42 protein-coding genes, 1 other RNA gene, 1 pseudogene and 1 other annotated feature are annotated in these 40,444 nt (G+C 51.5%); of the genes and pseudogenes, 21 read left to right on the forward strand and 23 right to left on the reverse strand.

The window, feature by feature from the left end:
• Positions 1 to 194: 194 nt before the first annotated feature.
• The 3 genes from clpB to rluD form a co-directional block, all read right to left on the reverse strand.
• A complete protein-coding gene (gene clpB / locus ABLU87_RS24725; protein WP_014226431.1) occupies positions 195 to 2,768 on the reverse strand; it encodes an ATP-dependent chaperone ClpB in 2,574 nt (857 codons plus the stop codon).
• 127 nt (positions 2,769 to 2,895) lie between these two features.
• Entirely contained in the window at positions 2,896 to 3,627 is a 732-nt protein-coding gene (yfiH, locus tag ABLU87_RS24730; protein WP_085520165.1) for a purine nucleoside phosphorylase YfiH, read from the reverse strand.
• Positions 3,624 to 4,604 carry a 23S rRNA pseudouridine(1911/1915/1917) synthase RluD gene (rluD, locus tag ABLU87_RS24735; protein ID WP_004853302.1) on the reverse strand — a complete coding sequence of 327 codons (981 nt, stop codon included), beginning with the start codon at positions 4,602 to 4,604 and terminating at the stop codon, positions 3,624 to 3,626. The genes yfiH and rluD overlap by 4 nt, the downstream gene beginning before the upstream one ends.
• A gap of 132 nt (positions 4,605 to 4,736) precedes the next feature.
• Between rluD and bamD the strand changes: the two genes are divergently transcribed.
• From bamD to pheA, 4 genes are all read left to right on the forward strand, one after another.
• The gene (gene bamD, locus ABLU87_RS24740; RefSeq protein ID WP_004853303.1) at positions 4,737 to 5,474 is read left to right on the forward strand and encodes an outer membrane protein assembly factor BamD; all 738 of its coding nucleotides are present in this window, start codon (positions 4,737 to 4,739) and stop codon (positions 5,472 to 5,474) included.
• A gap of 271 nt (positions 5,475 to 5,745) precedes the next feature.
• Complete coding sequence (raiA, locus tag ABLU87_RS24745) at positions 5,746 to 6,081, forward strand: ribosome-associated translation inhibitor RaiA (protein ID WP_004104616.1); 336 nt, start codon at positions 5,746 to 5,748, stop codon at positions 6,079 to 6,081.
• A 106-nt stretch (positions 6,082 to 6,187) separates the two neighbouring features.
• Positions 6,188 to 6,312: a sequence feature (Phe leader region), on the forward strand.
• The gene (gene pheL, locus ABLU87_RS24750; RefSeq protein ID WP_101706155.1) at positions 6,189 to 6,236 is read left to right on the forward strand and encodes a pheA operon leader peptide PheL; all 48 of its coding nucleotides are present in this window, start codon (positions 6,189 to 6,191) and stop codon (positions 6,234 to 6,236) included. (Overlaps the previous feature by 48 nt.)
• Before the next feature lie 30 nt (positions 6,313 to 6,342).
• Complete coding sequence (gene pheA / locus ABLU87_RS24755) at positions 6,343 to 7,503, forward strand: bifunctional chorismate mutase/prephenate dehydratase (RefSeq protein ID WP_004853306.1); 1,161 nt, start codon at positions 6,343 to 6,345, stop codon at positions 7,501 to 7,503.
• Here pheA and ABLU87_RS24760 read toward each other — a convergent pair.
• The 3 genes from ABLU87_RS24760 to aroF form a co-directional block, all read right to left on the reverse strand.
• Positions 7,500 to 8,372 carry an SMP-30/gluconolactonase/LRE family protein gene (locus ABLU87_RS24760; RefSeq protein WP_025107358.1) on the reverse strand — a complete coding sequence of 291 codons (873 nt, stop codon included), beginning with the start codon at positions 8,370 to 8,372 and terminating at the stop codon, positions 7,500 to 7,502. The two genes, pheA and ABLU87_RS24760, sit on opposite strands and share 4 nt — an antisense overlap.
• A 68-nt stretch (positions 8,373 to 8,440) precedes the next feature.
• Positions 8,441 to 9,562: a bifunctional chorismate mutase/prephenate dehydrogenase gene (gene tyrA / locus ABLU87_RS24765; RefSeq protein WP_049070041.1), complete on the reverse strand. Its 1,122-nt coding sequence runs from the start codon at positions 9,560 to 9,562 to the stop codon at positions 8,441 to 8,443.
• 9 nt (positions 9,563 to 9,571) lie between these two features.
• Complete coding sequence (aroF, locus tag ABLU87_RS24770) at positions 9,572 to 10,642, reverse strand: 3-deoxy-7-phosphoheptulonate synthase AroF (protein ID WP_014226435.1); 1,071 nt, start codon at positions 10,640 to 10,642, stop codon at positions 9,572 to 9,574.
• A gap of 344 nt (positions 10,643 to 10,986) precedes the next feature.
• Between aroF and ABLU87_RS24775 the strand changes: the two genes are divergently transcribed.
• Genes ABLU87_RS24775 through ABLU87_RS24785 form a run of 3 tightly spaced genes read left to right on the forward strand, consistent with a single transcriptional unit; the run spans position 10,987 to position 13,206 of the window.
• Positions 10,987 to 11,496 carry a YfiR family protein gene (locus tag ABLU87_RS24775; RefSeq protein ID WP_004853313.1) on the forward strand — a complete coding sequence of 170 codons (510 nt, stop codon included), beginning with the start codon at positions 10,987 to 10,989 and terminating at the stop codon, positions 11,494 to 11,496.
• Positions 11,489 to 12,712: a diguanylate cyclase DgcN gene (gene dgcN / locus ABLU87_RS24780; RefSeq protein WP_014839238.1), complete on the forward strand. Its 1,224-nt coding sequence runs from the start codon at positions 11,489 to 11,491 to the stop codon at positions 12,710 to 12,712. Before ABLU87_RS24775 ends, dgcN begins: the two co-directional genes overlap by 8 nt.
• An 11-nt stretch (positions 12,713 to 12,723) precedes the next feature.
• Positions 12,724 to 13,206, forward strand: a complete 483-nt coding sequence (locus tag ABLU87_RS24785; RefSeq protein ID WP_014226437.1) for an OmpA family protein — start codon at positions 12,724 to 12,726, stop codon at positions 13,204 to 13,206.
• Positions 13,207 to 13,210: 4 nt separating this feature from the next.
• On the opposite strand, the gene ABLU87_RS24790 is transcribed toward ABLU87_RS24785, so the two are convergent.
• From ABLU87_RS24790 to ffh, 7 genes are all read right to left on the reverse strand, one after another.
• Positions 13,211 to 14,581 (reverse strand): PepSY-associated TM helix domain-containing protein, encoded by a 1,371-nt coding sequence (locus ABLU87_RS24790; protein WP_122117279.1) that lies wholly within the window; start codon positions 14,579 to 14,581, stop codon positions 13,211 to 13,213.
• A 53-nt stretch (positions 14,582 to 14,634) separates the two neighbouring features.
• Positions 14,635 to 15,072, reverse strand: coding sequence for a DUF2946 domain-containing protein (locus ABLU87_RS24795; RefSeq protein WP_049080042.1), 438 nt, complete (start codon positions 15,070 to 15,072; stop codon positions 14,635 to 14,637).
• A 120-nt stretch (positions 15,073 to 15,192) separates the two neighbouring features.
• Positions 15,193 to 15,540, reverse strand: coding sequence for a 50S ribosomal protein L19 (rplS, locus tag ABLU87_RS24800; RefSeq protein ID WP_004104634.1), 348 nt, complete (start codon positions 15,538 to 15,540; stop codon positions 15,193 to 15,195).
• Positions 15,541 to 15,579: 39 nt separating this feature from the next.
• Positions 15,580 to 16,347, reverse strand: a complete 768-nt coding sequence (gene trmD, locus ABLU87_RS24805; RefSeq protein WP_004104636.1) for a tRNA (guanosine(37)-N1)-methyltransferase TrmD — start codon at positions 16,345 to 16,347, stop codon at positions 15,580 to 15,582.
• Positions 16,348 to 16,392: 45 nt separating this feature from the next.
• Entirely contained in the window at positions 16,393 to 16,941 is a 549-nt protein-coding gene (gene rimM, locus ABLU87_RS24810) for a ribosome maturation factor RimM (RefSeq protein ID WP_014226441.1), read from the reverse strand.
• Between the two features lie 18 nt (positions 16,942 to 16,959).
• Positions 16,960 to 17,208: a 30S ribosomal protein S16 gene (rpsP, locus tag ABLU87_RS24815; protein ID WP_004123777.1), complete on the reverse strand. Its 249-nt coding sequence runs from the start codon at positions 17,206 to 17,208 to the stop codon at positions 16,960 to 16,962.
• Positions 17,209 to 17,444: 236 nt separating this feature from the next.
• Positions 17,445 to 18,812 carry a signal recognition particle protein gene (ffh, locus tag ABLU87_RS24820; RefSeq protein WP_004123779.1) on the reverse strand — a complete coding sequence of 456 codons (1,368 nt, stop codon included), beginning with the start codon at positions 18,810 to 18,812 and terminating at the stop codon, positions 17,445 to 17,447.
• A gap of 164 nt (positions 18,813 to 18,976) precedes the next feature.
• Here ffh and ABLU87_RS24825 point away from each other — a divergent pair, with 164 nt between their 5' ends.
• Complete coding sequence (locus ABLU87_RS24825) at positions 18,977 to 19,768, forward strand: inner membrane protein YpjD (RefSeq protein WP_004853326.1); 792 nt, start codon at positions 18,977 to 18,979, stop codon at positions 19,766 to 19,768.
• Between the two features lie 18 nt (positions 19,769 to 19,786).
• The gene (locus ABLU87_RS24830; RefSeq protein WP_014839241.1) at positions 19,787 to 21,076 is read left to right on the forward strand and encodes an HlyC/CorC family transporter; all 1,290 of its coding nucleotides are present in this window, start codon (positions 19,787 to 19,789) and stop codon (positions 21,074 to 21,076) included.
• Positions 21,077 to 21,140: 64 nt separating this feature from the next.
• Here ABLU87_RS24830 and grpE read toward each other — a convergent pair whose 3' ends face one another.
• Positions 21,141 to 21,731 (reverse strand): nucleotide exchange factor GrpE, encoded by a 591-nt coding sequence (grpE, locus tag ABLU87_RS24835; RefSeq protein WP_004853330.1) that lies wholly within the window; start codon positions 21,729 to 21,731, stop codon positions 21,141 to 21,143.
• A gap of 125 nt (positions 21,732 to 21,856) precedes the next feature.
• Between grpE and nadK the strand changes: the two genes are divergently transcribed.
• The 3 genes from nadK to bamE all read left to right on the forward strand — a co-directional run bounded on the left by nadK (position 21,857) and on the right by bamE (position 24,972).
• Positions 21,857 to 22,735 carry an NAD(+) kinase gene (nadK, locus tag ABLU87_RS24840; protein WP_004123797.1) on the forward strand — a complete coding sequence of 293 codons (879 nt, stop codon included), beginning with the start codon at positions 21,857 to 21,859 and terminating at the stop codon, positions 22,733 to 22,735.
• A gap of 86 nt (positions 22,736 to 22,821) precedes the next feature.
• Positions 22,822 to 24,483, forward strand: a complete 1,662-nt coding sequence (recN, locus tag ABLU87_RS24845) for a DNA repair protein RecN (RefSeq protein ID WP_049070037.1) — start codon at positions 22,822 to 22,824, stop codon at positions 24,481 to 24,483.
• Positions 24,484 to 24,630: 147 nt separating this feature from the next.
• Positions 24,631 to 24,972 carry an outer membrane protein assembly factor BamE gene (gene bamE, locus ABLU87_RS24850; RefSeq protein ID WP_004123807.1) on the forward strand — a complete coding sequence of 114 codons (342 nt, stop codon included), beginning with the start codon at positions 24,631 to 24,633 and terminating at the stop codon, positions 24,970 to 24,972.
• Positions 24,973 to 25,038: 66 nt separating this feature from the next.
• Here bamE and ABLU87_RS24855 read toward each other — a convergent pair whose 3' ends face one another.
• Entirely contained in the window at positions 25,039 to 25,329 is a 291-nt protein-coding gene (locus ABLU87_RS24855; RefSeq protein WP_064375317.1) for an RnfH family protein, read from the reverse strand.
• Complete coding sequence (locus ABLU87_RS24860) at positions 25,319 to 25,756, reverse strand: type II toxin-antitoxin system RatA family toxin (protein WP_196942138.1); 438 nt, start codon at positions 25,754 to 25,756, stop codon at positions 25,319 to 25,321. The genes ABLU87_RS24855 and ABLU87_RS24860 overlap by 11 nt, the downstream gene beginning before the upstream one ends.
• Positions 25,757 to 25,905: 149 nt before the next feature.
• On the opposite strand from ABLU87_RS24860, the gene smpB reads away from it, so the two are divergent.
• From smpB to ABLU87_RS24875, 3 genes are all read left to right on the forward strand, one after another.
• Positions 25,906 to 26,388 carry an SsrA-binding protein SmpB gene (gene smpB / locus ABLU87_RS24865; RefSeq protein WP_004104655.1) on the forward strand — a complete coding sequence of 161 codons (483 nt, stop codon included), beginning with the start codon at positions 25,906 to 25,908 and terminating at the stop codon, positions 26,386 to 26,388.
• Between the two features lie 144 nt (positions 26,389 to 26,532).
• Positions 26,533 to 26,896, forward strand: a transfer-messenger RNA (tmRNA) gene (gene ssrA, locus ABLU87_RS24870).
• A 183-nt stretch (positions 26,897 to 27,079) separates the two neighbouring features.
• A complete protein-coding gene (locus tag ABLU87_RS24875) occupies positions 27,080 to 28,267 on the forward strand; it encodes an integrase domain-containing protein (RefSeq protein WP_122117277.1) in 1,188 nt (395 codons plus the stop codon).
• 24 nt (positions 28,268 to 28,291) lie between these two features.
• On the opposite strand, the gene ABLU87_RS24880 is transcribed toward ABLU87_RS24875, so the two are convergent.
• The 5 genes from ABLU87_RS24880 to ABLU87_RS24900 all read right to left on the reverse strand — a co-directional run bounded on the left by ABLU87_RS24880 (position 28,292) and on the right by ABLU87_RS24900 (position 33,991).
• Positions 28,292 to 30,871 (reverse strand): DEAD/DEAH box helicase, encoded by a 2,580-nt coding sequence (locus tag ABLU87_RS24880; RefSeq protein WP_213811254.1) that lies wholly within the window; start codon positions 30,869 to 30,871, stop codon positions 28,292 to 28,294.
• A gap of 1 nt (position 30,872) precedes the next feature.
• A complete protein-coding gene (locus tag ABLU87_RS24885; RefSeq protein ID WP_213811255.1) occupies positions 30,873 to 31,817 on the reverse strand; it encodes a DUF1837 domain-containing protein in 945 nt (314 codons plus the stop codon).
• A 610-nt stretch (positions 31,818 to 32,427) separates the two neighbouring features.
• Positions 32,428 to 32,994 (reverse strand): phage polarity suppression protein, encoded by a 567-nt coding sequence (locus ABLU87_RS24890; protein ID WP_002889930.1) that lies wholly within the window; start codon positions 32,992 to 32,994, stop codon positions 32,428 to 32,430.
• A 17-nt stretch (positions 32,995 to 33,011) separates the two neighbouring features.
• Positions 33,012 to 33,257, reverse strand: a complete 246-nt coding sequence (locus ABLU87_RS24895) for an ogr/Delta-like zinc finger family protein (protein WP_004185270.1) — start codon at positions 33,255 to 33,257, stop codon at positions 33,012 to 33,014.
• On the reverse strand, positions 33,254 to 33,991 hold the full coding sequence (locus ABLU87_RS24900; RefSeq protein ID WP_122117880.1) for a glycoprotein 3: 738 nt from the start codon (positions 33,989 to 33,991) through the stop codon (positions 33,254 to 33,256). The genes ABLU87_RS24895 and ABLU87_RS24900 overlap by 4 nt, the downstream gene beginning before the upstream one ends.
• Before the next feature lie 539 nt (positions 33,992 to 34,530).
• On the opposite strand from ABLU87_RS24900, the gene ABLU87_RS24905 reads away from it, so the two are divergent.
• The 6 genes and pseudogenes from ABLU87_RS24905 to ABLU87_RS24930 all read left to right on the forward strand — a co-directional run bounded on the left by ABLU87_RS24905 (position 34,531) and on the right by ABLU87_RS24930 (position 38,240).
• Positions 34,531 to 34,797: an AlpA family transcriptional regulator gene (locus tag ABLU87_RS24905; RefSeq protein ID WP_122117881.1), complete on the forward strand. Its 267-nt coding sequence runs from the start codon at positions 34,531 to 34,533 to the stop codon at positions 34,795 to 34,797.
• Positions 34,798 to 34,799: 2 nt separating this feature from the next.
• Positions 34,800 to 35,132, forward strand: a pseudogene (locus ABLU87_RS24910) (ash family protein); the annotation flags it as partial.
• A gap of 24 nt (positions 35,133 to 35,156) precedes the next feature.
• Positions 35,157 to 35,351, forward strand: a complete 195-nt coding sequence (locus tag ABLU87_RS24915; protein ID WP_024135504.1) for a host cell division inhibitor Icd-like protein — start codon at positions 35,157 to 35,159, stop codon at positions 35,349 to 35,351.
• Positions 35,348 to 35,575 (forward strand): hypothetical protein, encoded by a 228-nt coding sequence (locus ABLU87_RS24920; RefSeq protein WP_004185275.1) that lies wholly within the window; start codon positions 35,348 to 35,350, stop codon positions 35,573 to 35,575. The genes ABLU87_RS24915 and ABLU87_RS24920 overlap by 4 nt, the downstream gene beginning before the upstream one ends.
• A complete protein-coding gene (locus ABLU87_RS24925) occupies positions 35,572 to 35,892 on the forward strand; it encodes a DUF5375 domain-containing protein (protein WP_004185276.1) in 321 nt (106 codons plus the stop codon). The genes ABLU87_RS24920 and ABLU87_RS24925 overlap by 4 nt, the downstream gene beginning before the upstream one ends.
• 14 nt (positions 35,893 to 35,906) lie before the next feature.
• Positions 35,907 to 38,240: a primase-helicase zinc-binding domain-containing protein gene (locus ABLU87_RS24930; RefSeq protein ID WP_122117883.1), complete on the forward strand. Its 2,334-nt coding sequence runs from the start codon at positions 35,907 to 35,909 to the stop codon at positions 38,238 to 38,240.
• 287 nt (positions 38,241 to 38,527) lie between these two features.
• Here ABLU87_RS24930 and ABLU87_RS24935 read toward each other — a convergent pair whose 3' ends face one another.
• Both ABLU87_RS24935 and ABLU87_RS24940 read right to left on the reverse strand, forming a co-directional pair.
• Positions 38,528 to 39,196 carry a hypothetical protein gene (locus ABLU87_RS24935; RefSeq protein ID WP_228300314.1) on the reverse strand — a complete coding sequence of 223 codons (669 nt, stop codon included), beginning with the start codon at positions 39,194 to 39,196 and terminating at the stop codon, positions 38,528 to 38,530.
• A 369-nt stretch (positions 39,197 to 39,565) separates the two neighbouring features.
• Positions 39,566 to 40,444, reverse strand: an 879-nt coding sequence (locus tag ABLU87_RS24940; RefSeq protein ID WP_348866048.1) for a hypothetical protein, incomplete at its 5' end; no start/stop codon positions are given.

The following is a 40,444-nucleotide window of genomic DNA, read 5'->3' on the forward strand; positions in this document are numbered from 1 at the left end:
ACCCGGCGGGCTGTAAGCCGTTGTTCCGTGTCAGTGGAGGCGCATTATAGGGAGTAATTCTGAAGTGGCAAGAGGAATTTCAAAAAAAAACTCCACCCGCTTATTTTTCAACCAAAGCAGCAGCTGAGAGTACATTATCGCCTGGTTTTTAAACAAAAACGAGCCCGGCGGGCCCGTTTTTGCTGTTTTGTGATTTACTGCACTGCCACTATCCGGTCGTTTTTCACAACCAGCTGCACTTCTTTACCCGGTATCAGCTCACCAGAGAGAATCTGCTGCGCCAGCGGGTTTTCGATCTGCTGCTGGATAGCACGTTTCAGAGGACGTGCGCCATAAACCGGATCGTAACCGTTTTCGCTCAGCAGCTTCAGTGCCTCATCAGAGAGGTGAACTTCATAGCCGCGTTCCTCAAGTCGTTTATACAACCGCTGCAGCTGAATCTGCGCAATAGAAGCAATGTGTTTTTCACCTAACGGGTGGAATACCACCACTTCATCAATACGGTTGATAAACTCCGGCCGGAAGCTTTGGCTAACCACGCCCAGAACCAGCTCTTTCATGTGGCTATAGTCCAGGGCACCAAAACGTTCCTGAATGAGATCCGAACCGAGGTTAGAGGTCATGATGACGACCGTATTGCGGAAGTCGACCGTTCTCCCCTGCCCGTCAGTCAAACGTCCATCGTCCAGTACCTGCAGCAGAATGTTAAAGACATCCGGATGAGCTTTTTCCACTTCATCCAGCAGGATGACGGAATAAGGACGACGGCGGACCGCTTCAGTGAGATAGCCGCCTTCTTCATAACCGACGTATCCCGGAGGCGCCCCAACCAGACGTGAAACGGAGTGTTTCTCCATAAACTCTGACATGTCGATACGTACCATCGCATCGTCGCTATCAAACATAAAGTTGGCCAGCGCTTTACAGAGTTCTGTTTTACCTACACCGGTAGGGCCCAGGAACAGGAACGAGCCGATTGGACGATTAGGATCGGATAATCCGGCACGGCTACGGCGGATCGCATTCGATACCGCTTCAACCGCTTCATTCTGACCAATGACGCGACTATGCAGCTCCTGCTCCATACGCAGCAGCTTCTCACGCTCGCCTTCCAGCATTCTGGCCACCGGGATACCCGTCCAGCGAGCCAGCACTTCCGCGATTTCCGCATCCGTGACTTTATTACGCAACAGACGCATCGTCTTGCCTTCGGATTGCGTTGCCGCCGCCAGCTGTTTTTCCAGCTCCGGGATTTTGCCGTACTGCAGCTCGGACATCCGCGCCAGATCGCCGACGCGACGCGCCTGCTCAATAGCGATTTTCGCCTGTTCCAGCTCAGCCTTAATCGTCTGGGTTCCGGAGAGCGATGCTTTTTCAGCCTTCCACTCTTCTTCTAAGACTGAATATTGACGTTCTTTATCGGCCAGCTCCTCATTCAGCATATCCAGCCGCTTAATACTGGCTTCATCAGACTCTTTCTTCAGCGCCTGCTGTTCCAGCTTGAGCTGAATGATGCGACGGTCGAGTCTGTCCAGCTCTTCCGGTTTTGAGTCAATCTGCATCCGAATGCTGGATGCGGCTTCATCGATCAGGTCGATAGCTTTATCCGGCAGCTGTCGGTCGGCGATATAGCGATGAGACAGCGTGGCTGCCGCAACAATCGCCGGGTCGGTGATCTGCACGTGGTGGTGCAGTTCATAACGTTCTTTCAGACCACGCAAAATCGCAATGGTATCTTCAACGGTCGGCTCCGCCACGAATACTTTCTGGAAACGACGTTCCAGCGCGGCGTCTTTCTCAATGTACTGGCGATATTCATCCAGCGTCGTAGCGCCCACGCAGTGCAGCTCACCGCGCGCCAGCGCCGGTTTCAGCATGTTACCGGCGTCCATTGCGCCGTCCGCTTTACCCGCGCCCACCATGGTGTGCAGTTCATCGATAAACAGGATGACGTTGCCTTCCTGCTTGGCGAGATCATTCAGAACGCCTTTTAAGCGCTCTTCAAACTCACCGCGGTATTTGGCACCCGCCACCAGCGCGCCCATATCGAGCGCCAGCACCCGGCGCCCCTTCAGCCCTTCCGGCACTTCACCGTTGACGATCCGCTGCGCCAGTCCTTCAACAATGGCCGTTTTACCTACACCGGGTTCACCAATCAGCACCGGGTTGTTTTTGGTACGGCGCTGCAGAACCTGAATCGTACGACGAATTTCTTCATCGCGGCCAATCACCGGGTCAAGCTTGCCCTGCTCGGCACGTTCGGTCAGATCGACGGTAAATTTTTTCAAGGCCTGACGTTGGTCTTCGGCTCCCTGATCGTTCACGCTTTCACCTCCGCGCATTTGTTCGATCGCCTGACTCACGTTGGCGGTTGTGGCCCCGGCGGATTTTAAAAGGTCGGTCAGCGTGCCGCGTGATTCAAGCGCTGCCAGAACGAACAGCTCTGACGAAATAAAGTTGTCCTTTCTCTTTTGCGCCAGCTTGTCGCAAAGGTTCAGGATACGCACTAAATCCTGGGACGGTTGAACATCGCCGCCGGTACCTTCCACCTGCGGCAATCGGCTCAACGCCTGTTCAATATTGGTGCGCAACTCTCCGGCATTGATGCCCGCCGAAGTTAATAAAGGACGTATCGATCCCCCTTCCTGATTCAGCAAGGCGCTCATAAGATGAAGAGGTTCGATGAATTGGTTGTCGTGCCCGAGTGCAAGGGACTGGGCATCGGCAAGAGCAAGCTGGAATTTATTGGTAAGACGATCCAGACGCATAACTCCTCCCATAACAGGTCAAATTTGCTACTGGAGATTAAATGAGGTCATCCCTCAATTATTCAAGGTTAAAGACCTGAACTATGCAAAAATAAGTTTGCCTTCTGGATCGTCTTAGTTCGGGAGGTTATATCAGCCAGATGAAACTTGCCATACGACCCGTCGTCTTGTCGCGACGATAAGAGAAAAAATCATCTTTTTCGCTGAGGGTACAGCGGTCACCGCCAAAAATCTGCTCAACGCCAACGCTCGCCAGCCGCTGACGCGCAAGCTGATAGATATCAGCAAAATACTTTTCACCTGCAGGACGAAATGCGCGCTCCGCCTGAGTATCTTTTGCCATAAAGGCCTCACGCACCTCCGGACCAACCTCAAACGCGTCCGGCCCAATGGCGGGCCCAAGCCAGGCCATGATGTTTTCCGGTTTATCGGCAAAACAGGCCACGGTTTCTTCCAGCACGCCTTCACAAAGGCCCCGCCAGCCGGCATGAGCAGCCGCAACTTCCGTTCCCGCGCGGTTGCAAAAGAGCACCGGCAGGCAATCAGCGGTCATCACCGCGCATACCGTACCCGGCACATTGCAGTATGAAGCATCAGCGCGCTTTGACTGGTACGGCCCGCCGTCGAGCTTTAACACTGCCGTACCGTGAACCTGCTCCAGCCACACCGGGTATGACGGAAGACCGCCAGCGGCGAACATGCGCCGACGGTTCTCTTCTACGTGCTGCAGATTGTCTCCGCAATGGGCTCCGAGGTTAAGTGAATCGTATGGCGACAAACTCACCCCACCAGCGCGCGTGGAACTACAGGCTGCCACGCCTTCCGGCATTGGCCATTGCGGTACAATCAGTTTAGTCATAGCCAGTCAATATCGTCTTTATGGGTTTCAAAGTCAGCGCGCATGGCATCAATCAAATCAACCATATCCTGTGGAATTGGCGCATGCCATTCCATCTCAATGCCGCTGATCGGATGGTATAAACGCAGCATGGTGGCATGCAGGGCCTGGCGATCGAACTTACGCAGAGCGGTGATGAACTCTTCCGATGCGCCTTTAGGCGGACGCGGGCGCCCGCCATAGACCTGATCGCCCACCAGCGGGTGAGTGATGTGCGCCATGTGTACGCGAATCTGATGCGTACGGCCGGTCTCCAGGCGCAAACGCAGACGAGTATGAATGCGAAAATGCTCCATGATCCGATAGTGCGTCACCGCCGGTTTTCCCATAGGATGTACCGCCATATGCGTACGCTTGGTCGGGTGGCGGCTAATCGGTTCTTCCACCGTTCCGCCAGCGGTCATGTGACCAATCGCCACCGCTTCATACTCGCGGGTGATTTCGCGCAGCTGCAGGGATTCCACCAGGCGGGTTTGCGCCGGAATGGTCTTCGCGACCACCATCAAGCCGGTGGTGTCTTTATCAAGACGGTGCACGATCCCCGCACGCGGCACGTCAGCAATGGCCGGATAGTAGTGCAACAGCGCATTCAGCACAGTACCGTCAGGGTTGCCCGCGCCAGGGTGCACAACTAAATCGCGCGGTTTATTAATTACGAGGATGTCATCATCTTCATAAACGATATTGAGCGGAATATCCTGTGGTTGGAAACGGACTTCTTCTTCGATTTCAACATCGATAGCAATCGTTTCTCCCCCCAGCACTTTCTCTTTCGGCTTGTCGCTGACGCTGCCGTTTACCAGCACTCTCTGGTCAAGGATCCATTCTTTTATGCGCGAACGCGAATAATCCGGGAACAATTCGGCCAAAGCCTGATCTAAGCGTTGTCCGAGTTGATTTTCGGACACCGTTGCGTTGAGTTGTACTCGTTGTGCCATATACAGCTTCTTCGTTTTAACGTTGGGTTTTACGGCTTTGCCGTTTAATATAGTGTGCTATTGTAGCTGGTCTTAATCGGGAGCAGGAACAGAGATTCTCCCGCATAAACATTTTGAGGAAGTCAAAACGTCATGACGCGCATGAAATACCTGGTGGCAGCAGCCACACTGAGCCTGGCTTTGGTGGGTTGCTCTGGCTCAAAGGAGGAGGTGCCCGATAATCCGCCGAATGAGATCTACGCGACCGCTCAGCAAAAGCTGCAGGACGGTAACTGGAAACAGGCAATAACGCAACTGGAAGCGTTGGATAACCGTTATCCCTTTGGTCCTTATTCCCAACAGGTACAGTTGGATCTGATTTATGCGTACTACAAAAACGCCGATCTGCCGTTGGCTCAGGCAGCTATCGATCGCTTTGTGCGCCTGAACCCTACCCATCCTAACATTGATTACGTCATTTATATGCGTGGTCTGACAAATATGGCGTTGGATGACAGTGCGCTGCAGGGCTTCTTCGGTGTCGATCGTTCTGACCGCGATCCACAACACGCGCGCGATGCCTTTAACGACTTCTCCAAACTGGTTCGTGGCTATCCTAACAGCCAGTACGCTACTGACGCCTACAAGCGTATGGTGTTCCTGAAAGATCGTCTGGCGAAGTACGAGCTGTCGGTCGTGGATTACTATACCGATCGTGGCGCATGGGTTGCGGTCGTTAACCGCGTAGACGGCATGCTGCGTAACTATCCGGATACGCAGGCCACCCGCGACGCGCTTCCGAAAATGGAAAACGCCTACCGTCAGATGCAGATGAACGCGCAGGCGGACAAGGTTGCGAAAATCATCGCGGCTAACAGCAAGAACACCTGATAGCCCTTAGATAAGCAAAACGGCAGCCGAGTGGCTGCCGTTTTTTTATTCGTTAAATCGTTAAGCTGAAGCGGTTTAGCGCCGAGTTAACTCATCAAATATGGCTCTCTTTCTTCCATTCCACAAGTAAAATCTCACCTGTTCCTGTCCTGTCTCACAAAACAGATTTGTTGACAAAAAGTGACAATAAAATGTGATTTAAATCACGCATTTTGACATTGGGCGAGGTATGCTGAGTTTACCAAGACGGGAAAGACAAGAGGTAAAATTTATGACAATGAACATTACCAGTAAACAAATGGAAATTACTCCGGCAATCCGCCAGCACGTCGCAGACCGTCTCGCCAAACTGGATAAATGGCAAACCCACTTAATTAACCCGCACATCATCCTCTCTAAGGAGCCGCAGGGTTTTGTCGCTGACGCAACCATCAATACGCCAAACGGGCACCTGGTCGCCAGCGCACGGCACGAAGACATGTATGCCGCAATTAACGAATTGATCAACAAGCTGGAACGGCAGCTCAATAAAGTGCAACACAAAGGGGAAGCCCGCCGCGCCGCAACGTCGGTGAAAGAGGCAGGCTTTGTGGAAGAAGAAGAGTAATCCTTAACTTAAGCTTGTGTCATGCCACGCGCCTTCGGGCGCGTTTTTTATTGACAGAGTGAAAACAGTACAGGTACTGTAATCCCCACTAACTCAAGGAATTCATCGTGAAACTGATCCCGTTTTTCTTCGCATTCTTTTTTACCTTCCCCTGAATGGGAGGCAATTCGTCGTGTGATAAAGAATGCGAAGACGAACAACAAGGCCTCCCAAACGGGAGGCCTTTTTTATTGATAATCAATAACAAGAAAGGCAACACATATGACCGAGGAAAACCCATTACTGGCCCTACGCGATAAGATCAGCGCTCTGGATGAGAAACTGCTTGCGCTGCTGGCTGAGCGCCGCGGCCTGGCCGTCGAGGTCGGCAAAGCCAAGCTGGCATCGCACCGGCCGGTGCGGGATATCGACCGCGAGCGGGACCTGCTGGAACGCCTGATGACGCTGGGGAAAAAACACCATCTTGATGCCCATTACATCACGCGCCTGTTCCAGCTGATCATTGAAGACTCGGTCCTTACCCAACAAACGCTGCTGCAACAGCACCTGAATAAAATTAATCCGCACTCCGCGCGGGTGGCATTCCTCGGACCTAAAGGTTCATATTCGCACCTTGCGGCTCGTCAGTATGCCGCCCGCCACTTTGAACAGTTTATCGAAAGCGGCTGCGCGAAGTTCGCCGATATCTTTGAGCAAGTGGAGACCGGCCAGGCTGACTATGCCGTCGTTCCTATTGAAAATACCAGTTCCGGCGGCATCAATGATGTTTACGATCTTCTGCAGCACACCAGCTTATCCATCGTGGGCGAGCTGACGCTGCCTATCGATCACTGCGTGCTGGTCTCAACGTCCACCGATGCGCAACAGATTACGACGGTCTACAGCCATCCGCAGCCGTTTCAGCAGTGCAGCCAGTATCTGAGCCGCTATCCGCACTGGAACATTGAATATACCGACAGCACCTCCTCAGCGATGGAAAAAGTCGCTCAGGCTAAATCGCCGACCGTTGCCGCCCTGGGCAGCGAAGCAGGCGGAGCGCTGCACGGTTTGCAGGTCCTGGAACATTGTCAGGCGAACCAGACGCAAAACATCACCCGCTTCCTGGTTCTGGCGCGTAAAGCGGTGGAAGTCTCCGATCAGGTCCCCGCGAAAACCACGCTGTTGATGGCCACCGGCCAGCAAGCCGGGGCCCTGGTTGAAGCGCTGCTGGTGCTGCGAAACCATAATCTGATCATGACCAAGCTGGAATCACGCCCCATTCACGGTAATCCGTGGGAAGAGATGTTTTATCTGGATATCCAGGCCAACCTGGAATCACTGCCAATGCGCAAGGCATTAAAAGAGCTGGCCGAGATAACGCGTTCAATGAAAGTGCTGGGCTGCTATGCCAGCGAAAACGTGGTACCGGTCGACCCGGTTTAACGTTCGATAAACGGCAATTTCTTCATCCCTGCCACGGCAACTGGCAGGGTGAAGATCGCGCCGGAAAGCGGATATTTCGCCACTTCGTCGGCATCCATATTCTCCCGCGTGGTGGTAATGTAGAGCGTCTTCATATCCGCTCCGCCAAAACAGACCATCGTCGGGCAACGCACCGGTAGACGATGCTCCTCCAGCTGCTCGCCCGTCGGCGAGAAGCGCGCAATACGCCAGCCGTCAAACATCGCGCTCCAGTAGCAACCTTCAGCATCGATGGCCGCGCCGTCTGGAATCCCCTCTCCCGGCTGAAAGCGCAGGAAGACCTCACGTTTACCCGCCTCGCCCCGCTCATCGAGAGGTGTTCGATAGATAACGGCATTTGGCGTATCCGAGGTATACATCCAACGTTTGTCTTCGCTAAACGCCAGACCGTTAGCGCCGTGAATATCGCACTGGATAACCTGCGGGGAGAGATCGTTATCGATGCGCACTAAGAGCGCGCCATTAAAATCTCCCGGCCCCCAGAAAGTCCCGGCATAAAAGCGGCCGTCACGATCGGTTCCACCATCATTAAAGCGCGCTAATTGCGGGTTGCTGGGGTTATCGCAGACTTTGCGCTGTAGAAGACCATGCGCATCAGTGAGCCAGATACCGCTGCGTAAAGCGACGATAAAACCGCCCTTCTCGCGCAGGGCAAAACAGCCGGGCTCCTCGGGAAATTGCAGAACCTGATGTTCACCCGTCTGCACGTCGTAGCGATGAATCTCGCATTCCATAATATCGGCCCAGTACAATGCCTGTTCGGCTTCGCTCCAGGTCGGACATTCCGGTAAATGCCCGGTGTAATCAAACAGCGGTTGTGGTTCAGCCATCGTTTTCATCCCTATAAAAAAAGCCAGCGGGTCACCCCTCTGGCTTTATTGTATACGTGTTTGACGACTTACTGCCGATTATCATTTGCCTGGCGCAGCAACGTCCGGCTTTCGCTCTGGAAGCGCTGGGCATAGTCACCGAACCAGTGCTCAACCTTACGGAAGCTATCGATGAACGCCTGTTTATCCCCCTGCTCCAGCAGGCCGATAGCTTCACCGAAGCGCTGGTAGTATCGCTTAATCAGCGCCAGATTATTTTCCGAGGACATAATAATGTCAGCATAGAGCTGCGGATCCTGGGCAAACAGCCGGCCAACCATCGCCAGTTCCAGACGATAAATAGGCGACGACAGCGCCAGAAGTTGCTCAAGACGCACGTTCTCTTCGGCCAGGTGCAGGCCGTAAGCGAAGGTCGCAAAGTGGCGCAACGCCTGAATAAAGGCCATATTCTGATCGTGCTCGACGGCGCTGATACGATGGAGCCGCGCGCCCCAGACCTGAATTTGCTCCAGGAACCACTGATACGCTTCGGGCTGACGGCCATCGCAGTACACCACCACCTGCTTCGCCAGGCTGCCGCTGTCCGGCCCAAACATGGGGTGTAACCCCAATACCGGACCTTTATGCGCGGCCAGCATCGCCTGCAGCGGTTCCGCTTTCACCGAGGCCAAATCGACCAGGATGCAGTCCGCCGGCAGCGCTGGCAGCTGAGCAATCGTTGCCGCCGTGATATGAATCGGCACGCTGACGATAACCATACCGGCATCGGCGACAATCTCTTCCGCCCGCGACCAGTCGTCTTTTTCAAGGATACGAACCCGATATCCGGAAAGCGTCAGCATTTTCTCAAACAGACGCCCCATTTGCCCGCCGCCGCCAACAATCACCACCGGACGCAGGTTCGGATAAAGCGTTTTAAAACCTTTATCGTTTTCGCTGGAATAAGACTCCCGCATGACGCGACGCAAAACATCTTCGATAAGATCCGGCGGGACCCCAAGCGCAGCAGCCTCCTCGCGCCGGGACGCCAGCATCGCCGATTCACGTTCAGGAACGTAAATGGGCAGGCCGTATTGGCTTTTAACCTCTCCGACTTCCGCTACCAGCTCCAGGCGCTTAGCCAGCAGTTCCAGTAGCGCCTTATCGACTTCATCAATTTGATCGCGTAACGCGGTCAGTTCAGCAACCATATCATCCTCTTACGCCAGACGAGCCGCCAGATGGCCTCGCAGATCCTTATCAAGTTCGCGGAGCAGCGCATCGGTGGTTTCCCAACTAATGCAGGCATCGGTCACTGAGACGCCGTATTTCATATCGCAACGCGGCTGCTCAGAGGACTGGTTACCTTCGTGGATATTGCTCTCAATCATCAGACCAATAATGGAACGGTTACCATCTTTAATCTGCGCGACCACGGATTCCGCAACCGCAGGCTGACGGCGGTAGTCTTTATTAGAATTCCCATGGCTGCAATCTACCATCAGCGATGGCTTCAGTCCCGCCTGAGTCATCTCTTTTTCACACTTCGCAACATCTTCCGGGCCGTAGTTTGGCGCTTTCCCGCCGCGTAGAATGACGTGACCATTCGGGTTGCCCTGCGTTTGCAGCAGGCACACCTGTCCGGCCTGGTTGATGCCGACGAAACGGTGCGGCATCGCGGCAGCGCGCATTGCGTTAATTGCCGTGGCAAGGCTACCATCGGTGCCGTTTTTAAACCCTACCGGCATCGACAGGCCAGAAGCCATCTCACGGTGAGTCTGGGATTCGGTCGTACGCGCGCCGATAGCAGACCAGCTAAACAGATCGCCGAGATACTGAGGACTGTTTGGATCCAACGCTTCCGTCGCCAACGGTAGCCCCATATTGACCAGTTCAACCAGCAGACGGCGCGCAATCTTCAGACCGCCTTCCACATCAAACGAGCCATCCATATGCGGATCGTTAATCAGCCCTTTCCAGCCAACGGTGGTGCGGGGTTTTTCAAAATAGACGCGCATGACCAGATAGAGGCTATCGCTGACCTCTTCGGCAAGGGCTTTAAAACGACGAGCGTACTCAATGGCGGTTTCAGGATCGTGGATCGAACACGGGCCACATACCACCAGCAGACGCGGATCGCGGCCGGCGATGATGTTGGAGATGGTCTGGCGAGACTGCGCGATCTGCGCCTCCTGCTCAACGCTCAGAGGGAATTCAGCCTTCAACTGATCCGGAGTGATCAAAACCTGTTCGTCGGTAATGTGTACGTTGTTCAGCGCGTCTTTTTGCATGATTGCGATCCTGTATAGCTCGTTTGCGATAGTTATTGCCTCAGCGAGGATGACGTAACGATACCACACAAAGTAAAGATTTCAATCCATATTCCGTAAATTTTACTTTACACATAGAAATTAAATCGCGCTGTATTTCATTCAATGCGTATCAAATTATTTACAGTGAGTCATTAAACGCCAGTTTTTCCCTGCTTCCACGAATTTCTTTTACGAAAAATCCTGGTAAGAATTATCTCAAAGCGGCGAGGCTGGCTAATGACGATTTTCCTCAACAATGCTATTCTTCGCCCGGGTTTCAGCAATCTGCATCCCCCACGCTATGACAATCTGACGGAACCGTAATGACTGTTCTTCACCGTCTCTTTTTGACTTTAGTACTATCACTCGTGGGTATCTCTGCTGTTGCCTCCGGACCGTCTGAAAATGTTCGGACAATCGTTTCGGGGATCGTGACTTATACTCGCTGGCCGCAATTATCCGGTCCTCCAAGGCTCTGTATTTTTTCAACATCACGATATATCCATAGCCTGGCCGAAGACGCTCCGGAAATATTGCCTTATAAACCCGTGATTGTTCGTAATACACAAGAAGCCTTACAGACGACCTGCGATGGTTTTTATTTTGGCAGTGAATCGCCGACCCAACAGTCTGAATTTACGGCCAAATATGGAAACCGGCCCCTATTACTTATTGCGGAACAAAACACCGATTGCTCTATTGGCAGCGCTTTTTGCCTGCTCATCAACAATGAGAGAGTCAGATTTTCCGTAAATCTGGATGTACTGACGCACAGCGGCGTTCGGGTTAATCCCGAGGTGCTGATGCTTGCCCGGAAAACATCACATGAATAAGGATTTTTCTCAGGCCCCGCGCCCCACATTTAAAAGAGCGCTGCGCCGTATCAGCATGATAAGCGTGGTGATCTCTATGACACTGGTCTGGCTGTTACTCTGCACCGCTTCCATATTTACACTCAAGCAATACGCCCAAAAAAACCTGGAACTTACCGCCGCCACCATGGGCCGTAGCCTGGAAGCAGCGCTCGTTTTTGGCGATAGCGCAGCGGCTGAAGACACGCTGGCCACGCTGGGCAGACAGGGGCAATTTTCTCAAGCAATTCTGGTCGATGGCCGGCAAAGACCCTTCGCCTCATGGCATAACGATGGTCTGGTCAGTCAGGATAAAATCAGCGACGTCATCAGCAAATGGCTCTTCCCGAAACCCACGGTGCAAACTATCCTGCACCAGGGAAAAATTATCGGTGAACTCCGTCTGACCGCGCTGGACAGATTGATAAGCTATTTTCTTGGTATCTCTATTATTGTGCTCACCGGCAGCATTTTTCTGGCTTCCTGCATCGCCTTGCTCCTTACCCACTCGCTGCATCGCGGCATTGTGGCAGCGTTACAGAGCATTACCGAGGTGGTACATGACATCCGCGAAAATCGCCATTTCTCCCGCCGGGTGCCCGAAGAGCGCATTGAAGAATTCCACCTGTTCGCCCAGGACTTCAATAGCCTGCTGGGTGAAATGGAGGACTGGCAGCGGCAGCTTCAGGCTAAAAACGCCCAGCTCCTGCGCAGTTCATTACACGACCCGCTAACCGGGCTGGCTAACAGAGCGGCTTTCCGGAATGTCATTAATGATCTGATGAAGGATGAAACCGCCCAAAGTCATTCTGCGCTGTTATTTCTTGATGGCGATAACTTCAAGCTTATTAACGACAACTGGGGCCACGCAGCCGGCGATAAAGTGTTAATTGAGGTCGCGAGCCGCCTGATGGCCTTTGTCGGTAAACAGCATCAGGCATGGCGTCTCGGCGGCGATGAATTTGCCGTTCTGCTACGGGATGTTCATTCAGAAACCGAAGTTCGGGCACTGTGCAGCGCGTTGTCCGAACAGTTTATCCCACCGTTTAATCTACACAATGGCCACACCGCCAGCCTGTCACTGAGCATTGGTTACGCTTTAACCTGGGAACATACCTCAGCGGAAAATCTGCAAGAGCTTGCCGATCAAAATATGTATCGGATGAAACACCAGCGCTTACAGCAAACGCAAAAATAAAAGGAATCACCATGATCGGAAAATATTTTGCTCCTGCTTTACTGGCCGCACTTTTTCTTAGCGGCTGCCAGGCTCCGCAAGGAAAATTCTCGGCAGAACAAATTGCAGCAATGAAGTCATATGGCTTTACTGAAACCAACGGCGACTGGTTATTAGGAATATCTGATACCATCCTGTTTGATAAAAACGACTATCATCTGCGTGCCGAAAGCAAACAGCAAATTCGCACAATGGCTTCACGTCTGGCGAGTACCGGTATTACCCATAGTCGCCTTGAAGGTCATACTGATAATTACGGCGAAGACAGCTACAACGAAATGCTATCGCTTAAGCGGGCTAACAGCGTGGCGGATGCCTGGGCCGAAGGGGCGAATATTCCGCGCGCAAACTTGACCACTCGCGGACTCGGGAAAAAGTATCCTATAGCCAGCAACGATACCGCGAAAGGGCGCGCTGAAAACCGCCGCGTCACGGTGGTTATCAGCACGCCTTAAACACCTATTCGACTGGTTTAGCCGCTATCACCGCCGTTGCTGAGCGCCAGCGCAGATAATCAACGGCGAGACATAGCGCGAGGCTGCTTCCTATGAGCGGCAGCGCCAGGCCCAACAACACCGCAATAACGGCAGTCAGCAGACGAGCAGGCCACACTAAGCCAAACCACGCCTGTATCAACGTATTGGCCGGGTTAAACGCCGCGCGCGCCGGGCGACGGATCCACCACAGCCGGTACCCCACCGCTATCATCACGCAGAGTGCGGTTCCGAACGCGATAAGCAGTAGCTGGTTAGCAAGACCGAACAAAATTCCCATATGGAAATCAACGCCCCAGCGGGTCAGCTTAGCCATGAGCGGAAAGTCGGAAAAATGAGTGCGGTCCACGATTTGCATCGTTGCACCATCGATCGCGACAGCATCAACCCGGGTTGGCCAGCTTCTGTCGATTTCATTTACCGTCCACGCGCGCCCGGCACCCGACGGCGGTCGAATCTCCAGCTTGCCGGCATCCAGCCCCGCCGCGCGGGCAGCCAGCAGAACCGGGTCAAAATCCTCTACGCGCAACTGCGCCGTCATCTCCCCCATCGCTCCATGTCCCACATGATGTTCGGCATGCGGATCGTAAGCGGCCGGAGCGGCACTTTCCAGCCGGGTATTCACCTGCGGCGTCAGCCAGCCAAAGGCGGCACGCATCCTATCGACGTGACTACCTGCCCATTGCGACCAGGTTAAACCGGTCGCCGAGAATAACAACATACCGACCAGCAGCACCCAGCCGAGAGAAACGTGCAGGCGACGGTTATTCTGCACGCTGTTATTTATGCGACGACGCGGCCGGGTCATCGACCACAGCGCGATCCCGCCCAGAGCGGCAACCCACATCCAGGAGGCTGCCAGCTCGCTGTACAGTCGACCGAAGTTACCCAGCAGCAAAGAGCGATGGGCATAATCAATCCACTGACGCAGCGGCAAAATACCGCTGGTGCCATAAACCGGCATATCGCCTGTCACCCGTAGCGTCACCGGATCGACAAAAATTGCCCGCGTTTCCGACTCGCCAAGGGTCGGGTCAATAAACATCACTCGGGTCGTATCGCCAGCCACTATCCCCGGTCGAACCGCATGCAGGCGGAGGTTTCCCTGAATGGCCTCCGTCGCTACGGTAATTTGCGCGCTTAGCGGCTGTTTTTCCCCAGTCAACGTACCGTACAGAGCATCACGATAGAGCCAGTTTTCCAGCTGAGGGGTGGCGACATATAGCGTACCGGTCAGGGCCGCCACAAAAATAAACGGCCCGATAAACAATCCGATATAGAAATGAAGACGACGCAGCAGGTTCAGCCATGCCGCGCGCGAGGTGCAGGTAGTCATACTTTTCCTTTTTTAAAGCAAAAGAGAACGTTGCGCAGTGCGCACATTATTTTTTATGTAAGGGAGAAAGCAGACGGGCGCGGTGGCGCGCGGGTGTGGGGATAAAGCCAGGTAAAGTCATGCCAGCGTTTCCTCTCCGGGCGGGAAACCGGGGCTCGCTGGCGTCGAAGCATCAGGCTGAGCAGCAGCACCAGCGCGAAAATCAGGCCCGGAACATGAGCTAACAGTACGCAGTAGCCACAGGCTTCAGCATGATCGAGCGGCACGCTGTGCGCGTGTTCCGGCATCGAGGCATCGGTATGCGTCATGGACATCTGATGTGATGGCATACCTTCCGGCATCCCCATCATTGCGTGGTGCATGCCATTCATCGGATCTTTTTGCAGGGAGATGGAGATCAACGGCGCCACCACGATCAGCAGGATCGCAAACAGCGCCAGCCATACGGCCCGCCGTTGTAATGCTGAGTGATGAAAAATATTGCTGACCACCGTCCCTCCCCATGAGGGACGTATTGTAAATGATTCGCAATGGAATGGTTAAAATAAAGATAAAAAAAGGGCCGGCCCATCAGGCCAGCCCTCTCATTCAGGATGTCGCGAAAGCGAATCTTAGTTAAGACGCTCTTTGATACGAGCAGACTTACCGGTACGCTCACGCAGGTAGTACAGTTTAGCTTTACGCACAGCACCACGACGTTTGACAGAAATGCTGTCAACTACCGGAGAGTGAGTCTGGAAGACACGCTCAACGCCTTCGCCGTTGGAAATTTTGCGAACAGTGAATGCAGAGTGCAGACCGCGGTTACGAATAGCGATAACCACGCCCTCGAATGCCTGCAGACGTTTTTTGGAACCTTCAACAACCCATACTTTCACTTCCACGGTATCACCCGGACGGAAGGAAGGTACGTCCTGCTTCATCTGTTCTTGTTCAAGTTGCTTAATAATGTTGCTCATAATTTAATCTCTTATCCTGGGTAAACTGATATTGGGGGCTTACGCCATCCCATCATGTTTATGTTGCTGTTGCGCGAGTTCCTTTTTGAACTCTGCCAGCAACCTTGCTTGCTCTTCAGTCAGAGCCAGGTTTTCCAAAAGTTCAGGTCTTCTAAGCCAGGTACGGCCCAGCGACTGCTTCAGACGCCAGCGACGTATCTCAGCATGGTTTCCCGACAGCAATACCGGCGGTACTTCCATACCTTCTAACACTTCAGGACGCGTATAGTGCGGGCAATCCAGCAATCCCTCAGCAAACGAATCTTCGATTGCTGAAGCTTCATGACCCAGCACCCCCGGAATAAACCGGGAAACGGAGTCAATCAGCGTCATTGCCGGTAGCTCACCACCGCTGAGAACGTAATCGCCAATTGACCATTCTTCATCAATCTCGGTCTGAATTACGCGCTCATCTACGCCTTCATAGCGACCGCACACCAAAATCAGCTTCTGATTTGTTGCCAGTTCGCTGACGCCCGCTTGATCAAGCTTGCGTCCCTGAGGTGAAAGATAAATCACCTTTGCGCCTTCACCTGCCGCGGCTTTTGCTGCATGAATGGCATCCCGTAAAGGTTGCACCATCATTAACATCCCCGGTCCGCCGCCGTAAGGACGATCGTCCACGGTACGGTGCCGGTCATGAGCGAAATCGCGAGGACTCCAGCTCTGGATGCTCAGCAGGCCATTTTTTACTGCCCGGCCAGTTACCCCGTAATCGGTAATTGCGCGGAACATTTCAGGAAACAGGCTAACGATACCTATAAACACAAGCCAATCCCCATAGTGCCGTTTTTTACCGTTTATTCGGAGAATTTAAAAACCAGGATCCCAGTCTACTTCGATGGTACGAGTAGCGAGATCGACTTTCTTGATAACCTGCCCATCGAGGAACGGAACCAGCCGCTCCTTGATACCAAATGCATCTTTCAGGTTTGCCTTGATGACGAGAACGTCATTAGACCCGGTTTCCATCATGTCGATGACTTTGCCGAGGCTATAGCCTTCCGTGGTCACTACCTGGCAGCCCATCAGGTCTTTCCAGTAGTAGTCACCCTCTTCAAGCGCAGGCAGCTGCGATGAATCCACGACAATTTCGCAATTAGTCAACAGATTCGCTGCATCGCGATCGTCAATGCCTTTCAGCTTAATGACGATATCCTGATTGTGGTGGCGCCAGCTTTCCAGCTCAACAACCTGCCACTGACCCGCCTTCTGGATAAACCAGGGCTGATAGTCAAAAATGCTTTCGGCGTCTTCGGTGGAGGAAAACACTCTGAGCCAACCACGGATACCGTAGGAAGAACCCATCTTGCCCAATACAATCGGTTCAACAGGTGCTTGTGCGGTGTGTTGCTTGCTCATCATGACCACCGTGACAGATTAAGCTGCTTTGTTAGCGGCTTTGATCAGCGCAGCTACGCGATCGGAAACAGTAGCGCCCAGGCCAACCCAGTGAGCGATACGATCCAGATCCAGACGAGTTCCTTCTTCGGTCGCAGAAGCGATCGGGTTGAAGAAACCAACGCGCTCAATGAAGCGACCGTTGCGTGCATTACGGCTGTCGGTAACAACAACCTGGTAGAACGGACGCTTTTTCGCGCCGTGACGTGCTAAACGAATAGTAACCATAACATCCTCTTGTGTGAATAAAACACCGGGCCCCATCGAGGAACGGAGCCCGGTGTCATATTAAAAGCCCGAAAATTTTACTGATTTCTGGGGAAATTGCAATCAGCAGTTATAAACTCTGCTGTGGAAGGGCGACTCCGGTACCCTTAAATTGGGTACCGGAGCATAAGTCATAGCCAGAATGCGCCAACCATGTGTCAGAAAAGAAGCGCGCCCCGGCAGAAATGGCGACCAGCCTATCGGCCTCCAGGGAACCCTGGCGGCATCATTCCTTTCATTCCGCGCATCATCTTCATCATGCCGCCTTTCGACTTCATCTTCTTCATCATGCGCTGCATATCGTCAAACTGCTTGAGCAGACGGTTCACATCCTGCACCTGCATTCCGCAGCCTGCGGCGATGCGGCGTTTGCGCGAACCTTTAATAATTTCCGGTTTAGCGCGCTCTTTCAGCGTCATCGAGTTGATGATGGCTTCCATACGCACCAGAACTTTATCATCCATCTGCGATTTAACGTTGTCCGGTATCTGCCCCATGCCCGGCAGCTTGCCCATCAGGCTGGCCATACCGCCCATGTTTTTCATCTGCCGCAGCTGTTCAAGGAAATCGGTCAGGTCAAAACCGTCGCCTTTTTTCAGCTTAGAGGCCAGCTTTTCAGCCTGCGCGCGGTCGACCTTACTTTCGATATCTTCGATCAACGACAGGACGTCGCCCATGCCGAGAATACGGGAAGCGATACGATCCGGATGGAACGGCTCCAGCGCTTCGGTTTTCTCGCCAACGCCGAGGAACTTAATCGGCTTGCCGGTGATATGACGAATCGACAGCGCCGCACCGCCGCGGGCGTCGCCGTCCACTTTGGTCAGCACGACCCCGGTCAGCGGCAGGGCTTCGTTAAAGGCCTTCGCCGTGTTCGCCGCATCCTGGCCGGTCATCGCATCGACAACAAACAGGGTTTCTACTGGATTGAGAGACGCATGGACCTGCTTAATCTCATCCATCATCGCTTCATCAACGTGCAGACGACCGGCGGTATCCACCAGCAGCACATCGTAGAATTTGAGCTTCGCTTCTTTCAGCGCGGCATTAACGATATCAACCGGCTTCTGACCCACGTCAGACGGGAAGAAATCAACGCTAACCTGCTCGGCCAGCGTTTCCAGCTGTTTGATCGCCGCAGGGCGATAGACGTCAGCGGAAACGACAAGGACTTTCTTCTTGTGCTTTTCACGCAGGAATTTACCCAGCTTAGCGACGCTGGTGGTTTTACCCGCCCCCTGCAAACCGGCCATCAGCACCACGGCTGGCGGCTGCGCCGCTAAATCCAGCGCCTGGTTCTCTTCGCCCATCGCGGCAACCAGTTCGTTGCGCACGATTTTGACGAACTCCTGGCCCGGGGTCAGGCTTTTGTTGACTTCATGACCTACCGCGCTTTCTTTTACGCGGTTGATGAAATCACGTACCACAGGCAGAGCAACGTCCGCCTCCAGCAGCGCCATACGCACTTCGCGCAGGGTATCTTTAATATTGTCTTCAGTAAGGCGTCCGCGGCCGCTAATGTTGCGCAGCGTACGCGACAAACGATCGGTTAAATTATCAAACATTGTCTCTCGCCTGAGGTGGAAACGGTCGGTCGCCGCAGCGACACAAAAACGGAATGGGCGCAGTATAACACGACATAAACGCGAATGTGCTGCAACGGTTGGAGCCAGAGTCGCGTGACGCTATACTGCTTCTCTTTACTATTTAGTCAACAGTCGACACCCCTATGCCTGTTTTTGCTCTACTCGCCCTTGTCGCCTACTCCATCAGCCTCGCGCTGATCGTCCCTGGCCTGCTGCAAAAAAACAGCAGCTGGCGGCGGATGGCGATTCTTTCCGCAACTATTGCGTTGATTTGTCACGCCTTCGCGCTGGAGTCACGCATTTTTCCCGGCGGCGAAAGCGGGCAAAATCTCAGTCTATTAAACGTGGGATCGCTGGTCAGCCTGATGATCTGTACGGTGATGACCATCGTCGCCTCGCGTAATCGCGGCTGGCTATTGCTACCCATTGTCTACACCTTCGCCTTAATCAACCTCGCGTTCGCTACCTTTATGCCGAACGAGTACATCACGCATCTGGAAACCACGCCGGGGATGCTGGTCCATATCGGCCTGTCGCTCTTCTCTTATGCTACGCTGATTATCGCTGCGCTTTACGCGCTGCAGCTGGCGTGGATTGACTATCAGCTGAAGAATAAAAAGTTGACCTTCAGTAGCGAAATGCCGCCGCTGATGAGCATTGAACGTAAAATGTTTCATATCACCCAGATAGGCGTGGTTCTGTTAACCCTGACGCTGTGTACCGGGCTGTTTTACATGCACAACCTATTTAGTGCGGAAAACATTGATAAAGCAGTGCTGTCTATCGTTGCGTGGTTCGTTTATATCGTCCTGCTTTGGGGCCACTATCATGAAGGGTGGCGCGGACGCCGGGTCGTCTGGTTTAACGTGACTGGCGCGGGGCTGTTGACGCTGGCCTACTTTGGTAGCCGCGTATTGCAACAGTTCATGAGCTAAGTCTTTAAGGAATCCCAAGTGGAACATATCTCCACCACCACGCTGATCGTGACGCTGATCGTCATGGTGGTCATCTCCGCCTATTTCTCCGGTTCTGAAACCGGCATGATGACGCTGAACCGCTATCGCCTGCGTCATATGGCCAAGCAGGGCAATCGTCAGGCAAAACGTGTCGAAAAGCTGCTGCGCAAACCTGACCGTCTCATTAGTCTGGTCCTCATTGGCAATAACCTCGTCAACATTCTTGCCTCGGCGCTGGGCACCATTGTCGGTATGCGCCTGTACGGGGATGCCGGCGTCGCCATTGCCACCGGCGTCCTGACGTTTGTGGTGCTGGTGTTTGCCGAAGTGCTGCCAAAAACCATTGCCGCGCTCTATCCGGAAAAGGTCGCCTATCCCAGCAGCCTCCTGCTCGCGCCGCTGCAAATCCTGATGATGCCGCTGGTGTGGTTGCTCAACACCATTACCCGCATTCTGATGCGCATGATGGGTATAAAAACCGACATCGTCGTGAGCGGGGCCTTAAGCAAAGATGAACTGCGCACTATCGTTAATGAATCGCGCTCGCAAATCTCCCGCCGCAATCAGGACATGCTGCTCTCCGTTCTGGACCTCGAGAAAGTCAGCGTTGACGACATCATGGTCCCGCGCAACGATATTGTCGGTATCAATATTAACGATGACTGGAAATCCATTGTCCGCCAGCTGACCCACTCTCCGCACGGACGCATTGTGCTGTACCGCGACACGCTGGACGATGCCATCAGCATGCTGCGGGTTCGCGAAGCTTATCGCCTGATGACGGAGAAAAAAGAGTTCACGAAAGAAGTCATGCTGCGCGCCGCCGATGAAATTTACTTCGTGCCGGAAGGTACGCCGCTCAGTACGCAACTGGTGAAATTCCAGCGCAATAAGAAGAAAGTGGGCCTGGTTGTTGATGAATATGGAGACATTCAGGGTCTGGTCACGGTTGAGGATATCCTCGAAGAGATCGTTGGCGATTTTACGACGTCAATGTCGCCTACGCTTGCTGAAGAGGTGACGCCGCTTAACGACGGTTCAGTGATTATCGACGGTACCGCCAACGTACGTGAAATCAACAAGGCTTTTAACTGGCATCTGCCGGAAGATGAAGCGCGAACCATTAACGGTATTATCCTGGAAGCACTTGAAGAGATCCCCGCCCCGGGCACCCGCGTACGCATCGAACAGTATGATATCGATATTCTTGATGTTCAGGAGAATATGATTAAAAGGGTGAAAGTGATGCCGGTAAAACCCATTCGCGAAAGCGTGGCCGAGTCATAACAACCCTGGGACCTGGCTGAGGGGAATAGAAAAACGGCTACCTCGCGGTAGCCGTTTCGCTTATTTACTTCGCTTTCGCCACGGTGACCATCGCCGCGCGAATAGTACGGCCGTTCAGGGTATAACCCTTTTGCATCACGCCCAGAACGTTACCTGCCGCAACGTCTTCAGACTCAACCATCGCAATGGCCTGATGTACGTTCGGATCCAGCGGCACGTTAGTATCGCCAATCACTTCTACGCCGAACTTGCGCACCACGTCGAGCATGGACTTCAGCGTCAGTTCGATGCCTTCAACCATCGGCGCCATATCCGGGTTAGCTTTATCAGCGACTTCCAGCGCGCGATCCAGGCTGTCGATGACCGGCAGCAACTCGTTAACGAACTTCTCCAGCGCAAACTTATGCGCTTTTTCGATATCCAGCTCGGTGCGGCGGCGCAGGTTATCTTCATCGGCTTTCGCACGCAGCAATACTTCACGTTCGCGCTTCTGCGCTTCAGCAAGCTGAGCTTCCAGATTCGCAATTTTTTCATCGCGCGGATCCACCTGCTCAGCCGAAACCTCAGGCTCTACCGCCTCAACGTCGTCGTGCTGCTCCGTGATAATTTCTTCCGGGGCTTGCCCCTCAGGCGTTTTCTGTTCTTTACTACTCATGAATTTCTCCGCGTTTTTTTTCGCATTCATCTCGCTAACTTCGCTTATTATGGGGATCAGTTTCCTGGTTTCAAGGGAACGCAGCCAGATTGTCACTATTCATTTAACGCAAGGACATCCAGATCATGAAGAACCACTTCAAGTGTATAGGCATTGTGGGACACCCTCGTCACCCAACCGCGCTGACCACACATGAAATGCTCTGGCGCTGGCTGTCCGGCAAAGGTTATGAAGTGCTGGTTGAGCAGCAAATTGCTCATGAACTGCAGCTCAGCAATGTGAAGACCGGGACGCTGGCGGAAATCGGCCAGCAGGCAGACCTGGCCGTCGTGGTGGGCGGTGATGGCAATATGCTCGGCGCAGCGCGGACGCTGGCCCGCTACGACATTAACGTTATTGGGATTAACCGCGGTAACCTCGGTTTTCTGACCGACCTCGACCCGGATAACGCGCTACAGCAGCTCGCCGATGTCCTCGAAGGCCACTATATCGCCGAAAAACGCTTCCTGCTGGAAGCGCAGGTATGTCAGCAGGATTGCCAGAAGCGCATCAGCACGGCGATTAACGAAGTCGTCCTGCACCCTGGCAAAGTGGCGCATATGATCGAGTTTGAAGTCTACATTGATGAGGTGTTTGCTTTCTCTCAGCGCTCCGATGGCCTGATTATCTCCACGCCAACCGGCTCCACGGCTTATTCCCTCTCCGCCGGCGGGCCGATCCTCACGCCTTCGCTGGATGCTATCACACTGGTCCCCATGTTCCCGCATACGCTGTCGGCACGCCCGCTGGTGATCAACGGTGACAGCACGATTCGCCTGCGCTTTTCTCAACGCTGTAGCGACCTCGAGATTAGCTGCGATAGCCAGATAGCGCTGCCGATTCAGGATGGTGAAGATGTGCTGATCCGCCGCTGTGACTATCACCTCAATCTCATTCATCCAAAAGATTACAGCTATTTCAATACATTAAGCACCAAGCTTGGCTGGTCGAAAAAATTGTTCTGATTTTATAGCCAGCCCCTTTACTGGATAAAAAACCATATTATACTGTACGAAAACACAGTAATGGTTTTTCATACAGGAAGGCAGCTATGTTGGCACAACTCACTATCAGTCATTTTGCTATCGTTCGTGAGCTGGAAATCGATTTTCACAGCGGGATGACCGCCATTACCGGCGAGACCGGCGCCGGTAAATCGATCGCTATCGACGCGCTGGGGCTGTGCCTCGGTGGTCGGGCGGAAGCCGACATGGTGCGCAGAGGCGCCAGCCGGGCTGATTTGTGCGCCCGTTTCTCCCTGAAGGACACGCCTGCCGCGCAGCGCTGGCTGGAACAGAACCAACTTGAAAGCGGGCGTGAGTGTTTACTTCGTCGCGTCATCAGCGCAGACGGCCGTTCTCGCGGGTTTATTAACGGTACGGCAGTCCCTTTATCCCAGCTTCGTGAGCTCGGTCAGCTGCTAATCCAGATCCACGGCCAACATGCCCACCAGTTACTGACTAAACCCGAACACCAGAAAACGCTGCTTGATGGCTATACCGGTGAGTATGCGCTTACTCAGCTTATGGCAGAGCGCTATCGTCAGTGGCATAAAAGCTGTCGCGATCTGGCGCAGCATCAGCAGCAAAGCCAGGAGCGCGCAGCGCGTGCGGACCTGCTGCAATATCAGTTAAAAGAGCTAAACGAGTTCAACCCGCTGTCGGGCGAATTTGAGCAAATTGATGAAGAGTACAAACGCCTTGCTAACAGCGGTCAGCTGCTGACCACCTGCCAGCATGCGCTGACGGTGCTGGCAGACGGCGAAGAATCCAACCTGCAAAGCCAACTCTACGCCGCGAAGCAGCTGGTCAGCGAGCTAGTTGGTATGGACAGTAAGCTCTCCGGAGTACTCGATATGCTCGAAGAAGCGTCTATTCAGCTTAGCGAAGCCACGGACGAACTGCGCCATTATCATGACCGCCTCGATCTCGATCCGAACCGCCTGTTTGAGCTGGAACAGCGTATCTCCCGGCAAATTGCCCTCGCGCGGAAGCATCAAATTACGCCCGAAGAGCTTCCTGACCTTTACCAGTCACTGCTGGAAGAACAGCGTATGCTGGATGATAGCGCGGGTTCTCTGGAATCACTCAGCCAGAGGGTTGTGGAGCATCATCAGCTGGCGCTGGATACGGCGAAGCAGCTGCATGCCTTACGCCAAAATAGCGCCGATGAGCTGACTCAGCTCATTACGGAGAGTATGCACTCACTTTCGATGCCGCATGGGGTGTTCTCCATTGATGTCGCGTTTGATGAGCGCCATCTTACGGCTGAAGGCGCAGACCATATCGAATTCCGCGTCACCACTAACCCGGGTCAACCGCTGCAGCCGATTGCTAAAGTTGCCTCCGGCGGCGAGCTGTCTCGTATTGCGCTGGCGATTCAGGTCATCACCGCGCGTAAGATGGAAACTCCGGCGCTGATTTTCGATGAAGTGGACGTCGGCATCAGCGGCCCTACGGCGGCGGTCGTCGGTAAGCTGCTGCGTCAATTGGGTGAATCAACCCAGGTGATGTGCGTTACCCACTTACCGCAGGTTGCCGGTTGCGGACATCACCATTTCTTCGTCTGCAAGGAAACCGACGGTGAAATGACCGAGACGCATATGCACCCTCTGGATAAACGCGCTCGTTTGCAGGAACTGGCCCGACTGCTGGGCGGTAGTGAAGTCACTCGTAACACCCTGGCAAACGCGAAAGAGTTGCTCGCCGCGTAAACTTTTTGATTTTCACAGAGTCATAGTGAACAGCAAATTGCCGACAGACCTGCAGCCGAAGGTTCCCAACCGGGCAAAGGTCTATTATCATCGGCATATTACAGATGAGCCACGTACTGCTCGGGCCCAAAAAGGAATCAAATCACTATGCGCTGTAAAATGCTGACTGCTGCCGCAGCGGTTCTTCTTATGTTGACCGCAGGCTGTTCCACTCTGGAACGAGTGGTTTACCGTCCTGACATCAACCAGGGTAACTATCTGGCACCAACCGATGTAGCAAAAATCCGCGTCGGCATGACGCAACAACAGGTTGCCTATGCTCTTGGTACCCCGATGATGTCGGATCCGTTTGGCACCAATACCTGGTTCTACGTTTTCCGTCAGCAGCCTGGGCATGAGAAAGTTACCCAGCAGACGCTTACCCTGACCTTCAACAGCAGCGGTGTGCTGACCAACATTGATAACAAACCTGCCCTGACGGCGGAGTAAAGCTATCAATACGCAAAAAGCGCTCAATGAGCGCTTTTTTTATATCTGCATCTTCGTGCGAAACGGTTACTTTCCGGCGCTTTTCTCTGCCCGCTGGCGACGCAGCTCTTTTGGGTCAGCAATCAGCGGCCGATAGATTTCTACCCGATCGCCATCTTGGACCCGATCGTGAAGCTTAGCCGGGCGGCTATAAATCCCCACTTTGTTCTTCGTCAGATCGATATCATCACGCAGCGCCAGAAGGCCGCTGGCCACGATCGCCTGCTCGACCGTCGCGCCCTCCTCCAGCTTAACGCTTTGCAGATACTGCTTTTCCGGCAATGCGTAGGCCACTTCAACCACGATTTTAGCCGACACTGTAGACCTCTTTAGCGCGGGTCGTGAACGCCTGCACCATATTCATGGCCAGCTCTTTGAAAATGCGACCAAAGGCCATTTCAATCAGCTTATTAGTGAATTCAAAATCGAGATGGAACTCAATTTTGCACGCTTCCGGGCTTAAGGGAATAAACTTCCAGCCGCCAATCAGCTTTTTGAACGGACCATCGACCAGACTCATCAGAATACTTTGGTTACTGGTCAGCGTATTTCGCGTTGTGAAGGTCTTGCTGATACCCGCTTTGGAGACGTCAACCGCCGCGGTCATTTGCATCGGACCGAGCTCCAGAACCCGGCTACCGGTGCAGCCCGGCAGAAAATCAGGGTAGGACTTCACATCATTTACCAGTTGGTACATCTGTTCCGCACTGAACGGCACCAGGGCGGTACGGCTAATCTGAGGCATAGCAGGTTCCACATATAAACACGGTGTAAATAATATCATTTATCTGCTGCTAAAAAAAACGCTGTACCGCAACTCGTGCTAAGATAGCCCATTACGCCTCGCGGGAAGATTGAGGTACGACTGTTTTAAGACGATGACTTCAGGATACTATGACTAAGAAAAAAGCCCACAAACCTGGATCAGCCACCATTGCGCTGAATAAACGCGCTCGTCATGAATACTTTATCGAAGATGAATACGAGGCTGGTCTTGCCCTGCAGGGATGGGAAGTAAAATCTCTCCGCGCAGGTAAAGCCAACATTGGCGATAGCTATGTCATTTTAAAAGATGGCGAAGCCTATCTGTTTGGCGCCAACTTTACGCCAATGGCCGTTGCTTCCACTCATTACGTTTGCGACCCGACGCGTACCCGTAAGCTTCTGCTCAACCAGCGCGAACTGGATACCCTGTACGGGCGCATCAACCGCGAAGGTTACACCGTGGTTGCTCTTTCTCTGTACTGGAAGAATGCCTGGTGCAAAGTCAAAATCGGCGTAGCGAAAGGTAAGAAACAGCACGACAAGCGTACCGATATCAAAGACCGCGAGTGGGCGGTAGATAAAGCCCGAATTATGAAACACGCCGGTCGTTAATTCCCCTTCCTGTCAGGGTCAGTTTTGCTGGCCCTGATGCTATATCGTTGTTGATGCTGATTTTTCACCCAACCTGACGCCATAATCCTCAAAACGAGGACTGGTAAGCACATTCATAAATCTGTTATACTCACCGTACACATTGGGGCTGATTCTGGATTCGACGGGATTTGCGAAACCCAAGGTGCATGCCGAGGGGCGGTTGGCCTCGTAAAAAGCCGCAAAAAAATAGTCGCAAACGACGAAAACTACGCTTTAGCAGCTTAATAACCTGCTCTGAGCCCTCTCTCCCTAGCTTCCGCTCTTAAGACGGGGATCAAAGAGAGGTCAAACCCAAAAGAGATCGCGTGGAAGCCCTGCCTGGGGTTGAAGCGTTAAAACTAATCAGGCTAGTCTGGTAGTGGCGTGTCCGTCCGCAGGTGCCAGGCGAATGTAAAGACAGACTAAGCATGTAGTACCGAGGATGTAGGAATTTCGGACGCGGGTTCAACTCCCGCCAGCTCCACCACTTGCTCTTCCGGATACGTCCGGGGAAATCCTGAAAGCCCGCATGGCACAAGCCCTGCGGGCTTTTTTGTGTCTGTCGTTGTCCGAGGGCATCCGGCTAAATCCAGAGAAAATTGGTACACGTTTAGGTACACGCTATACTGTGGTCCATTAAACGTGTACCAATTATGGAAGGGATCCAGGCATGGCGCGCATTACACGCCCACTTACTAACAACGAAATACTTAAAGCTAAACCCCGTGAAAAAGACTTCACCTTACATGATGGTGATGGCCTGTTCTTGCTCGTCAAAACTACTGGTAAAAAGCTCTGGCGCTTCCGCTATCAACGTCCGAACAGTGGCAGCCGAACTAATCTCAGCCTCGGCTCATACCCGGCCCTTACGCTCGCAACAGCTCGTCAGATACGCGACCAGCACTTAACCACACTCGCGCAAGGCATGGATCCACAGCAGCAACAAGAGCTAGCGTCAGAACAACGTCAGATTGAGCTGGATAGCATTTTCTCAACAGTAGCCGCTAACTGGTTCCAGATAAAAAGAAAAAGCGTCACAGAAGATTATGCAAAAGACATTTGGCGCTCTTTAGATAAAGACGTGTTCCCCGCTATCGGTTCGATACCTGTTCAGGAGATAAAAGCCAGAACGATTGTTGAAGCACTAGAGCCAATTAAAGCGCGTGGTGCACTTGAGACTGTTCGTCGTTTGGTTCAGCGTGTTAACGAGATAATGATTTATGCGGTTAACACCGGTCTGATAGATGCGAATCCGGCATCAGGTGTTGGCATGGCCTTTGAGAAACCAAAAAAGCAAAACATGCCGACACTGCGGCCAGAAGAGTTGCCAAAATTGATGCGGTCACTGGTTATGTCTAATTTATCTGTTCCGACACGCTGTCTCATTGAATGGCAGCTGCTGACGCTCGTGCGCCCTTCAGAGGCTTCTGGGGCAAAATGGGCCGAGATCGATCTCAATGCCAAGCTCTGGACCATTCCGGCAGAAAGGATGAAGGCCAAGCGAGAGCACATCGTTCCTCTATCTCAACAGGCATTAGATATTCTAGAAGTGATGAAGCCAATCAGTGCTCATCGTGAACATGTTTTCCCGAGCAGGAACGATCCAAAACAACCGATGAATAGCCAAACTGCTAATGCCGCATTAAAACGGATAGGATATGGAGGTAGGTTAGTAGCACATGGTTTACGTTCGATTGCAAGTACAGCCATGAATGAAGAGGGCTTTAATGCTGATGTTATTGAAGCGGCATTAGCTCACTCAGATAAGAATGAAGTTCGAAGGGCTTACAATCGCTCGATTTATCTGGAGCAAAGAATAGACCTAATGATTTGGTGGGGTTCATTTGTAAAAAATTAAAAAAGGAGGGAACCCCTCCTTTTTTTAGATCTCAATTCCATTGATGATAGAGTAAATTTCTAACTTTACCAATGCAGGTAAATCATCAAGCAAATTACTATTCTTAATAATCCATTCTATACATAGCTGCTCATCAAAATTATCGCTAGTTATGTACTCAGATATCATAACGGCTGAAGTTCGTGAAAAGCCCAAGCTAATCAGAGAGATCTGTGTCTTTACACTTACTCCAAGCTCTAAGAAAACACCTACATCATCGATATATTCTATAAGATCAGCCCTCCCTTCAGAAATATAAAAATGTCTTAATAAATCATTGTAACAAGAAAGTAATTTAGGTGCTTGATATCTAGCGACACGCTCGACATCTTCCATAACATTTCTTATGACAGAAGGCTCCTTATACTCTTTCTTTTTTCTCTTTAAATGAGATATCCTTTCTGAAATTAATCTTGCTAGTGGATACCCCCTCATCCAATTAATAACTAATAACGCAAGTACAAATACACCTTTAGAATTATAACCCAAATCAATGCTCATCGTATCTGATATACGTGTAAATGCTTTGATATATGAGGGCAACGCATCATCACTTGATGGATCAGCTAGAAGTAAGTTCTCTAAATTTTCTTTATCACACCTCTCAAACCTCTCCCACAGATTTTGCATTAATATTGGGCTGATACCCGGATTGCGAGATATAATCTCAAGGGGAAAACTCAGAGAGTCTAAAACTTCTGTAATTTTAGAATCCAACGCTTCTAGATTATTTAAGTTGTATTTTTCAATATAAGGATTGTATTCTAATCCGTCGTTAAGATAATGTGAAATACATAAATAACTAAATAACCCTTGTAATTTAGGGTTGGATCGTGTCATGCCATAGTGATGAGGTGAATCGATATATTCATAAATTGAGTCGATCTCGTCATGTAATGAGTCAGTTGCACGAATAATTCTTATATTTTTCTTACTAATTGGTGGCGTGCCATTCCAAATCCTTTGGTTATTAGTATCGACACAAATAACATTCCCTTGAAACTCTTTCCCCCAGCGCCCAGCTCTACCGGCCAAGTTCCAAAAATCATCCTCTTTCATTGGTTTTCCACTACCTTTTCTTGGCCCGCGGATAAATATGTTCTTACAGGCCATATTTACACCTTCCACCAATGTGGATGTGCAAATCAAATACCTTATCTTGCCTTTACCAAATAATCTTTCCACTTCAGTTTTTATTATTAATGGCATATTCCCGTAGTGAAATGCAACCCCCTTCCTTAAGGTAAAATTAAGTGCAAACCTTTCATGAATAACTTTTTCGCTTAACTCAATCAAATTTAATATATCTTTATCATCAGTAACTTCATCCAAACTATCTGCAATTTGCTTGGCTGTTTTTTCTGCATCAGCAGCACCATTCACATAAACAACATTCCCAGATGTATGTTTTCCCAAGGTCAATGCAATAAATGAAAGCCTTTTACTATCTGATGATGGTGTATTTTCTAAATCAAAATCACCTATGAATTGTTTCTCCCCCCGAAAGAAAAAATACATCTTCCATTTTTTAGGTGTATTAGGCCTTTGCTCTACCCAAATAAGATTCTGATTAACTGTAACATAACTACTTTTTATTACACTTGTTTTACCCTTATAAGGGGCATCTGATAATAACAGCTCTGGATTAGATGTAAAAGGACTGGCGAAAATCACTTTAATCTGTCTATTTCTTGCACATGTCATTTCCAAAACATATTGCAAAAATATACCACGAAGTGAGTCACCAATTTTATGTGCTTCATCTATTATTAACAGATCGACTATAGGTCTTTCATTTAAAGAATTATAAAATATATTCAACCTTTCTTGAGTAAAAATAAAAATATTTACTCTTGTGTTATCGTAGGAAGTTTTAAGCGGTAAGGTCTGTATATTTATAACTCCAGTCCCATTTGAATCAAGACGTATAAGAAGTGATTCATACACCTCACTTATCAATGCTCTAGTTGGCACCAAATAAACAATTAACCCTCTATCTTTTTTATTAATATAATCTTCCACCCAAGACTCTAAAATAAAAGATTTACCAACTGATGTTGGAGCTGAGACACTAACCCATTCATTTTTTTGCACTCTATCCCAAAACTCTGACTGAAATTTATTAGCATAAATAAGCTTATCGTTCCCAATTTCAATTGTATGCTCAATTTTTCGTTTTGTTGTTTCTAACTGACCAGCTATAGGCAGCCTTTTCTCAAACCCTTCCTTTAGAAATCCTTTTTTTACAGCAAGCTCTACTGTAGCATTATTTGCTAACGCATCTAAAATTAATGCTGCACTATCTTTCCTTTGCTCACTATTCAAGTTAATCAAGCAATACTGAGATATCCTCAACGCAGCATCTTGGCAAAGATCATCATTTGATTGAGATAAAACACTACCGCAAGTAAGCAAATAACTTATATCTTGATCCGAAACACTTTGATTATTAAACGCCCTGACTGATGGAAATTGGTTAACTACTGAGGATATAGTCAATCCTTTCAGTTTATTGATAAAACCTTGATTATTAACCAACCAACTAGGAAGCTCTTTCATACTCATATCAATCTCCATTCAAAGAGGTAATCAAGGTCTGTCTAAAACTATCTACAGAAGGAAATGGAATTAAAAATACATGCAATGATATTCCATGAATACTTTCCTCAATTATTCTCTTTTTAATATTATCCCTCCATGAGTCAATCTTATCGCTAAAGGTCTCAAGCAACCCATTAATATTTAACTTATTTGGCTCAGTTGGATAATCATCAATATCAAAACCTACTAAACAAATACCACGATACTCTAACTTATTAAATTCCGGGTTATCAGGATCCAAGAATTTTTTTAAGGCCGCTTCTAGGTTAGGATCATCTACATTCATAAAATCGCTTAGTAACTGGATATCTCTTTCCTCAGCACTACCATCACCAAATGAGCTAGTAATTAATGGAGATATACTCTTCATACATTTATATATTGCTTGTGTCAAATTAGAATATAGCTTTGACTCCCCCCAATATAAACATAGTTTTTGGCTTTGCTTATCAACACCGATGTGTACACCATCAGCACCATGGTAATGCATTTCAGGATTGGTTTTTAGATTCATCTTGCAGATAATCTGAGGGAGCTTTAGGAATTTCTCTGCAAAAAGAAATAGAATTAACTCTCCTCCTTCACCGCTATTCGCAAGGCTGGTAAACAATCCCATTGCCTGCGTGAATAACTTAGCTATTTTAAGAGTTGAACCTGTTTCTTGTTGATACTTTATGGCTGCATTTATCTTCTTACGGGGAATAGCATAGTCGATGATTTTCCCCACAAGGTACTGTATAAGTGCATCGACTTTAGGTCGCCCATTACCATCTAAATTTATACAATGAAAGTGGCAAGCAGCAGAAGTACCCTCGATCAAGTAATCAGATTTAATTTCTTGGAAATAACTATAAATAGTATCACCATCATCCCTTACCAATTTCTCAAGTGCGGTTTGTAAAGCATCCATAGTGCATCCTATGCAATAGCATTAATTTTTACTTAAAGATAACTCTTATTGATTTTTTATGGAATAGCCAGTAAGCAACACTATTCCCTCCTCGCACACCCGTCTCGTTGAGCTGTTTTCATACTGGGGTATGAGTGGGGGGCAGGCAGCCACAGAAGTGAATGAACGAGAATAAGGATCAGGTTAGAAAAGATGTGAGCAGCTTCAAAAAAATATCCACTCGAAACCGAAAGTGACCGTTCTCCCGCATCCTACGTGTAGCTTTTTCTTACACCTCAACTGGCTGCCTCAGAGGCTCGTCACGCTCTCGAACAACATCGCACTAATCATCAACACTCCCACTAATCCACGCAGCACAGCGACGCGCCCAGGCTGCGAAATTAAATATCATTAAATAAATACTTTACCGCTGGCGCGCAGTGCTTTCCCCGCCTCGCCTGCACGCTTCGTGGGTCGGTTTTCATGCAGGTGCATGGGCAGGCTCAGGCCGCGCCGGGACAGGGTTGCGAAGGGAGTGACGGGACGGAGGAACGCATGCAAAACCATGCACCCTGTGGATGCATGGCTTAATTCGGGAAAATAGCGGTATTTTCGGGGACTTTTGCGGGGGCTACCTGCCGGCCAGTTCCGTGCGCCGGCGGGCATAAATCAGACTCTGTGCGGGGGTGTATTTTTCCTGATTATCCACCCGCGAAGCCGCGTCAGGCCTGAATCCGATGGCCGTTAAAATATCGCTGTCTTCTGCCGAATAATTAATTTCTTCACCGGTACTCAGCCACACGGACAGCGCTTCGCGCAGGTAATGCGCCGAACGGTCGAGCGCATGGCCGGTCAGGAGTGCGGGCTGCTGGCTGAGTCCCATCAGCTCCGGGGCAAGCGTGGCGGCCAGCTCTGTCCCGTGCGCCTGCATAAAGTCATTCAGCCGGTTGCGGATACTGATGCGCTGGACCGCTTCATGGGAGCGGATATAGCGCCCGGCGGCCTGATTTATCTCCCATTTTTTGACATCGATAATATCGCGCAGTGTCTGCATTCTGCCCGGAATACGGTCATCCCCGGCCAGCACCTGTTCCTGATATTCCTGCTCTGCGGCCGCCAGTTCGGCTTTACGGTTCAGCCAGGCGGTTTCGTTCTTCTGACAGGCTTCAAAGGCCTGCTGTAGCGTAAGGGTGGTCATGGTCAGTTCTCCCCTGATTAATGACGGTATGGCGAGCTGTAGCAGCCCTGCACTTTACGGGGTGCCGGGGGTGTGACCGGCTCCGCGACAGGCGGCGCTTTCTCCGCCGGGGGCCGGATAACCTCGTCGATGGCTTCAGTGGTGCGGAACGTCGCCGAGCACTCAATATTGGTGCACTGGTGATAGCGCTGTTTGACGTTCTCCGACAGATAGCGGGAGGTGCGGGCATGCGCCGACTTTTTGCAGAACGGACAGTGCATCATGGCAGCAGCCCCCGCGCTTTCAGGTCAGCCTCGCGCTGACGGATTTTCTCCTGCCAGACTTTACGCTCGCCGGGCGTGCTGGCGGCGTCGTGGTCCATATGCGCAAGCGCGACGGCCGGGAAGCCGGTCAGGGAGAGCACCGGCTCATCCGCTGGCGTGACGGAGAAGGCGCTCACTTTCCTGGTCAGGAAGGTCACCACCTGATGCATGACCTCTTTCTCCGGCTCGGTGTACCCCTGATGGCCGATGGTGTTGGCGAGCGGGTTTGCCATCACATCCGCTTTCAGCACCATCGCCCGGACCAGTGGCCCGAGGGTGTCGTTCAGCGCCCGGTCGAGCTCTTCCTTCGCGTATTCAGACAGTACGGCGTGATGCGCCTGGCGGAATGCCTGCGCGGTGCTGTTGCAGGCGACTTTCAGCAGGTCACGTTCGAAGGCCAGCACTTCGGTCAGGTTGTCACATTCCTGCGCCAGCTCCCGGCGGGCCACGCGTTCGATATGGCCGCTTTTCAGCTCATCGGTCAGCATGGCACCCCCGGCACGGAAAGCAGCACGCCATGTGCGGGTATCGCTGCCGTTGTCCTGCTCCAGCTCCGCTTTCTGCTCCTCTGCGCGGGTGATGGCCGTCAGGGTGTCCTCCATCAGGCGAGCCTGTTCAAGATGGGCCGCTCTGGCTGCGGCCAGTCGCTCCAGCGCCGGTTGCAGGTAATCAGGGATAAAGGGGGTGTCGGTCATGGCAGGTTTCCTCGTGGTTTCAACATGAGGTGATTCTGCCGGGGCACACACAACAACACGACCTGTTGCGGTTGTGGCAGTGCTGGCACAAACAGGACGTCAAAACCCGGCTTGCCAGAGAAAGGTCTCAGGAAAAGCCTACTCACCGTTTGTTTTTTTACATATAACTGTTCACTACTGTTCACTTTAAATAAAAAAATAATTAATACAGTAAGTTAAGTGGTGAACAGTTGAGAGTGGAAGTGTTCACCGACTGTTCACTACTGTTCACCTTTCTGTTTTGACGAAGCCTTGCTTATTTAGTCTTTTTTGCGCTTAAAAAATAAATATATATAAACAAAAGTAATCATAGGTTTGCCATCAATTGCCAACGATTGCCAACAGTTGCCAGTGTTTTCCACTTTCAAAAAATCAATATGTTGTGTGGTCGGACACAACAAAAAGACTTGTTGCCCTCGGGGAAAATATTCACAAAATAGAGAGCTACCCGAGGCCGGACGGACACGACCGGCACTGTATGGACTTTATGAGGTAGCCCGATGCACACCGCTTTTTCTTCCCCGTCTTCTGCCCCTGCCGCGCCGCTGATGCCGGTTTCTGATGCCGTTCAGGAGCGCTTTATCCGTCTGCCCGAAGTGATACATCTGTGCGGGCTGTCCCGCTCCACGATTTACGACCTCATCAGCCGGGAGGCTTTCCCGAAACAAATCTCCCTCGGCGGAAAAAACGTGGCGTGGGCGCAGTCGGAAATCACCACATGGATGGCTGACCGTATTGCCGAACGCAACCGGGGCTATGACGCATGATGATGCCCGTTCCGCAAAAAGCCCCTTTTTCTGGCTTGCTTCCCTTCGCCGTTTCCAGGTATAGTTTTGCCGCTGTCGCAAAATCGGCAGCCGGAATTGGCGTTCCGAATAACTTCAAGGCGACACGACACGCGCCATGCGTGTTTTTTTATGTCGTTGCTCAGGCACACCCATTTTCAGGGCTGTGGTGTTTATTCGTGCACCAGGGTTCTTTTCTGATAATGGTAGTCCGGGCGGGGCAGCCTTCGGGCTGGCCGGTTCCCTTGAAGGCCGGTTACGCCAACCCCGCTCGGGCTGCCACCAGTGAAATTGGCGTTTCCGGTGGTAGTTTTTCAAACTACTTCAAGGAGGCTGCCATCATGGCTACTATCCTCACCCCGTCACACCCGCAGTTTGTCTTCGTGTTTGCCGCCGTTCGTCGCGCAGACCGTAAACCCCGTATCTGTATGCTCCGCGCCGTCGCCGGAGATGAACACGCCGCACGCCTTTCCCTCGTCCGCGATTACGTCCTCTCGTTTGCCGGGCGTCTGCCGGTGGCGGAGGTGCGCGCATGAGACACTCCACGATTACCGCCCGTGATCTCGAATGCCTTGAGCATATGCGCAATGTCGGCCAGCTCGTCAGCGACCTGATGCAGGTGCAGGACTGCACCTCCCTGCGTCGTGACCCGACCCAGCAGTTACAGCTCACCTCCGTGATTTACCTCATGACCGCCCAGCTCGACGGTGTGGTCGAGCGCTGCAACCACCGCTGGTTCACCGGGGAGGGCAACGTATGAAAACGCCTCTGCCGCCTGTATTGCGTGCCGCCCTGTATCGCCGTGCCGTGGCCTGTGCCTGGCTGACCCTGTGCGAACGTCAGCACCGCTATCCTCACCTCACCCTCGACGCGCTGGAAAGCGCCATCGCCGCCGAACTGGAGGGCTTCTACCTGCGCCAGCACGGCGAGGAAAAAGGCCGTCTGATTGCCTGTGCGCTTCTGGAAGATTTGATGCAGGCCGGGCCGCTGAAAGCCGCCCCGTCGCTGTCCTTCCTCGGGCTCGCCGTGATGGATGAGCTCTGCGCCCGCCATATCACATCGCCTGTACTGCACTGAGGGAGACAATCACCATGAAAATGAACGTAACGGACACGGTAAAACAGGCGTGCGGCCACTGGCCGCGCATTCTCCCGGCGCTGGGAATGAAGGTGATAAAAAACCGCCATCAGGCCTGCCCGGTGTGCGGCGGCGCTGACCGGTTCCGCTTTGACGATAAAGAGGGACGCGGCACATGGTTCTGTAACCAGTGTGGTGCCGGTGACGGTCTGAAACTGGTTGAGAAGGTGTTCGGCATATCGGCATTCGAGGCCGCCGGGAAGGTAAACGCCGTCACCGGCCACCTGCCGCCGGTGGCCCCGGAGGTGATGGCGGCCGCAGACGCTGAAACGGAGGCCGACCGCAAAGCAGCGGCCGCGCTGGCCGTCAGACTGCTGGAGAAAACCCGACCGGCCACCGGCAACGCCTACCTGACCCGCAAGGGCTTTGCCGGTCGTGAGTGTCTGACGCTGACCGCGTCTCACAAAACCGGCGGCGTGGCTTACCGCGCCGGTGATGTAGTGGTGCCGCTGTATGACGGGACCGGCGCGCTGGTTAACCTCCAGCTTATTAACGCTGAGGGGCTCAAGCGCACCCTGAAGGGCGGTCAGGTCAAAGGGGCATGCCATCTCATCGACGGGCAGAAACAGGCCGGGAAACGCCTGTGGATAGCGGAGGGCTATGCGACTGCCCTTACCGTGCATCACCTGACCGGGGAAACCGTCATGGTGGCGCTGTCGTCCGTGAACCTTCTTTCTCTGGCGAGCCTGACCCGTCAGAAACACCCGGCCTGTCAGATTATCCTCGCCGCCGACCGTGACCTGAACGGCGACGGCCAGACTAAAGCCGCCGCGGCCGCAGAAGCCTGCGAGGGCGTTGTTGCCCTGCCGCCGGTGTCCGGTGACTGGAACGATGCGGTGATGCTGAAGGGGGAGGACGTCACGCGGAAAGCCATTTATGACGCCATCCGGCCAGCGGCACAAAGCCCGTTCGACACCATGAGCGAGGCGGAATTTACCGCCATGAGCGCCAGCGATAAGGCGATGCGGGTGCATGAGCATTACGGTGAAGCGCTGGCCGTGGATGCCAACGGCCAGCTCCTGTCCCGCTATGAAAACGGCATCTGGAAGGTGATTCCGCCTTCTGATTTTGCCCGCGACGTGGCCGGACTGTTCCAGCGTCTGCGCGCACCGTTCTCGTCGGGGAGAATTGCCTCAGTAGTGGAGACCCTGAAACTGATTATTCCGCAGCAGGATGCACCGGCACGCCGTCTGATTGGTTTTCGCAACGGCGTACTCGACACCCAGAGTGGCCTGTTCAGCCCGCACAGCAAATCACACTGGCTGCGCACGCTGTGCGACGTGGATTTCACCCCGCCGGTGGAAGGGGAAACACTGGAAACCCACGCGCCGAACTTCTGGCGCTGGCTCGACCGGGCGGCCAGTGGCAACCCGACAAAACGCGACGTGATTCTGGCCGCGCTGTTTATGGTGCTGGCGAACCGCTACGACTGGCAGCTCTTTCTCGAAGTCACCGGCCCCGGCGGCAGCGGGAAAAGTATTCTGGCCGAAATCGCCACGATGCTGGCCGGAGAGGATAACGCCACATCAGCCGATATCGACACACTGGAAGACCCCCGTAAGCGCGCCTCCCTGATTGGCTTCTCGCTCATTCGTCTGCCAGACCAGGAGAAATGGAGCGGTGACGGTGCGGGGCTCAAGGCCATCACCGGCGGCGATGCGGTCTCCGTTGACCCGAAATACCAGAATCCCTACTCGACGCATATTCCGGCGGTGATTCTGGCCGTGAACAATAACCCGATGCGCTTCACCGACCGCAGCGGCGGCGTGTCACGTCGCCGGGTGATTATCCACTTCCCGGAGCAGATTGCGCCGGAAGAACGCGACCCGCAGCTCAGGGATAAAATCGCCCGCGAGCTGGCCGTGATTGTGCGCCAGCTAATGCAGCAGTTCAGCGACCCGATGAGTGCCCGCGCCCTGCTCCAGTCACAACAGAACTCAGACGAGGCGCTCAGCATCAAGCGCGATGCTGACCCGACCTTTGATTTTTGCGGCTATCTGGAGGCGCTGCCGGAGCCCGACGGGATGTATATGGGGAACGCCAACATTATCCCGCGCCAGCCGCGCCTGTACCTGTATCACGCCTATCTGGTGTACATGGAAGCCCACGGCTACAGGAACGCGCTCAGCCTGACCATGTTCGGCAAGGGGCTCTCAGCCATGCTGAAAGAGTACGGTCTGAATTATGAGAAGCGCCGTACAAATCAGGGCATGCAGACCAATCTCGCCCTCAGGGAGGAAAGCAACGCCGACTGGCTGCCGAAGTGTGACGAACCCACCGCAACATAACCTACCCGGACCGGCAACAGCCGGTCTTTTTTTGCCTGCTCACCGGCCAGAGTGAACAGTAAAGTGTTCACTGTTCATCGGGTGCTCACCAACTAACATTATGAAAATAAACAATAAAAACACCAAGTAAACAGTGTGAACAGTTTTTCCAGAAAAAACTTTTTCCCCTCCAAAATGATCAGACCGCTCAGTGCCAGAAACGGACGTTTTTAACGCAACGATCGCCAACATTGAGTCAGGTAAAAGATATAAAACATCTAGTAAAGATCGTTTTATATCCATACTTCTTACTTGAATTCTTTTGTTTTTACCCACTCAGCCTTGCTAATTAATTTAATGTTGTCTTTTATGTTTTTAATAATCTCCATTATCTTATCAAAATCATGATCATCACCAGGTTTAAAGTTATTGGAAATTTCAGTGTACTCATTTAATGCGGTGATCACTTCAATAGACTCATTTTCAAGAGGGTTGAGTAACATTTCAATTTTTGCTTTAAGGAAAGTTAGATCACCTTTAATATTTGTGGCATCCATTCGAATCTGACGATAATAAGAATCATCTTTTTGATCGTGCTTTCTAAATTCATTTGTTATAAGTATTTGTAAATTATTTAATTTGTTAGCTACTGATATATATCTAGCTGCATTATCTCTTAGTTCATTGATCCAATTTTGTCTGCTTGATGAGACAAGTTGTGCTCTGAGTTGCTCTCGGGCATATTTAGCATGCTCATCGCGATCAGTTTTCATGGTTTTTGCACTATTCGAAATTGCGTAATATGAAATTGCTGCGGGAATAGCTGCGCCAATAATAGCACCTAGAGTACTTGCAAAAACGCTATCCCAACCAAACCCAGAATCCACAACTATAGTTGGTAATTTACCTAGTGTTAAAATACCTGAGTCTAAAAAATTTGAATTGCTTGATGGGAATGGAATGCCGAGCCAAGTCATAAATACCTTCTATATGGAGAATGTATCATATCAGTAAGTCAGGGCATTTAGCGAGGCCCTATACTAGTATAAGCAGCATTGAAGAAGATGGGCACCATATGGGATGATGAGTATCTACTCTAATTATACCGCTTAACCAAACCATACACATTTAGAGATGCAAAGAACGGTCCAGTTGTGCTAATTAGGCTGATGTCCACTTCTCGCTCACAGCGGACATCATACTCTTGGAGCGGTCCGCTCTGTGCCAGTAGAGGACGTTGCTAGTGTCAGCCTATGTTAATCAACAGGGAGCAGGTCACACTGTCGTCTCAGAATACCTAGCACATAGGTCACACGAACTTCCAACTGTATTGCTTGTTTTCGTGGCTAAGCCTCTTTTTGTTGATGATACCAATGCAACATCATCCGGAGCTTCAATAGAGTTGTACTGTCATCATCCTCAGAACAAAAATTGTATCGCCCGCCTGAATATTCATTTAACTTGTCCAAGTAAAAGCCACCCATTGGGTCATATCTATCAGAGTGGAGCCAAGCAAACATTTTCTGAAGAACGTAATGCAGGGCATTTTTCGGAAGCGTTGAAATCATCACGCCATGCTTAGTTGCTAAATCCTCAATATTCATTTCCTGAAGATTATATCTAATCTCTACTGCAATTGGATGTAGTTTACTTAAAAATACGTCAACTTCATCCTTGAGATGTGCCTCTTTAACATTCCCCTCGAACAGCTTTATTAACTCTTCCACTTCCATTCGGTAATAATCATTATCACCTCGCACCGCAACTTCTGAAAGAAGCAACTTTAACTCAGCATGAATGTTATCAGTAGACGGTATAATCTGTTTGGATAGGGTGCTGTAATGTTTTATACGTATTGCTATTACGGAACCCTTTAGGCTTGTTAGATATTTATACCTATCTTCAATATATGTAATTAGCTCATCGAACTTAATGCCGAAAATAACATCATCTTTCCCTGGCGTGTTGTTGTAAAGGCTTATAGTGAAATCATTTTCATTGAAAGCATGAAAATGAGGCCAGCTTGCAAACAGTCGTTCACCATCACTATTTTTAAGATTTGTAGGGTGAGCACCAAAGATAGCACGAATACTCTTAAAGTATGCGTCATCATCCTCATGTGAAAGATAGGGCGTTTTATTCTTAAAGACATTCGCTGATTTCTTGAAAGGCTGACCTGCTCCCCGTTGATTAATACACCGTGATGTTAGTAATGTCTTCATAAG

The organism is Klebsiella sp. CB_Kp196, from assembly GCF_040061575.1.
Lineage (GTDB): Bacteria > Pseudomonadota > Gammaproteobacteria > Enterobacterales > Enterobacteriaceae > Klebsiella > Klebsiella michiganensis.

What these genes read in the sequence shown, in the direction of transcription:
- grpE (WP_004853330.1), bottom strand. Translation starts at nt 21,731, where the DNA reads ATGAGTAGTAAAGAACAGAAAACGCCTGAGGGGCAAGCCCCGGAAGAA.
- nadK (WP_004123797.1), top strand. Translation starts at nt 21,857, where the DNA reads ATGAAGAACCACTTCAAGTGTATAGGCATTGTGGGACACCCTCGTCAC.
- yfiH (WP_085520165.1), bottom strand. Translation starts at nt 3,627, where the DNA reads ATGACTAAACTGATTGTACCGCAATGGCCAATGCCGGAAGGCGTGGCA.
- ABLU87_RS24915 (WP_024135504.1), top strand. Translation starts at nt 35,157, where the DNA reads ATGGCTACTATCCTCACCCCGTCACACCCGCAGTTTGTCTTCGTGTTT.
- bamD (WP_004853303.1), top strand. Translation starts at nt 4,737, where the DNA reads ATGACGCGCATGAAATACCTGGTGGCAGCAGCCACACTGAGCCTGGCT.
- rpsP (WP_004123777.1), bottom strand. Translation starts at nt 17,208, where the DNA reads ATGGTTACTATTCGTTTAGCACGTCACGGCGCGAAAAAGCGTCCGTTC.
- clpB (WP_014226431.1), bottom strand. Translation starts at nt 2,768, where the DNA reads ATGCGTCTGGATCGTCTTACCAATAAATTCCAGCTTGCTCTTGCCGAT.
- ABLU87_RS24935 (WP_228300314.1), bottom strand. Translation starts at nt 39,196, where the DNA reads ATGACTTGGCTCGGCATTCCATTCCCATCAAGCAATTCAAATTTTTTA.
- ABLU87_RS24890 (WP_002889930.1), bottom strand. Translation starts at nt 32,994, where the DNA reads ATGACCACCCTTACGCTACAGCAGGCCTTTGAAGCCTGTCAGAAGAAC.
- smpB (WP_004104655.1), top strand. Translation starts at nt 25,906, where the DNA reads ATGACTAAGAAAAAAGCCCACAAACCTGGATCAGCCACCATTGCGCTG.
- ABLU87_RS24885 (WP_213811255.1), bottom strand. Translation starts at nt 31,817, where the DNA reads ATGGATGCTTTACAAACCGCACTTGAGAAATTGGTAAGGGATGATGGT.
- raiA (WP_004104616.1), top strand. Translation starts at nt 5,746, where the DNA reads ATGACAATGAACATTACCAGTAAACAAATGGAAATTACTCCGGCAATC.
- ABLU87_RS24775 (WP_004853313.1), top strand. Translation starts at nt 10,987, where the DNA reads ATGACTGTTCTTCACCGTCTCTTTTTGACTTTAGTACTATCACTCGTG.
- dgcN (WP_014839238.1), top strand. Translation starts at nt 11,489, where the DNA reads ATGAATAAGGATTTTTCTCAGGCCCCGCGCCCCACATTTAAAAGAGCG.
- ABLU87_RS24760 (WP_025107358.1), bottom strand. Translation starts at nt 8,372, where the DNA reads ATGGCTGAACCACAACCGCTGTTTGATTACACCGGGCATTTACCGGAA.
- pheA (WP_004853306.1), top strand. Translation starts at nt 6,343, where the DNA reads ATGACCGAGGAAAACCCATTACTGGCCCTACGCGATAAGATCAGCGCT.
- ABLU87_RS24900 (WP_122117880.1), bottom strand. Translation starts at nt 33,991, where the DNA reads ATGACCGACACCCCCTTTATCCCTGATTACCTGCAACCGGCGCTGGAG.
- tyrA (WP_049070041.1), bottom strand. Translation starts at nt 9,562, where the DNA reads ATGGTTGCTGAACTGACCGCGTTACGCGATCAAATTGATGAAGTCGAT.
- ABLU87_RS24930 (WP_122117883.1), top strand. Translation starts at nt 35,907, where the DNA reads ATGAAAATGAACGTAACGGACACGGTAAAACAGGCGTGCGGCCACTGG.
- ABLU87_RS24895 (WP_004185270.1), bottom strand. Translation starts at nt 33,257, where the DNA reads ATGATGCACTGTCCGTTCTGCAAAAAGTCGGCGCATGCCCGCACCTCC.
- aroF (WP_014226435.1), bottom strand. Translation starts at nt 10,642, where the DNA reads ATGCAAAAAGACGCGCTGAACAACGTACACATTACCGACGAACAGGTT.
- recN (WP_049070037.1), top strand. Translation starts at nt 22,822, where the DNA reads ATGTTGGCACAACTCACTATCAGTCATTTTGCTATCGTTCGTGAGCTG.
- ABLU87_RS24880 (WP_213811254.1), bottom strand. Translation starts at nt 30,871, where the DNA reads ATGAGTATGAAAGAGCTTCCTAGTTGGTTGGTTAATAATCAAGGTTTT.
- ABLU87_RS24825 (WP_004853326.1), top strand. Translation starts at nt 18,977, where the DNA reads ATGCCTGTTTTTGCTCTACTCGCCCTTGTCGCCTACTCCATCAGCCTC.
- rluD (WP_004853302.1), bottom strand. Translation starts at nt 4,604, where the DNA reads ATGGCACAACGAGTACAACTCAACGCAACGGTGTCCGAAAATCAACTC.
- ABLU87_RS24785 (WP_014226437.1), top strand. Translation starts at nt 12,724, where the DNA reads ATGATCGGAAAATATTTTGCTCCTGCTTTACTGGCCGCACTTTTTCTT.
- rplS (WP_004104634.1), bottom strand. Translation starts at nt 15,540, where the DNA reads ATGAGCAACATTATTAAGCAACTTGAACAAGAACAGATGAAGCAGGAC.
- ABLU87_RS24790 (WP_122117279.1), bottom strand. Translation starts at nt 14,581, where the DNA reads ATGACTACCTGCACCTCGCGCGCGGCATGGCTGAACCTGCTGCGTCGT.
- ABLU87_RS24875 (WP_122117277.1), top strand. Translation starts at nt 27,080, where the DNA reads ATGGCGCGCATTACACGCCCACTTACTAACAACGAAATACTTAAAGCT.
- ABLU87_RS24905 (WP_122117881.1), top strand. Translation starts at nt 34,531, where the DNA reads ATGCACACCGCTTTTTCTTCCCCGTCTTCTGCCCCTGCCGCGCCGCTG.
- ABLU87_RS24860 (WP_196942138.1), bottom strand. Translation starts at nt 25,756, where the DNA reads ATGCCTCAGATTAGCCGTACCGCCCTGGTGCCGTTCAGTGCGGAACAG.
- bamE (WP_004123807.1), top strand. Translation starts at nt 24,631, where the DNA reads ATGCGCTGTAAAATGCTGACTGCTGCCGCAGCGGTTCTTCTTATGTTG.
- ABLU87_RS24925 (WP_004185276.1), top strand. Translation starts at nt 35,572, where the DNA reads ATGAAAACGCCTCTGCCGCCTGTATTGCGTGCCGCCCTGTATCGCCGT.
- ffh (WP_004123779.1), bottom strand. Translation starts at nt 18,812, where the DNA reads ATGTTTGATAATTTAACCGATCGTTTGTCGCGTACGCTGCGCAACATT.
- rimM (WP_014226441.1), bottom strand. Translation starts at nt 16,941, where the DNA reads ATGAGCAAGCAACACACCGCACAAGCACCTGTTGAACCGATTGTATTG.
- ABLU87_RS24920 (WP_004185275.1), top strand. Translation starts at nt 35,348, where the DNA reads ATGAGACACTCCACGATTACCGCCCGTGATCTCGAATGCCTTGAGCAT.